We start from the raw sequence: 57,671 nt of genomic DNA on the forward strand, positions 1-57,671 counted from the left end.
GCCATTTCGGACCTCATGCGCCTGGCACGAAAGGAATTCCGTGCCCTACAGCATCGTCCCGACGTCCTCCGCTCCTTCTTCGAGCACGCTGGGCTCCATGTTTAGCGGACTCGTCGAGGCGGTTTAGAAGAAGCTCCCGACGAGGTCGGAGACAGTGGAGAAGGCCGCGCCGACCTGACTCACCACCGGGATGTTCGTGGCCGCGAGCACGGATCCTGCGGCGGTTGTCCACGCTGTTATCTTCTTGCCTGGGCTGGCGTCCTTGGAGTTGGACGTCGCGATGGCTGTGGCGATGTCGAAGGCGGCGATGGCGACGTTCGCGCCGGGCACGAATCGTCCCGTGAACTTGGCCAGCTTTCCGCCTGCGGCCTTGGCACCCTTATCGATGGCCGCCTCGAACGCGCTGTCCGCGGTCTTCTCGGCGCCTGTCTTGATCCCCTTGTTGAGCCGCTTCTGTGCCTTGTTGTTGCTGTCGTCGTGCGCCTTGGCGGCGATGTCCGTTGTGGAGGACCGACTGGCCTTCTTGAGCGCGTCGAACTTCTCAGCGGTGCCCACATCCCCGGCGTCCGCATGGTTGAACGCCTTCATGGAGAGGTTGTGAGCAATCTTGAGCCGCGCCTTGAGGCCCAGGTCCGGGGCGGCGGCCTTGAGGGATTTGTTGGCAGCCCGGGTCGCGCTCCCGTACTTCTCGAGGTCTCGTGCTGTCTCGAGCCCCGCCTTCAGGGTCTCGGTTGAGGTCTTGCCCGCACTGGCGAGCGCATCCAGGGCTTCGCTTCGCTCCTGGGGATTGCTGCTCGACAGCCCCCCGGTGGCGACGGCCTTGTAGGCATCACTCACCTTCCCATCGATGAGGGTGTAGGCGCCGACGCCGCCTTTGATGGCCGTGTTGGCCTTGCCCAGCCTTCCTAGACCATTGTCCAGGTCCTTTGGGTTCTTGCCGCCCTCGATGGACTTGGCGAAGTTGTCCTTCACGCCCTCCTTCATTGTCTTCGCGAGACCGTGCCCCGCGCTTCGGTTGTCCTTCCAGGTCTGGACCCGGTCCTTGCCATCCTGGAGCTGCTGGCGGACTGTTACCGTCGTGTCCAGCGGTTTGGGATACGTCTCCCAGCTCTCGAGACCCTTCGGCTTCTGCTCCTCTTTCTTTGGGGCCGCGGGAGCTGGCTGTGTCTGGGGTTTGTCGTTCTTGGGCTCATGTCCGGGGACGTAGGGCCCCATCTGCAACCGAGGGAGCGTCGTCCCGGGGCTCGTTGGCCTGAAGGAGTCCTTGGGCGGCTGTGTCGCCGCCGGGGCGGGCTTCTGTGCGGCCGGCGCGCGCTTCGACTTGGGCGGCTGTAGGGTCGCGGGCGGAGGCTTGACGGGAGGCGGCTTCGGCGGGTCTCGGCGGATAGGGGGCGGCGGCATGTGGAGGTTCCTCTCTTCGCTTCGCGATGGGCATGGAAGACGTCGCGCCATCTGCCAGCCGGCGAATGGCTGCCCATGTGCTCGAGGAGAAAGAGGGAAGGCGCCTACCGGCGTCCCAAAAATCTCGGCTCAGGAGGCTCTCCAGCGCGAGTGGGTTGTGCGTGAGCAGCGGCGACAGGTTCCGCCGTGCTCGTAGCCAGCACCGCGTGCGGCTCGAAGGGCCATGGTGAGCTTGCCCTGGCTCCGTGGCTCTCCCGCACTTCATGTGAAGGGGCGGCTCAGGCGGCCAGCAGCACGCGGCGACGCAGCAAGTTAAAGCTGGCGCGACCGTACATCTGGCGTTTGAGGAACTTGAGCTTCGTGATTTGCCCCTCCGTCTGGGCGTTGCTCCAGCAGGTGGTCAGCGCGGCCTCTGTCGTCTTCTTCTCCATCAGCAGACTTGCTTTCTATCCGAACGAGCCTGTCCGACTCTTCCGGGGGGCTACACCAATGTTGGTCGATTTCACGCAACGGTGTCGCACGGCCTGTCTCTTCCAGTCAGAGGGGGGGGGGGCATGGGTGCTCCCCGAGGACTCCTGGGAGGACGACATGAAGGCGGCGACACGGTACCTGGTGCTTCTATCCATGCTGGTGGTGGGCTGTGGCGACTCAAGCGAAGGGGAGGGGGACGGAGGCGGAGGCGGAGGCGGAGGCGGCTCGGACTCCGCGCTCAAGTGTGACACCGTGAGTTGGTGCAGCACGTGGGATGCGGACGGCGGGGAGGTGACGGATGCTCCCCCGCTGACTGGGGGGAAGCTGAGCGACGGCCTTTATCGCAGGGAGCGCGGTTCCAGCTATCCGTTCGCCATGCTCATCAAGGGGAAGTCCGTCCTCCTGATTGAGGCGGACTTGAGGAACGATTTGGGGACTTGGAAGGTGGAGAACGACCGTCTGGTCATGACCATCACGAGCCGCTGCTCAAACACCGAGAATGAAACCGCGAACGAATCCTGGACCTGGAATCACGCCTTCGCGGTCAAGAACGGCGTTCTCTATACGAAGGATTTGACCTGGGACAGGCCCGTCGTCGCCTGGCGCAAGGTAGAGTCGCTGTGTGAGGAGTCCGCCTCGTTCAAGTGCATGGTGAGCAGCTGTGCCTGTGAGTTCAAGACGAACACGTCCCTCCTGGGTCAGAAGAGCTGCTTCTGAGCGCGGACATCACGGGCCTGGAGTGAGGGTCGATCCTCCAATCACGGAGGGGCTCCGCCGTGGGGCCTCCTGAAGCACGTGGTCCGCTGCCGTGAGGTTCAGTTCCCTGGCGCCCGCCGTGAGGGGGTGGGCATCACCGGCGGGCCCTTGGGGGCCAGGAGCGACTCCGCCATCGTACTGCGGTTGGACGCGTGGCTTTCCAGGCGGATGACGCCCGATGACCACGCGCCTCACTCACTCGCATTGACGCGCTGCTGAAGGTGGCCTCGTGGCACCCATGGCGCAGCGGGCTTCGAAGTCGCCGCCTCGGTCGCATGCTCGAGTGCCTGCGCGCGAACCTCCGCGGAGGGAACGCTCATGCCCATCCACGTGAAGAGGCGCTCCAGGACGAGGGCCCGCTCGGGCTCGGCAAGGCTGCCGATGCTCGCACCGTGGTTGCCCTCCGGAGCGAAGAAGCGGAACGCGTCGTTGTCCTCGCGCACGGAGAATGCCGTGGCGGAATACGGGTCATTCTCCCCGTAGATGAAGAGCATCCGCTTGCCGTGGTTGCGGACCCAGTGCTCCACCCGAAGCATGGCCCGCATGTCGAACGGCTCCGTCACAGGGAAGCTCACGTACACGTCGGGCGTGTTCTCCCCTGGGTAGCGCAGAAGCCCTCGCAGGTGCTTCGCGGGGTAGCGCGACCAGCCCAACTGCGTCGCGGCTTGGTAGTAGGCGTACTCGAAGGGGGCGATGAAACGGTCCGAGTAAGTGAAGGCAACGCCGACGACAGCGTCCAGGAAGGCGAACGTCTCCGCCGCCGGCGCGCCGGGCGCGGGAATGCTCGCGCAAGCGGACGCGGTGCCGTACTGCCAGAAGTAGAAGGATGCCTCGACAGCGGAGAACTCCAGCGCGCGGTCCGGACCGCCCACGACGGTGAAGCCGGTGTTCCACTTCGTACCTAGCGCGTCCACGAAGGGCAGCAGCTCCCCGCGGCGTAGCAGCACGTCCTGCTGGAAGGCCTCCAGCTTCGCGCGGCAGTCCGCATCCCCCAGCTTCGCGAGGAAGTGGACGTAGCGCACGTCGCGCAGCCCATGGTTGCTGGGCGCGACATACGGCAGGGTGGCGTCCACGTCATCCGGGTAGAAATGGCGGTGATACACGGCCGTCACTCCGCCCTTGCTGCCTCCGGTGGAGAGCCAGCGCGCGGGGTACAGGGGTTTGAAGGCCTGGACGGCGCGGTGGCTGTCGCTCGCGGCCTGGTAGATGGTGAGCAGCCGCGTATCCCGGGATGCCGGCACGGATGTCCCCATGAAGCGGTGCTCCACGGAGAGCTGGTTGGCACTGAGCAATGCGGTGGGCTCGGCCTGCCAGGGCCTGGTCGCCAGCATGTAGCCCTCGGTGGAGAGCACCATGGGCGCGTCCACCGAGCGGTGAAGGAGCGTCATCCGGAGCTGGAAGCGCTCCCCTTGGGGACGCTCGTGGTCTGCGGGCTGCTCAAACTGCAGCAAGAAGAAGCGTGTGCCCGGAAAGGGCGAGGGCTGCTCGAGGACAACGCTGAGCCCGGGAATGGATTGGAGGCGGGCGAGGATGTCCTGTGGCTCCGCCGCGGTCTCGAGCGCGGCCACGGACTGCTCCGCGGGGGCGGACTCTGCGAGAGATGTGTCCCCACACGCCTGCAACACCATGGACAGCAGCAAGGCCGCCCGGTGAGTCTTCGTCATGCGATACACCTGGGGGACTTCGAGGTGCCGTTCAAACGCATACCGGGCACCGCCATATCGGGCATGCCGGACACCAGCCCAGGAGTGTTTGATGCGAGAAGAGGACGCGCGCGACGCCAGCGTCCGCTGGCGACGTTGCCGCCACGACGACTGGCGAGACGACGTGCCCGTGCGTGTGCTCAGCGCGAGATGACGAGGCACACCATCTGAACGGCTACCTCGTGACAGGGCGCGGCAGAATTCTGGCTTGTCAGCTACGGCCGGCAAGAATGGCAAGATGCGGGTCTTCATGACTGCGCTGGTGGAGACGATGCGCTCGGCCCTGCGGAGCCACTTGGAGTTGGAGTTGCGGGAAGTCTTCGGACTCCACCACCGGTACGAGCGCCGAGCTGCGTAGGGCCTCGGCCCCTCCCAGCAACGGCCTCACGGACCTGTCCCTGCCGCTCGTTGTGCTCATCGCTCACCGAAATGACGCAGCGCCTGAAAATCTCCAACGCAAGGCGTCAGGAGCAGGCACCTATTGCATTGTCAGAAAAAGGTCGCTCCAGGAGCCACCAAGATTTCGGATGCATTGTCAGAAATAAAATCCTGCCGTAAGCTGGTATAGCCGGATTAGCCGGCTTAGTATGTGCGTCCCCCTGATTGGAGTACACCCATGCGTTTGATTGCATCCATGCTTGCTGCGACTGCCCTTCTCGTTGGCTGTGGAGGCGAGGAGCAAGCTCCGGAGACCCTGCAGGAGGCGCCAGTGGCGCCCGCGCCGCAGAAGGATGGCGAGGGCTCGGTGACCGCGATGGCGGGCCCGTACTACTACGCACAGACGTGGGACAACGGGAAGCGGCTCACGGTCTGTGCCAACGACCTGACGGTGCGCCGCTCCAACGGCTCGACCTGTACGCTGACTTACGGGCAGACCTTCACCGTGTATAGCGGTGGCAGCGAGTGGGTTCCCGGCCACGCCTGGGGCAACTGCAACGTGGACGGCCAGGTGCAGAACGGCTGGTTCTGCTGAGACCTGTCGTCCCGGGGCCCGCGTGTGGCGCTTCGCCTTGCGCGGGCCTCGGTCCCTATCAGAATCCACGCGCACGCCGGCGGCCTTCACCCTGTCCCCAGGTATCGCGCGCACGCGCTCGGAGGCGCTCAGGGAGAAGCTGGACTTCGATTGCGCGGAGGCGGAGCGCGAAGCGGCCTGTCGCTTCGAGGCGCGCTACCGGCTGCGCAACGGGACATCCGAGGCGGAGGTCATCGATGCCGCCTTCCTGGGGCTCCGTATGTGCGAGGTGTGCGTACGATTCGACGAGGAGCCTCTCCCGGTGACGGAAGAGCAGGTGGACCGGAGCGGCCCCACGTCAGGATCCGGGGAGACCGCACCGGCGCGGTCGTCACCGGAGAATGCGCTCGGTCGATGTCGCCAGCCACGCCCAGCGGCGTGGTTCCCGTTCACCACGTCTTCAAGCACGAACCGCAGCTTCTGCACGCTGGGTGCAAAGGTCGGACAGTTCGTCGCGCAGGGTACGGCCGACGGCGCCGAGATTCGAACGGGCGTAGAGGGCAAGCTCGAGCCCGTCTACGGTAGGAAAGCCATCCTTCTCGCCCAGCACGCGATGGCCGGACTGCACGCTACTCGCAGGTAACAGGCTGATGCCGAGCCCAGCGCTCACCGCCGCGCAGAGGCTCGCGAGGCTGGCACTCGAGTAGCCAATCCGCCAGGCACGCCCGCGGCTCTCCAACGCGTGAATCATGTCCTGCCGATAGAGGGCCCCCACGGGGAACGCCACGAGCGGCAGAACATTCGTGCCACCCTCGCACCTCGCCGTCACCGGCTGCGCCGCGCTGTCGAGCCAGCACAGGGGCTCCGCCCAGCGCGCATGGGAATCGCTGTCGGCGCCCCACTGCTTGACCAGCAACAGATCGAGCTCGCCGTTGCGGTAGAGGCGCAAGAGGTGGTGGCTCAACCCGCACTCGACCTCCAGACGCAGGCGCGGTCGCTCAGCTGCGAAGCGCGTCAGCAGCGGCATCAGCACTTCGCCCCCGAGATCCTCGGGCACGCCTAATCGCAACACACCGCCGCTTCCGCCGGGGTTCAACGCAACGGCCGCCTCCTCGGCCAAGCGAAGGAGCCGCTGCGCATAGCCAAGCAGGCGCTCCCCCTCTTCCGTGGGCACTACGTGGCGCTGGCCGCGGTTCAGCAGTCGGCAACCCAGGCTCTGCTCAAGGCGAATGAGCTGCTGGCTGACTGTCGATTGGGTCAGGTGCAGGCGCTCACCGGCTCGGGTGAAACTTCCCGTTTCGACGACCGCGACGAAGGTTCGCAGCAAGAAGAGATCGAGCATTCGGGTGTCTCCACGAAGAGCTCTCGGTCGAACTATTCAGAACTCCACTATGAGTCATTCTAGTATTTCGTTTTCGTATGAAATGGCAGGGTATTAGAGCACCTCGTCAGGAGGTGAAGTCGTGTCCCTGGCGAACATTTGGAGGGTGATGCTCATGACGCTGTTCACGATGGCCTGCGCAGCTTCTGCGGGAGCGGGGAACGGCGGCTCTCCCGAACTGCCCGAGGCGCTCTTGCAGGCCGCGGAGAAGGGCGATGCGGTGACGGTCTCCGAGCTGCTGCGCCAGGGGGCGGCCGTTGACGCCCGGGACTCTGCGGGCAACACGTCGCTCTTGCTGGCGACCGACGGGAACCACGTGGCTGCCGTCCGCGTCCTCGTCGAGGCAGGAGCGAACGTGAACCTCCAGAACCGCCAGCTCGACAGCGCCTATCTCCTGGCCGGAGCGCGGGGGTACTTGGAGATCCTGCGCCTGACCTTGAAGAACGGCGCCGACTTGAAGAGCACCAACCGCTACGGCGGCACCGCGCTCATTCCGGCCTGCGAACGCGGCCACGTGGAGGTCGTGAAAACGTTGCTGCAAGCCGGCGTCGATCCGAACCACGTCAATCGCCTGGGCTGGACTGGACTGCTGGAGGCGATCCTGCTCAGCGACGGCGGGCCACGTCACCAGGCGATCGTACGTCTCCTGATTGACGGCGGTGCCGACGTCAACGTGGCGGACGGAAGCGGCGTCACGCCGCTCCAGCACGCCCGCGAGCGCAAACAAGACGCGATTGCCAAGATGCTCGTTGCCGCCGGAGGTCGCTGATGGATCCGTCCGCCGAAGAATTCATGCGCGAGGCCATCGCCCTGGCCCGCGCCAACGTCGAGTCTGGTGGCCGTCCGTTCGGGGCCGTGCTCGTGCGCGACGGTCGGGTGATTGCGCGCGCGGTCAACGAGGTCATTCAGACGAAGGATCCCACCTCCCACGCCGAGCTTCTGGCCATTCGCAATGCGAGCCAGAGCCTCGGTAGCGCCAGCCTGAGCGGCTGCATCATCTACGCCAGCGGTCATCCCTGTCCGATGTGTCTGGCCGCCATGCACCTGTGCGGTATCCAGGGCGCCTATTTCGCTTACTCCAACGAGGAGGGCGAAGCCTTCGGCCTCTCCACTGCGTCGCTCTACGCACAGTTGGCCCGCGGGCCCCAAGCCCAGTCCCTCGCCTTGCGGCCTCTGCGCCCGGCGGACGAGCATGGACTGTACGACGAGTGGAAACGCCAGCAGGAATGACTGATGGTGTGCGATGTCTTGCGGCCCTTCGCTCGGAGCGAGCAGCCCGCGCGACAGCGCGCGGTTGTACATGGGGCCCCGGGAATATTTCAATCAAAGGGACGAATGATGGATGTGCAGGTTTGTGCACACCCGCCCATTCGTTTCCGGTGCACGGGGAGTTGTTGGGCCCTGTCGTCGTCCTGAGCGAAGCCCGCGCCCGGCACTTGCTGCGCGAGTCCAGCGCTACCGCAACGCGCGCCGGACATGCCCACTGCTCGGTCAGGATACGCACGACATGCGTGAGGTGCTTTGCCTCGCGCCGCGGAGAGTCTTCGGGCTCCATCGCAGGTACGAGCGCCGAGCTTTGTAGTGCTTCTCCTCCGCGATGCTGCTCCGGGGGAGGCCATTGTATTCGTGGACCGGGTACCCCCCGGTGTCGTCCGGCAGCGAGATGCGCACGCGGGTGCTGGGGGCGAAGAGCCGCCCGGCGTCGAGCACGAAGTCGAGCCCGAGGAGGACACGACGGTGCATGCGTGAGACCTTTCGTGTGCGGCAGTGGTGCCCCGGAAGGACACGGTGGGTGCCGCCGGAGTTCCCGCGCGGAAAGTAGATGCGCGGGCGTACTTCCGTGTGCATAAAGAGCCCATGCGCCGTCCCTTCTGCGCCCCGCTCCTGCTCGCGCTCGCCCTGCTGGTGGGGGCGTGTGACCGCCATGACCGCTATGATCGCCCCGGCACGCCGGTGCCGGAGAGCCTGAGGGCCGAGACGCTTGAGGGCGAGCGCATCGACCGGGCGGCGCTGCTGGGCCGCCCCTGGGTCATCAACGTGTGGGCCCCAGGCTGACACGCCTGCGCCCGGGAGTTGCCCGAGCTCGAAGCCCTGAGGAGTGAGTACGAGGCGCGCGGCGTCGGTTTCCTCGCGCTCTCGCTCAACCCCAGCGAGGCGCGCAATCGCCAGGCTGCGGCTGCGCTGGGGGTGCACATGACCGTGGCCACGGCGAAGGGCGAGGTGCTGGGCCCGCTGCGCATCTCCACCGTACCCGCCACCGTCTTCATCAACCGCGAGGGCGTGGTGGTGGCGGCCGTCAACGGCGAGCGCTCGCGCGAGTTCTACGCGCGGCGCCTGGAGGCGCTGCTCGCTGCTCCGTAGCCGCTGGAGCGGGTCCGCTGCCGTCTACCAGGGCCGTCATGACGCGCGTCTTGACGCAGCCTTGGCGCGGGCACGCCGCAGCGACCAAAGTCTGGGTGGGCACACGATGTGGACCATCGCCGAGCACCTGGACGCAAGGTGCGCAGGGGCACGTCCCATGGACGTGCCCCCATTCCCTCATGTGCGCCGCCAGGTCCTCAGCGCGCGGTGCTCAGCGGCACGGGCTGGCGATGTCCGTCACGCTGACCAGGTTGATGGTGGTGGAGGCGCTCCTGTCCGCCCAAGCCCATGCGATACGGTGGTTGCGGCCAGTTCCCTTCGGGTTCGCGAAAGCCACGTTGCGATAGTTCAGTGACTCGGTGAAGGTCACGTTGGGGTTGGAGGAGATCGCGCTGGCGCTGAACCGCCACGCACAGATGTTCTCCACGGTGAAGGAGGCGCGGGCGAGCGAGGAGAGTGTCTTCACCCTGCCGCCGTAGCCACCTTCGTACATCATGGACCACCAGCGGCCGAAGTCATTGGGGGGGTCGTTCTGGGAGTTCCAGAAGTCCCGATGGTGGTAGACCCACCGGCCGGTTCCGGCGCCGTTGCTGCTCTGATTCAACAAGGCCCAGCCCTCGATGCTTCGGCCCACCGGGCCATGGGTCGCCGACCAGTGGTTGGGGACGCAGCTGCCGTCCTGCACGGATTTCACGAGCACGGGCATGGAGATCTGCGCGCCGACCCCTGGCCCGTTGGTCGTCCCCGGGCTGGTGCTGAGGAGGGGCACGCTCCGGTTGTTCGTGCACTGGGTTTCGAAGTGGTATTGCCAGAACCCCTTGGCGTTATCGACATTCACCATGAAGGTGGAGGGGTTGAAGGTGGCCTCCTGGATGCGGATGACGACGTAGTCGGCGCTCGGCTTTCCGTTCTCTCGATAGACATAGAACGAGCTCACGAAGTCGAACTCCGCCGTCTGGGACCTTCCGGAGGCAGCGCTCCAGTTGTCGGAGTTGGTGAGGTAACGGGTATACGACTGGTTCAGGGTCCTGATGCCATACATGACCCCGGCGGGAGGAATCAGCCCAGGCCCCCCCAGGGCGCGGGCGGCCCGGCGTCCATGGGATTCGAGCAGGGCAGCCCAGTCATGCCGGGCGCCATCACCCTGGGACGTTGACGATGGGGCCCTGGCCTGGACGGGGATAGGGGATGGCTTGCCATTCGTGGCTTCGCCAGCCTCGCCTCCAGAACCCGAGTGCTGCTGCGCGGCGGGGTCGTCGATGGGCGCGGCGAGCGCGGTGATGACATAGCTGGAGGGCGTGGACGCGCCCAGGTCGCGGGACACCATGAGGGCGCTGCGCTCCCCATCAACCTGGCAGCCCACGAGCTTCGAAAGGTGTTGGTGGGCATGTGCGTCCGGGTGGCTCAGCACGAGCGTCTTGCCCTCGGCCAGGGCCGTGCGCAGCAAGGGCTCGTACTGCTCGGGTTTCGTCGTGAGGCAGTCGACCCAGCACACCTCCGCGGCTTCCAGCCCGTCTTGTCCATTCCTGACGGAGAGCTCGCCCACGTCCTTCAGGGCATTGAAGTCCTGCCCCGTTGTGGCTCCCGAAAAGAGGATTCTCGGCTTGGTGCGTGTCGTCGATTCCATTCGCGTTTGACCTCCACGTTGTTGCACTTCGTTCAGTCCCGGCGGACCGGGTGCCGGGGGCATCACGACTCCCTGGGAGCGCCAGCGCGTCGCTCACTTCATGCCGGGCAGCAGGTACTGCTCCGCGTGCAGGTAGCTGAGCGTGTACCCGAACGCGGTGCCGAACGTGCCGCCCAGCGTGATGGCGACGAGCTTGCGCATCCCTTCGATTTCAAGCTGCATCGTCGGGCCGCCCGCGACGTTGTAGGTCGTCCGGCGAAGCCCGTCCGCCAGGCCATCCAAATCATCCAGCGAGCGAGCCACGCGGCTGAGCGCGGCCTTCCCTCCGCTGGCCACCACGCTGCCCAGCGCGCCCGCCGCGCCGCCGAATATCGCCGCGAAGGTGAGGTCCGCGCCCAGTGGCGCCCCCGCGACGGCGTTTCCAATCATTTGGCTGGCCAAGCCGGACACTACGCCACCAATGAGGTCCACCCCCGCGCGCAGGCCGATGTTCATCATGCTGCGTGTCGCCAGGCTGAGCCCCGTGGCCGCCAGCTCCCCCGCCGCGGAGAAGCCTCCGGCGATGGCCCCGGCGGCGGCGCCAATGCCCACCTGGGTACCCCAGCCCGCCCAGCTGAACTCCTTGCCGGTGGCGCTCGTGCTGATGTTGTAAGCGAGCCCCCCGAGCCCCGCGCCCACCAGCCCGCCCACGGCCATTCCCACTGCGACCGCGGCGACGCCTTGCAGCCCCGGAACGAAGGACAGCGCGATGCCGCCCGCGATGAGTGCGATATCCACTGCGTAGGAGACAATCTCCTCCCAGTTCTTGGAGACCCAGTTCGGCAGCGTGTTGGTGAAGAAGTTCTTGATGCTGCCGAACAACCCGAAGCCCGACGGGTCCAGCAGCGTCATCGGGTCATTGAGGACGTAGGCGTAGCGATTGTACGCCCCCATGTGTTCCTCGGGCGCGCCCAGCTGCGTGTCGGCGGTGATGAAGCCGCCCATCAGCGGGCTGTAATAGCGCGACGACGCATAGTAGAGCCCCGTGCTGTCCAGCTCGAGCCCGGTGTACTTCCGCCGGAAGTCGTCGCTGCCCGAGCGCAGCTTCGGTGTCCCGAACGGGTCATAGTCCATGGCGCTGGACACCTGCCCTTGCTCGTTGGTGACCAGCGTGGTGCTGCGGGTGTTGCTGACGTGGAAGTAGCGCGTGCCCGGTGAGGGGACGCCCGTCTGTCCCTTCGGCGGCGTGCCCGACTCCACGAGAGTGACGGTGGCCACGAGCTGCTCACCCTCCAGCACGTAGCGGGTGTGCTGCCGCGCTCCGTTCGCGAAGGCGACGACCTCGAAGCAGGGGGCCACGTAGTACGTCGTCGACCCGGGCTCTGCCTTCGTCAGTCGCCGCCCGTCCTGGTCATACGTGAATCGCACCTCGCCCACCTGTTGGAGGCGCCGCTCGCCGTCATAGCCGAAGTGGGTGGTGACGCCCTGGTATCGCAGCTCGACCAGGCTCCCATTGGCGTCGTAGCGGGTGTGCAAGACATCCGAGCTTGCCGGGGAGATGCCACTGGAAATCTGGTGGCCCGAGCGCTCCATTGTCAGGTCCGCCTTGCGCGTGAGGCTACAGGCCCCGTCGTAGGCGAAATCCTGGACGCCGTAGCTTCCACCCTGGGCCTTCACCAACTGCCCCAGGGCGTCATAGTCGAAGGTCTGGCTTCGCGGGGCCTCCATGCGGTCCCGGACGGCGCCCACCTGCCAGAACGCATCCCACTCCAGCGTGGTGGCCGAGACGGGGTGCTCGTTCTTGTCGAAGACGTCCTGGGTCAGCAGATGTCCGTCCGCCGTATAGGTCCAGGCCGTGCGGACGCCGTTGCCATACCGAGCCACCCCAGGGGCGCCGTTCACGGTGAAGTCCGACTGGACCAGGTGCTCCTTGTCACCCTCCGTCACCTTGAGCAGGCGCTGGAGGGCGTCGCGCTGGTAGCGCACCTCGGTCTTCGCGGCGTCCGGGTAGACGACGCGCGAGACGAGGCGTGTGGGCGTGAAGTCCTGACCCAGAGTGTAGTCCGTGCCGTCCAGCGTCAGCTTGACGGACGTCGTGTTGCCGTCCGCGTCGTGGCCATAGACATACGCCGAGCCATCGGGGAGCTGGACGCTGGTCAGCAGGCCCAGGGAGTGTGGGCTGGTCTGCTCGTCATAGGTGTAGTGCGTCTGTTCATTGCCCACCTGCTTCGATGTCAGGCGCCGGAGGGCATCGTGTCGGAAGGTGGTGACGTGACCGGTGCCGTCGGTGTGGGTCCAGGTCCGTTGGTCGTCCTGGTAGGCGTAGGTTTCTCGCGTGAAGGTGGTGCTGCCCGAGCAGGTGGTAATGCGGGTGTGGCGGTCCAGGCCGTCGTAGGCGAAGCTCGTCTCCACTTTCGGGTCCGTCGCGCTCAGCCGCCGGCCCAGGGCGTCGTGGGTGAATCGAGTGGTGGTGCCCCGACTGTCCTGGAGCTCTTCCAGGCACTGCGTGTCCCCGAAGAAGCCGTGGGTCAGCGTCCGCGTGCGCGGCTCCCGCGAGGTGGCGCCCTCGGTGAGGACGACCCGATTGGCGCGGGGATACTCGTAGGTGGTGACATTGGGCGCGCTGTCGGCGCTGGAGGTTTCCCGGCGCACCACGCGCTCGTACTCGTCATGGGTGAGCGCCTGGGCGCGCTTGGGCGTGTCGCCACTGAAATAGGGCAGCGTCTGTTCCACGGGCTGGTCGTGTGCGTCGAGGACGGTGTCCTCCAGAATGGCCCGGCCAACGAGCGCCCCGTTTTCCTGTCCCTGGTTCGCCGTCCGCGTGACGCGCCCGAAGCCATCTACGTATTCCGTCCGCACCGACCAGACGTCCCGGTCCCACTCCTGGCGGGTCAGCGTCTTCCGGTACCGCCCCGTCGAGTCCTGCCCACGCTCGATGCGCATCGTCGCCACGAGCGAGCCATCGGGCGACGTGCGCTGGGACTCCGCCGGACGGCCCAGCCCATCGTGTTGGTGGACCTCCCGTAAGCCGTTGGGCTGCGTCTGGGAGGTCAGAACGCCCGTGCCGGCGTTGTACTGGAACTCGAACTCCACGGCGCGCCCCGACGCGGTGGGCGGCAGCACGCGCTTGCTCGGGAAGGTGTGATAGGTGGCGTCGTAGTGGTAGGTGACGACGCCATTGCCCGGGTCTTCGATGCGGGTCTGGTTGCCCCAGTCGTCATACTGGTACGAATAGAGCTGCCACGTGTCGCCGCTGCTCCAACGCGAGTGGGTCTTCATGTCCCACGTCACAGGGTCGAGCGTCATGCGCTCCCACCGTAGCGTCTGATTCCCGACTGGGTCCGCGCTGAGCCTGCGCTCCTTGAGGAAGCCGAAGCGGTGCTTCTCCACGCTGTTCTCGAACACCTGAAGCGTGTGGAGCGGCGCGGAGGGGGCCCCCGTGGTGCTCTGGGTGATGGATGTGGCGTTGCCGTAGTCGTCGTACTGGAAGGTCTTGATGCGCACGCAGTCGGGCGTGTCCGACGTCGCGAACGTGTAGAGCTTCTTGCGCACCGCCGTCGTCTGGAGTTGGTGGACGCCCGCGTTGGCGGGCGTGCTGTAGTCGTACTCGGACTGGACCATGAGTGCCCGGTCCGAGGCGCGCCGGACGGTCTGGGTCTTCACTGCGTAGGTGCGAGGGAACTCCTGGTGGTAGCGCGTCTCCGTGACGACGCCGGCGGGACCTGTGTGCGGGTCCGTCTTGCTCCAGGATGCGAAGCCCAGCCAGCCACGGCCCTGGATGTTGAGCCGGGCTCCCGTGTAACTGAAGGTGTGGGCGTACTGCTGGGACTGGGAGAAGACCTGCGTGTAGGCGGACACGACGTACCGTGGGTACTGGACGCTGCGGGACGCGAAGCTCATTCCCGCTGTGCCCGTCTGGCTGGCGGGGTTGGCCGCCAAGGCATACGTGGCCCCGGAGAGCTGGTTGCTAAACAGCGACTGCGTGTCCACCTGTTCCGCGTCGGGCGTCTCGCGGCGATAGACGGTGTCGTCGGTGAGGGGTTTGTAGGAGAGCTCGAAGCGTCCTCCCAGCCCATTGGTGACAGACGCTATCAGGTCCGGGTACTCGGGAGTGGCCGCCAGCAGGTGGACCGCGCCCGAGCCATCCACGTGCAGTACGTCCGCCTTGCCCACGCCTGTCAGGCCCAGGGCCATGGTGGATTCACCCGCCGCGACGAAGGCGGGTACCTGGGACACCTTCGCGTGGAAGCGCAGGGTCCCCCCCTCGTTGACCAGTACGGCGAGCCGTTGGGCCTGGGGCGCGCCGTTACGACGGTGCTCTCCGACAATCACCAGGTCGTCGCGCCCATTGCCTGTCACGTCCGCGGGCATGAGCTGGGGAATCGTGGCGCCGAACTGGAGGCCGGTGCTCCCCAGGTCCTGGATGACGAACCCCTTGCCCGTGTTGTGTAGCGCGCGCAGGTGCAGGGTGTTCCCGTCCGTATAGGGATTGACGAGGTCGATCTGTCCATCTCCGTTCAGATGGATGGGGATGAGGCTGCCGCCCCAGGGGATGCGGGTGCCGGAAGGAAGCAGCGGCGTACTCTGGGGCTGGAAGCCCTTTCGCTCCGGCTCCGCCTTCAGCCAGGTGAGCTTGAGGAAGCCACCGTCATTGGTGGCATAGACAAGGTCCATCTGTCCGTTCCCATCGACATCCAACGGCAACAGGTGCCCCCCAAAGGGGAGGGACGTCGTGGTCAGGCCGTGAGAGGACGGGGTGAACACGCGACCATTGGAGTACAGGACGTCCAGCTTCAGCATGGACGCGTTGTTGGTCGCGTAGACAAGGTCCGAGCGACCGTCGCCATCGACATCCAGGGCGAGCAGCCGACCTCCCCAGATGAGGTTGTCGGGGCCGGCGCCGTTCACCGGACCCTCGCGGACCAGGGTCCAGCGGCCGTTGCGTTCGGTGGCCTTGAAGAGTGTCAGTCCGAGCTTGCCGCCGTTGTTGACGGCATAGACCAGGTCCATGCGTCCGTCCGCGTCCACGTCGAGCGGACAGAAAATGCCTCCCCACACCAGGGGTGTTCCGCCCAGGTCCAACGCGTGGGGGCCATCCAGGCCTGTGCGCGTGGACAGGTAGAGTTCAAGGCGGAGTTGTTGGTTGACAGCGTAGGCGTGCAGCACGTCGGTGAGCCCGTTGCCACTGACGCTCATGGGGATGCGCAGCCCTCCTTGCAGGGTGTTTCCCAGGGAGCGAGAGGGCTGCAACAGCGTGGGGTCCGACTCCGCCTGGCCCTGCCACGTGAAGGCGGTGCGGGGAAGCGACGTGTCCCGTGCCTCGGTGGAAACCGCTTGTAGCAGGGGACGGTGGGTGGTCTTGCTCGGCTGATACTCGAATCGGTACGTCCGCACGAGCGTGTCCGCGACGAAGGTCTGGACCTGGGACAGCAGCCGGGTGATGCGGATGGGATGGCCACCCACGTAGGTGGTGGCGACCTCCGGGCGATCCGTGAAGCCGAAGCGCACCTGGCGCTTCTTCGCGATGGGGCTTTTGACGTTGTCGGTGTACTCGATGAGCTTCGGGTAGTGGGCGTTGTTCTGGAGGTCCAGTTCGTACGTCACCGTCATGAAGTTGCCATGTCGGTCCGTGACGCGGTTGAGGGACCAGAGCCGAATGGCGGGGACGCTGCTCGAGGCGGGGACTCGGGAATCCACCGTGGCCCCGTACTCCCATATCTGCCCATCGCGGGTCAGGACTGTGAAGGACTGGGGACCTCGTTGGACGTCCCATCCGGAGGGATAGTGAGGGATGACCTTTCGCCAGGTCTGGATTTCGGTGTGATAGACCGCCTGGGGCTGCCCATAGGCGCCGGACACCACCATCAATCGCTGTCCATCCAGAGTGAAGCGGTCGTCGAGGTCATAGTTGACGGAGCCGTGACGTCCGTCCTGCGCGACCGTCCGGCCGGTACGGGTGATGGACGACAGGCCACTCAGGCCAAAGCCGACGCCGAGCAGTCCGTCGCCGCCGCCACTGTTGTAGGCGATGCCCAGCGCGGGGGAGAGACCCGCCGTGCCCGGAGGGACCTTGAGCTCGAAGGCATATGCCGCGCCTCCATCCTTGTCGACGTTGAACTGGTCCGTGAGCCTTCCCGTGCTGTCTGCCATTGAGAGCCTCCGTGCGGCGAGTTACGCCGCCGCCAGCGCCCCAACGGGGCGCCGTGTGGATGCGCCAGCCACGCCGCGGCGAGGAAATGACGCTCGTTGGAATGGAGATTCGACGCGAGGGAGCCGGTACTTTCAGAACAGAGACGTGACGTGGGACGTCCTTGCGATAAGTGGCCCGGAGTGGAATTGATTGTGAATCGAGCAGAGCGGTAAGTCGAGTCGATGATGCGGGGATGCGACTCGCGTACGTGAGGATTGTCGCCTGGCGATCGGACTCGTGAGTGGGTCGGGGCGTAGCCTCCCAGGTCCTGGACCGCAGCAGACATGCCGCCCTCATGACGCAGCGACCGAGATAGCCTCGTGCCTCAGCTTCTCTGAGAAACACAGGCGAAGGTGGGATGTTGCTCATGGATACATGGGTGACGGACGTGGACATGCCTCCACCCTGCCAGGGACGCGGGCCCTGTCACTTGACAACCCAAGGCGCCCCCGTTACCACATGACAAACCGCTGACGTTCGAGGTTGATGCGCAGGAGGCCTAGATCACCCTGAGGCCCCGCCCACACGCTGGGCGGACACCGGCTGTCGAGACAGCCGAAGGGGGGGCGTGTGCCCCTCTCCCGCATCAAATTGGCAGGATTCCTCCGTGAACGTCTCACGCAAGGAGCTGCGCGTCCTGAACGTGCTGGCTCAGGGCGGGCGTATTCTGAAGCACAAGGATGAGAACGGGCAGTTGACCCATGTGGCGTGTGTCACGCCAGAGGGCTGGCAGTTGTCGCTCTGCACGCTGGAGGTCTTCCAGCAGTTGAAGCGGCGAAAGCTCATCTCCTCGGTGAACGGCGGCCCGTACCTCATCACCAAGCTGGGGCTTCAAGCGCTCTGCGGAAGTTCAAAGACACGCTAGAGATGAACTCAGAATTGCCTCAACTCAAGAGGATGAGGATGCACCCGAGTAATCATTCAGGGGGAGTTGAGGCCCTCGTCGCGGTGTGCATTCTCAGCGCTGACTGCCTCGCCAGGCTCGCGGATTGGCGGGGGGCGTCCTGCATCCTTCAGAAGGGGAGGGTGTAGGTGGGCCCCTGCAGGAGCGCTGTTGATGGAACGGGAGCCCTTCGGCTCGCCGCTCGTGTATATGCCTCCGCTCTTCCCTCCTCTGGAGCCGACATGAGCGCCCTGCCCTCCTGCCCGAAGTGCAACTCCGCCTACACGTACGAAGACGGCAGCCTCTACGTCTGCCCGGAGTGCGCGCATGAGTGGTCGACAGCCGCTGCCGCAGCGCCGGGGGACGAGAAGCGCGAGGTGCGCGACGCCTACGGCAACCTGCTTCAGGACGGCGACAGCGTCACCGTCATCAAGGACTTGAAGGTCAAGGGCTCGTCGACGGTGGTCAAGGTCGGCACCAAGGTCCGGAATATCCGCCTCGTCGACGGCGACCACGACATCGACTGCAAGATCGACGGCATCGGTGCGATGGGGCTCAAGTCGGAGTTCGTGAAGAAGGCGTAAGGGGCCGGGCTCCGCCTTCAAACCCGCCCCGGGCTGCACTAGAAGAGGCTGCCAGGTGCACCGCACCCCGTCCCTGGAGCCGCCCCGCGTGCAGCCCTCATCCCCCCGGCGTCATCAAGAGCCACCCCGATCCTGGTGGACGCGCTTCCTGGACTTCATGGAGCTGTCCTCTCCCGAAGGGCGCTGGGGGCTGGGGCTCGTGCTCGGCCTGCTCGTCATCGGCTTCTGGCCGCTGTTGCTGCTGGCTGTCCTCGACGTGAGTGGGACGCCGCGCAAGGTGCTGGTCGCGCTGGGGCCCGCGTCGATCTGTCTGGGGTTCGCCCTGCTCATCCTGGTGTGCGGCTACCGGTATGGCGAGTCGCTCCGGTGGTCGCGCGCCCAGACGTGGGGGCTCGCCGCGCTGTTCCTGGGCATGGGCCTCGCGGGTGGCGCGGGCCTGTGGTTCAGCGAGGGCTGAGCGCGCGCTCCTTGCGAGAGCGCCCTCAGCCCTCCTGCTCGGAGCCCTCGAAGGTGACTTTCGCCTTGTTCATGACGTGCTCCACTGCGAGCAGGTACCAGCCCATCTCGGCGAGTCGCTTCGTCGTCTCAGGCGACTCGCGCAGGGCGGCGTGCGCATCCGCGGCGGTGAGCCCGAAGGGCTCCAACTGGTCGCGCACCAACTGCTCGAGCTTCTCCGGGGTGAGCTGAAGCTTCTGCTCCTCGGTGACGGCCTTCAGCACGATGCCGATGTGCAGCCGGCGTTCGGCGTCCGCGCGCGTGGTGGGGTCCGTGAGCCAGCCCTCGAGCGCTTCTCTCTGCTCGTCGACGTCGAACTGGCGCTCAAGCATGCCCTGGCCCTCGGCCTGGACCCAGTGGCGGCGCAGCTCTTCGTCCACCAGCGCGCGAGGCAACTCCACCGGAGCACGCCGGGCCAACTCGTCCAGCACCATGTCCCGCGCTTGGACCCAGAGCTGTGACGCCGCCGCGTCCTCCAACTCGTCGCGCAGGTGGGTCATCATCTCGCCCAGCGTGCTGCCCAGTCCGAGCTTCTCGAGGAACTCGGGGGCGCTCTCAGGTGGCAGCGTCACCTCGTGGGCGGCGAGGACGTCCACCAGGAAGCGCGCGGGCTTCCCCTGGAGCGCCTCCACGGGGTACGTGTCCGGCAGCTCCAGGGCAATCTGCAGGGACTCGCCCACCTTGGCACCCTCGGCCACGGCCTCGCTGAATCCGGGCAGGGCCTCGATGGGGGCCAGCTCCGTCGTCATGCCGAAGCGCGCGGAGAAGGGGATGAGCTTCCCGTCGCAGTAGCCCACGACATTGAGCCGCACCTCGTCGCCCAACTCCAGCGACTCGCCCGGCTGACGCTCGCGCGAGGTCGCCAGGGCGCGGCGCTTCTCGTGGAAGGCGCGTAGCAGGTCCTCCTCGGTCAGGTCGTCCGGGGTGGGGACCCGCACCGAGATTCCCTCCAGGGAGGGCGCCTGCACGGTGGGGAGCTCGAGGGCCTTGGCGGAAGCGAGGCTCACCACCGGGCTCATCTTCAGGAGGCGCTCGACTCCATGACCTGGTCCTTGCGTCCCTTGCTTGCTGCTCACGAATGCTCCCGGGAGATAGGCTTGCCAGCGCCCGCGCCAATGGGGAGAAAAGCGACGGCTCGGCATGGACCAGGGCATAGTCCAGCCGAGCCGCTCTGACAAACCCCGGAGGGTGGGGCGCTGCTCTACTAGAAGAAGGCGCCCACGATGCTGGACACCGTGGAGACCGCGGCGCCCACCTGGCTGACAATCGGGATGTTGGTGGCTGCGGCGATGGAGCCCACCGCAGTGATGACGGACGTCACCTTCTTGCCCGTGCTCGCGTTCTTGTCCATCAGCGTTGCGCCAGCGTTGGCCACGTCGACCGCGGCGATGGCCACGTTGACGCCCGGGGCGAACCGGCCCAGCGCCTTGGCGGCGGTGCCTGCGGCGGCCTTCGCGCCCTGCTTGAGGGCAGCCTCACCGGCCTCCTTGCCCGCCGTCTTCAGCGCGGCCTTGGCGGCCTGGCGCGTGCCGCTGCCAGTCAGGCCCTGGGCCAGGGTGCTGGTTGCCTTCGCCGTCTCGGCTGCGGCGGACTTGACGGCCCGGCCCACGCCTTTCGCGGTGCCGCCCTCGAAGATGCCCTTGGTGGCGGCGTCCTTGACGGCCTTGAGTACGTCGTCGCTGGCGTTGGGGAGCGACGTCTTGAAGGCGTCGACGGCCTTCTTGCCGGCCTCCAGCTTGTCCTTGAAAACGGTGCCGCCGAGCACGCCGCCCATCACCTTGCCGCCGACGATGCCGCCCGTCGCGGCGGACAGGCCCGCCTTGGTCGCGTCGAGCGTCGAGCGCGTGGCGGTGATGATGTCGTCCTTGCTACCGGTGCGGATGGCCTGGCGGATGTCGTTGACGGCCGTGGCGCCCGACATCACCGCGCCAGGGATGCCCGCGTAGCGCGCGGCGGCTTTCATGCCGGCACCCAGCTTGGTCAGGCCCTTGAACTCGCCCGCGGCATAGGTGGGGTTGCTGACGAACGCCCGGTTGGCGCCGGTCAGCAGGCCCTCAGCGCCGTTCTTGATGTTCTTGATTTGCTGGAAGGCGTCCTTGCCGTACCCGAAGGCCTTCGCGCTCTGGGTGGCAACCGCCGCGGCGCCCTTGATGAGCCCCTTGTTGTCCTCGACGGTCTTCTGGACGTCCTTGGCGACCTTCTGGACGTTGGCGCGGGCAGAGTTGAGGGTCTTGCGGATATCGAAACCCATGGTGGGCCTCTCGAAATTGAAATGGACGAACTCGTGGGGATTATCGCGATCACCCCGCCGGAGTTGCGTCAGGACCGACCAAACCTCGCTGCGGCTGGTCCCGGATTTCGCGGATGGGGGATGGCGTCCAGCATCCTCCAGTAGGGGAGAGGGTAGGTGGTCTCCGCACATGCATGAGTGGGGCGTGGGGGCCTCATCTTGCCTCATGGTCGGGCGCCACCAACTCCTGCGTGTCCGGCCCTTCCCATGCGCCCTGGTCGAAGTACTGCTGGCCACGCATCCCGCAGGTGGCATCGCTCAAGGCTGGTGGTCTTGGGTGGACCGCCGTACCTGCAACCAGCACGCGGGGCGGTTCCAGGCAGGCCGACCCGGTGGAACGTCCGTCGAGTGGACGCATGCAATCGAACGACGCGATTCGACGGAAAGGTGCTCCGACCAGCATGTGACGAGCAGCGTCTCTGAAGGGTGGCCCGAAGACTCCCCCTCGGCGCTTACCTTGCTTCTTCATGGATAATCACTTTTTACAGAAATAATTGAACACTGTGCCATCCACACCTGGCAGGTGGAGGGCGCTTCGACCCCAGGAAGGCTGACGCCTCGCGGCAAACCCTCTCGCACTGCCAGTGCTTGACTTCCCAGCGGGAGGAGCCGTTTGATTTGAGAATGATAGAGCAAACTCCGGAATACCAATCCTGTATCCAGAGCTCAGAGAAGGTGTCCTGGCGTCTTGATGAGCTATTGCCCAAGGACACCGTTCTGGATTTCAGCCACCGGTTCCTTTCGGATGCGCTGACGGGCGCGGAAGCCATCCCCTTCCTGAACGCTGAGGAGCGGCTGATGTTGAATCACATCCGCTCCAACAGCTATGCGCACCTGTTCCTGTTCCTGGAGGAGTACGCCGTGGCCCTGGCCGCCCAGCGCGCCGGCCTGGAGTTGCACGGGAACGCGACGCACATGCGCGCGCTCCTGCGCTTCACGGAGGAGGAGCTGAAGCACCAGCAGCTCTTCGCGCGCTACACCAGCGCGTTCGCCCGGGGGTTCAAGGTCGTCCCCGCCCTGCTCGACAACCACGTCGAAGTGGCGCGGGCCATCATGGCGAAGTCGAACCTGGGGGTGCTCATTTTCAACCTGCACCTGGAGCTGATGACGCAGCAGCACTATCTGGAGACGGTCCGCGGAAACAAGACCGAGACGCTGGATCCGCTGTTCTGCAACCTGCTCAAACACCACTGGCTCGAAGAGGCGCAGCACACCCGGCTGGACTTCCTGGAGGCGCAGAAGATCCTCGCCCGGGAACCCGACACCCTGGACGCGGCCCTCACGGAGTACGCGGAGCTGCTCCAGGCGCTGCGGGGGACGTTGAACGCCCAGCTCGCGTTGGATCTCCAGACGCTGGAGAAGGCGGTGGGGCGCACGTTCACCCCGGAGGAACACAAGCACCTGTTCGAGTCCCAGGAGCGTTCGTATGTCTGGGGTTTCATCGGAATGGGGATGAAGGCGCCCCTCTTCCTCTCACGCCTGCGCGCGCTCTCCCCCATCGCCGAGCAGCGCGTCCTGGAGCTGGCGCCGGCGTACTACTGTGATTGAGGCGGGCTTCGGGACCGCCGCCGCGCCGTGGCGGTCCGGACGGGCCGCCCCTCCCAGGGCGGGAGGATGATTGCTTGAATCTGGAAAGCGCTAGGAGCCTGTCGCGGTAATCGCAACGAGGGCTTGCCCGGCAGGAACTGAGTTGCGGATGGCCTGGAGACGCTCCTCGGCCTGGTGGACGTCCGCAGGCACCTCCACGGGCGGCCCTCCACGTACGTCAAGAGGCCCGTGGGGGTGTGAGAGACGGCGCGCACGCGCTGGCCGCGGGCAGTCAGCCCGGTGCGTGCAGCTTCCTGCAGTCCGTCGAGGGTGGATGCCTCGACGGTGAACTCTGGGCTGGGGTGTGGCGCGCCCGAGGTAGAGGAGAGGACAAAGACTTTGACGACGCGCTGCACACGGGCCTCCCTCGCCAGGTGGAAGCAAGGCGCGCGGTGGGAGGGGCGCCCGCGACGTGAGAGGGCGTTGGGGGCCGCGCGCCTCACCTCCAGCGAGGACAAAGGCCTCGGGCTCGATTTCGGGGACATTGCCCTGGGCCCCGGAGGGTTGAACCCGGATGGCTTCGCCCGCATCGGCAATATTCCTCTTGACAGGACTTCTCTGGTTATTATTTTGAGAGTCGTCAAATTATCGAAAGGTCGAGATGCGAACGCAGGAGGTCTTCAAGGCGATTTCAGACCCGACCCGGCGCAAGGTGCTCAAGCTCCTGCAGGGCGGCTCGAAGTCCGCAGGAGAGCTCGCTGAGGCGTTCGACATCACGAAGGGGTCGCTATCGCATCACTTCAACGTGCTCAAAGCGGCGGATCTGGTGCGCTGTGAGCGCCGCGGACAGCAAATCGTCTACTCCCTCAACACGACTGTGTTCGAGGACGTAGCGGCAGTCCTGCTCGACCTCTTCAAGGTCGATAAGGGGAATGGAGAGCCGTCATGAGAATCAGCCGAGCCAATGCGTTGAGTCTGGGACTCGTCATCGTGTCGTTCGCGATGACCTTCGTGCTCTACGGCCGATTGCCGGAGTCGATACCCACGCACTGGAATGCCGCGGGGGTGGTGGATAGGCATACGCCCAAGCCCTGGGGGCCCTTCGTCCTGCCGCTGGTGATGGCTGCTGTGTACCTGGTGCTGGTGGCCGTGCCACGGATTTCGCCCAGGCACTTCCGCGTGACGCGGTTCCAGGGCATCTTCGAGGGCATCCAGGCGGCGCTGGTCGCATTCCTCTTCCTGCTCAACGCCCTGGTCCTGCTCGCGGGCATTGGAGTGCCCGTGCCGATGGCGCGCGTGGTTCCCGCGGCCACGGGCCTGGTCCTGGTGGTCCTGGGCAACTACATGGGGAAGTTCACCAAGAATTTCTTCTGTGGAATCCGCACGCCCTGGACGCTCGCGAGCGATGAGGTCTGGCTGCGCACGCATCGCCTGGGAGGACGGCTCTTCGTCCTCGCGGGAGTCATCGTCTTCGTCTCGGGGCTCCTCGGTGGCGGTCCGGTCCCCGTGCTCGCAGCTGTCGCCGTCGCGACGGTGACCCCCATCGTCTATTCGTACGTCCTCTATCGTCGCATCGAGGGGGGCAGTCGCGGACCGACAGACGGTGCGGACTCTCGTCGGTCTGCCTGAAGGAAGGGGGGGCTATGTTTCACGATATCCGTGGCACGTTGAAGAAGCGGACTCTCGGTGCATGCCTGGGTGCTGTCGCTCTCACTGGCGCGGCCTGCGCGAGTTCTCCAGGGCGCGGTGGGCCGGAGCCCATCCCCGCGGAGGCCACGGCCCCATGGTCCGAGGCGGTTGCTGGCGCCTCGGTGACGCCCGATGGCCGTCCTCCGTATGTGAACGGCGCGGCGTTCCGGGGCGAGGAGGTCACCGTGGGGCAGGCGCCCTTCCTGCTGAAGGGCACGTTGACGGTGCCGGTGGGGGCGGGCCCCTTCCCTGGCGTCGTGCTGGTTCACGGCTCCGGCCCGCACGACCGGGACGTGCGCTTCGGGCCCAACGCGCTATTCAAGGACCTCGCCGAGGGGCTCTCGTCGCGCGGCATCGCCGTCCTGCGCTACGACAAGCGCACCTTCCAGTACAAGGAGCCGTTCGCGAGTAGCATCTCCATTGATGATGAGGTTGTGGTGGACGCGGTCTCGGCCATGGGCGTGCTCAAGGCGCGACCGGAGGTGGATGCCGCGCGGGTCTTCGTGGTGGGGCACAGCCTGGGGGCTCTCCTGGCGCCGGAGATTGCCCTCCGCTCGGCGCCGGTCGCGGGCGTGGTTCTGCTGGCGCCACCGGGGCGTCCCATGTGGGAGCTGATTCTCGCGCAGTTGCGGTACCTGGGCGCGCCGGCAGGGCGAATCGCCGAGGTCGAGAAGGCTGCCGAGCCATTGAAGGCCAGGACGGCCAGCTCCGGGAGCTTCCTTGGCTTGCCGATGTCGTACTGGAATGACCTGGACTCGCGCGACGGCGTCGGGATGGCCCGGAAGCTCCAGCGCCCCATCCTCATCATGCAAGGAGAGCGAGACTACCAGAGCACCGATGAGGACCTGGCGACATGGCGGCGTGGGCTTGCCCAGGTCGACCGCGTCGACGTGGTGAGGATTCCCGGCAGCAATCACATGTTCATCCATGGGGAGGGAAGCCCCGGGCCCGCCGAGTACATGATTCCCGGCCACGTGGACGCGCGAGTCGTCGAGAGGCTTTGTTCCTTCCTTCTCTCCGCACGCGAGTGACTCGCAGCCCCTCCGTGGTGGTCGGGGCCCGGTGCTGAAGCGGAGGACTCTCGACGGCGGGTTGCCCTGTCGAAGGACATTGAGACGCCCCCTGCCCGCACTCCCAAACAGTGTCGGCACGGGCCGTCGTCCGAGGCGATGGCTTTCCGACACGGGGGACGAGCAAGAGGCGCGGTCCCCATCCCTATGTTTCTCCCAGCCCCACGAGCATCCGGGTACAGGTTGCGTCCCGAGTTCTGCCGCCTGGTTTATGGTGTTCTTGCCGACGCGCTCGTCGTGATGACGGGCGCACCGGCGTATCGCTCACTCGCCTTGACGAACTGTCAGATGCGGCCTTGACGCACCCACGACGCATCGCCCGAATTTTGGGTAGGCACAGCAGCAGGTCCCAGAAATGGAAGTGCCGGGAGGGCGGTTGGGCCGGCCGGAAGTCTGAGAAGGTGGCGCGGTGGCAGGGCGGCAGGGCCTCGTTGCCGTGCATGTCCGTCACGCCCTCCACGCGCACCTTGTCCGGCGTCAGCGTATCACTGGGTGATGGCGCCGAACTCCGCCGCGTCCGGCTCGATTTTCGCCTCCGGGTTTGTCCACACGAAGGGGATGCCCGGCTGCCGGTAGTGCGTGGCCGGGATGTCCTGGGCGAGCTGCGCGTGGAGCTCGGGCAGTTGAGACCAGTGCAGCCCGTGCTTCGCGTGGTGCGCGGTGTGGTAGCCCAGGTTGCCGGTCATCAGGTTGTAGCCCTTGTGCAGGATGTTGTACGAGGCGTGAGTGTGCTCCGTCGCTTCCAGCCCCACGTGGTGGAAGTAGGTGGCCCAGACGGTGACGTAGAGCGACACCGACATGGGCAGCAGGAACACCCAGAGGGCATTGTACCAGTCGTGCCAGAACAGCATGCCGAGCAGCGCCACCTGGAGCGCGCCCATGGCCAGGAAGACGCGCATCGCCTTGGGATGTGAGCGGCCCACGCGGAAGGCGCGGGGATAGGCGACGAGCGCGTTGAAGACGGAGTACTCCACCTCGCCCATGGTGGACCCGTCGCGGCGCTTCCACGCCGATTCGTCCAGGGTCTGGTCCAGGTAGTTGCGGTGGTGGCCCAGCACGTGGTGCAGGAACCACGCATGGGACGTCACGCCCGTCTGGAAGCCGAAGATGACTTCCAGGAGCCGGTTGGGCAGCGCGTGGCGGAACATGGGCACGTGCTGGTGGTGGTGGTTCCACGCGCTGATCCACCCCTTGGGAATCACCCCCAGGGCGAGCCAGAGGATGGGAAACCACCAGCTTCGCGCCGTGAAGAAGACCGTCAGGTCCAGGGCGAACACCAGGGTGAACAGCAGGACGGGGATGCGGTCACGGGGATGTCGGAACAAGGTCATGCGGATTCCACTGCGGGGGTGGGACGGGCTCCGGTGGGAGAGGGAAGGGTTTGCCTCTGGCGCGCGACGAGCTTGCCAGTGACTCCCTGGGGGCGCACCACGCCGAAGAAGAAGCCTTCCTCGAAGGGCTCCGTCGAGTCGACGTGGACGCGCGCGTGGGCGGAGAGGGTGGCCAGGGCCGTGCGCAGGAACACCATGGCGAAGTCCCCGGCCACGCAGGCGCGAGGACCCCGGCCGAAGGGGAAGAAGTGGCTGCTGCCGAGCGGATTCTGGGCCACGCCCCCGTTGAGCCAGCGCTCCGGAGCGAACGTCTCCGGGGTCGTCCAGTGGCTCGGGTCCCGGTGCAGGTGCTGGTTGGAAATCATGAGCGTCGTGCCCGGCGGCAGCGTGACTTCCGCCAACCGCGTCGGCGTGGGCGGCGTGCGGCGCAGGAAGATGCGCACCGCGGGCAGGATTCTCAGGGCCTCGTAGGCAACGGCCTCGCCCCAGGGCGCGTCCTTCAGGCGCTCCAGGGTGAGCGGCCCCTGCGCCAGCGCGGCGGACTCCAGCGCCAGCCGTTCCTCGGTGGCGGGGTACTTGTTCAGTTGGTGGAAGGCGCCCACCAGGGTGGTGCTCGAGGAGAACACGCCCCCGAAGAAGAACCCGCCGAGCAGATTCGCGTGCACCTGGTCGTCGAGCTGGGGCATCTCGCGCAGCGTCCATGACATCAGGTCCACGCGGTGCGGCGCTGGGGCCTTCCTGGCCGCACGCACCTTGTCCAGGAACAGGCCGTAGAAGCGTTCCTTCGCGGCCGCGAAGCCCTTGGGGGGCGAGACGAACTTCAACGGCAGCTTGGCCTGGATGCGCGCGTCGGCCGCCGCCGCCAGGAGCATGAAGTCGTCGTACACGGAGCTGGGAAGCTTCTCGCCCACCGTGGCCACGCAGAACGCGTCGAAGGTCAGTTCGCGCAGCGTCGGCGTCAGGTCGATGGACGGCTGCTGGAGCAGCGCCTCCACCGACTCGAGGATGGCCACGCGCAGAGGCTCCACCTGGGCCGCCTGCCAGGCGGGAGTCCACGGCTGGGCGAGCGGGTCCATGGCGTTCTTGCGGGCCCAGTCCTCGCCCTGTTGGGCGATGAAAGGCGTGTCGTCCGTGACGGAGTGGCGAATCTGGTCGCCGATGTTCCCCTTCTCGAACTCCAGCCGGCGCGTCTCCAGCACCTCGTGGATGAGGGTGGGGTCGTTGAGCACCAGCGCGGGGCTGGGCCCCAGCCAGGTGACGGCGATGGGGCCGTAGGTGCGCGCGTAGCGGGCGCAGACGTCCCACGGCTGGGCGCCGAGGAAGTCATCGATGTTGCCCAGAATCCCCGGCGGGGGACCCGGCAGGGATGCCAGGGGCTTGCGCCGGCCGCCGAAGAGCAGATTGAAGAGACCTCGAGAGAGCAAGTTGGGCATGGGAGCGTGCCTCCAGGGCTCAGACGGTGATGCCGCAGGGAATCCGGTCGGGCCGCAGGACGGTGTAGGGCACCTCGGCGCCCGCGTTGCGCGCCTCCACGGCCTCGCGCTGGGTGCGCAGGCGCTCCTGGAACCGCTCGCGAATGGCCACCAGCTCCGGCTCCTGGAAATACTCCTCGCGCCAGCCGCCCTCGTGCAACAGGTACTCCTCGTCATCCCCGAAGCTGGAGAGCGCCCGGCCGATGGCGACCTGCCAGAGCGTTTGGGACTTGGAGGGAATCATCTCAGGGATGTCCTCGGCACGCAGCAGCCCCTTCTGCCGGGGCGGCTCACGGCGCATGCACAGGGGTGCGTTCGGTACGAAGGCGTAGTGCTCGTATTGCAGGTAGTTCACCGCCGCGTGCTGCACGCTGACCGTGAAGAGGACGGTGGTGAGGATGTCGACCAGGTCGTCGACGCGGCGCAACTCCCGGCATGGCAGCTTGTCCGCGGACAGCCCGTGCTCGGTGAGGTCCTTCCACCAGTCCTGCATCTCGGTGTCGCCCCCGAGGTCGGCATCGCTCCGGTAGAAGTGCCTGAGCACGCCGCCGACGTATTCCTCGAGCGCATCCCACAGGGGGAGGGCGTCATCGCGGTAGGGGTAGTTGGGGAGCACGGACGGGTCCAGCACGCCCCGCCGCTCGAGGTCGGGCCGGGGCTTGTTGTCGGCCAGCGTCCAGCGCTGGAAGCCTTTCTTGCCAAGCTGGAGGTGGCCCTTGTCGGGGCCGCCCGTCGCGATGAGGTCGTCGAACACCCCGCCTGCGGCGAGCAGGCCCTTGCGTGCGCCCTCGTTGATGGCGAGCGTGTAGCGGAAGTGCCGACGCAGCAGCTTGTAGACGGGGTGCGGGTCCGGCAGGTTGCGCATCGTCGCCATGACGAAGGGCTCCGCCACGAAGTGCGTGCGCAGCGCGTGCGCCACCATCTGGTGCGTGTTGCCCTCGCTGCAGCGGAGGTAGACTTTCGCGGCGATCCAGTCGTACTCATCGTCGTTCGGCGTGAAGACCGGGTCCTGCTGGGCGTCCCGCCCGAGCTGGATGGCCAGGGGCCGCAGCTGACGCTGGTCATCCAGGTACAGCAGGCAGCGCGCCGCGGGAGCCCAGCGCCGCTCCTCGACGCCGTGCTCATCGACCTTCCGGTACATCGCGATGTCGTCGAGGATTTCAAAGTCGAGCAGGAAGATGCGCTTGGCGTCGAGCGCCTGGGCCAGCGTGGTGCCGGGCGACAAGAGGCCCCGGACGTCGTCGTCCGTGAGCGGCATGCCCTGCGGCAGATGGGGGATGAGGGTGATGTGGAGCGGGTTGATGCCCTGGACGGCCTGCCTCGCGAACTCGAGGTCGTCCTTCCAGCGGTGGGCGATCTGGGGCACCTCCAAGCGCTTGAAGAAGTTGAAGATGTCCACCAGCCCGTTCCAGGCCTGGGCCAGGATGGGCAGGTTCAGCTTGATGGCCGCCAGCGTCTTGGCGATGACCACTTCGTAGCTGCCCTCCGTCAGGCCCCGGTAGAGCTCGTCCTTCGGGAGGGGCCGCGCCTCGCTGAGGTCGAGCGCGCCGGGCAGCCCCTCGGTCGCCTCGGGCGCGCGCCACGGGTACATCCGCCGGCGGACCTCGAGCAGCTCGCGCCGCGCCATGGACTCGCGCTCGTTGCCCGCCTGGCGAGCGAGCTTCGCGGTGCCCTCGAGCACGTCCACGGTGGCGCCGCCCAGCACCCAGCGGAAGAAGGGGAAGCGCCACTGCTTCTCTCCGGCCGTGACGGTCACCCAGTCAAGCAGCCAGTCGGCCGCCACGCCGCCCGCGTTGCTGAAGCGCAACAGCAACAAGTCACCCAGGTCCTCGGAGCGGAGCGTGTACACGTCCTCTGCGCCCGCCTCGAAGTCGTTGTGGAAGCGCTGGTCCAGCGTGTGGGGACCGCTCTCTCCCTGCGTACCCACCAGGACGACGGAGATGTTCGCGTCCGTCCCCGCGCCGAGCTTCGCGCCCGTACGGATCTTGAGCTTGTAGTCGACAGTCATATGCCCCTCTGTATAACGGGAGCAGACCGTAGGATGGGGAAAGCTTGACCTCAAGCCGTGGTACCCTCCCCCCGGCATGAAGTTGGCGTCGCTCAGCGCACGAATGCATTGGCAAAGCGCCCAAGGTGAGCGCGAGCGTCGCCCGGGGAGGTGGGGCTGATGACTGGCGTGGGGACGGGCGCGCCCGCGATATGGGGACGGGCATGATGTTCGCGGTACTGCGCCGATGGATGGGGGCTCTCGGGTTCTCAGGGCGCGAGAGCGGAAGCAACGAGGTGCTCGACGCGGAGGAGTTGTCCCAGTGGTATTCGGGGCTTACGCTCGAGGAGCGGCTGGCCATCAGCCGAGAGCTCGCACCACGCGTCCGGGCTTCCCGCCTCGCGAGGGATTCGGCCACGTTGCCGGCCGTCGCGATGGGGCGGCTGGTCTTCGAGCAGGACGGGCCCCAGGGCCCCATTCCCCTGCATCATATCAAGGTGGAGCTGTGGGACCGGGACTTCGGCGCGCCGGATGACTTCCTGGGGGAGGGGTTCACGGACCTGGATGGGTGTTTTGCTGTTCGCTATGACCCGGCCGACGCGGGCGTGGGGGACCTGCCCGACCTGGAGGTGCGCTTCTTCGAGCCCCAGCACCGCTTCCTCCAGGATGGGCGGGTGGTGGAGACGTGGCGTCGAATCGGCTCGGAGAAGGGGCCGGATGACCATGGTGGGCTCCACTACGATTTCGGCACGCTGCGGCTGCCATATTGGGAGTACGACCCCACGACGCCGCTGGCCCGGTTGCACGTCTCGGAGGAGGGGACTCCGCCCACGGCCTACGCGCCGGGGCGCGCGCTGGCGATGCTGAAGGCGGTTGCGCCCATCGAGCTCGTCAAGCGCCGCCACCTGCTCCAGGTGCGGCTGGGGCAGGCGCCGGGGCTGGACGGGATTCAGGCGGACTATCCGGAGGCGATGACGGTGCGGATGGAGCGCGAGTCGCCGGGTTCCACACGCACCGACGCCTTCTTCGGAGAGCGGCTGCTCAACGGCATGTTCTCCACCCTCATGGACGGAGACCCGGAGGCGCCCGGCGACACGAAGGCGTTCCGGCTCTACTTTCCGTGGAACGCGTACGAGCAGGATGGCGTCCACTGCCTGCCGGACGTGGATGTGCGGTTGCGGTTGGTGGAGGGGCGGCTGTCGCCGGTACGCATCATCCTGGGCATGCGTGAGCCGGGCGCGACGGCGCCGGGCTCTCCCGTGACGCGGCGGAGCTACACGCCCGCGGACGGAGAGGGTTGGGAGGCCGCCAAGCGGATGGCCCGCGTGAGCGCGACGCTGGAGACGGAGCTGGGCAACCATCTGGGCCAGTGCCACTTCAACGTGGAACAGTACGCCATCGCCGCGCACCGCAACCTGCGCCGCAGTCCGCTGCGCTGGCTGCTCATGCCGCACCTGCGTGAGGTGGTCCTCATCAACCACTCCGCCAACGGCTTCCTCGTGGGGCCCACCGGCTACATCACCCGCGCCAGCGCGCTCACCGAGCGCAGCGTGGAGACGCGGTTGCTGCATCTGATGGGCAGCTACGACTGGAAGGGCTTCACGCCCGCGCCGCCCATCTGCGAGTCGCACCGCTACGCACGCGCGGCGGGCCTGTTCTGGCGGCTGGTGGGGGAGCATGTGGAGGCCTTCTTCGCGGAGCACGGAGCGGCGTTGGAGGCGCAGTGGAGCGAGGTGCGGCGCTTCTCAGACGACCTGGTGGCGCACTCGGCGCCCGCTTTCGTGTGCAGATACCTGCGCGCGACGGTGCCAGGAAGGGCGGCGCCATGGTTCGTGCGCTCCGAGCGCATGGACCTGGACGCGAAGGTCGCCGAGCCCCCTCCCAAGGCCGTCAGCGCGGTGACTCGAACGGACGCCCCCCAGCCCGGAGAGATGGAGGCGCTCAAGCAGTTGTGCCGGTACGTCATTTACTTCGCGACATTCCGCCACGCCTGGGCCAACAACCTCCAATGGGACGACGCGGGCGAGGTGCTCTACGCGTGCCTGGGCCTGCGCTGGGGCCAGGCGGGCGCGCTGTCGACGGAGGCGGACCATGACGTCGCGCCGCCTCCGGAGGAGGCCACGGAGATGCTGTGGATTTCGTGGATGCTCTCGAAGACGAGCTACGGCTTCCTGCTGGCGAACGAGGAGGCGGACGTGCATCCCCGCTTCGTGGAGTTCCTGCGCGCCCACGCTGCTGAGTTCTCCGCGCTGGGGATGGACATCCGCACCGTCAGCTCCCGCATCAATATCTGACACGGCGTGCATTGCGATTGAGGCGGGTAGGACTCATGTGGCCTTTGGCGCACCCATGACGCGGCGACCGAACTTGGAGTAGGCACAGGTGATTGTGCCGTCGTGGTGCCGGGGGCCAGGACCCGGCATGTCCAACCTAGTACTACCCGGTCACATGCGTGACGGCCCCCGAGGAGGTGCACGTGCGTTGATGTGACGCAGGCACAGTGGGCAGTGGCCTATGCGGCGCAGCAGCAGGTGCTGAAGGCGGCGGCGCACCTCGGGCAGTGTCCAGCGTGTTCTCCTCCGGGGGGGAAAGCGCCCGGCGGAGCGCGAGGAATCCGTGGGCTACCATGCAGAGGGTGGCATGGTGGTGGAAGCCTCGCCACCCTCGCCCCTCGAAGTGGTCAAGCCCCACCTCGCCTTTGAGTTCCTGGTAGTCGCGCTCCACTCTCCAGCGCAGCTTGGACAAGCGCACCAACTCCGCAAGCGGCGTGTTCGCGGGCAGCGAGCAGAGCGAGTACTTCGTCGGAGCCTTCTCCTCCTGGGGCCACTCGATGAGCAGCCACACCTCTTCACTCGGCGCAGCTCGCTGGACGTGCCGCTCCGCCGTCCGCACGCGCACGGCGGCGAACCGGGAGGACTGCTCGCCCCGACTGCCCTCGCGCCAAGAGACTGTCTGGAATTCCTCCTTCGGAAGTTGAAGCGCCAACTCCTCGATGGCCCAGGGCTGTACGCCCTCGGCCACGTAGCGCGTGCGCGGGCGCCCGTTCTGCCCCGGCTCCCTCTCGGGCTTGCGCGGCCTGGCGCCGGGCGGCCACACCTTGCGCGTGCCCTGCACGCCCATGAGGTAGTGCAGGCCGCGCTCACGCACGCCGTCACGGAACTCCCGCGCGTCGCCGTACCCGGCATCGGCCAGGACGAGGTGTCGGCCCACGCCCCACGCCAATGCGTCATCCAATTGGCTCAGCGCTATCTGCCACTTCTTCTGAAACTTCACTCCAGCCGGGATACCCGCGGCCTTGCAGCGCTTCCTGCTGCGCGTCCACTCCTCAGGCAGGTACAACTGCATGGCGATGCAGCCGCTGCCCTTCTCTCCGGCAACGTGCAGGCTGACGGCCACCTGGCAGTTCTCCGTCCGCCCCAGGGTGCCCGAATACTGGCGCGCCACGCCCACTGAATGCACGCCCTTCTTCGGGAGGCCCGTGTCGTCAAGGACGAGCGTCTCCAGTCCCGGCAGCTCGCGCTCGAGCTGCCGCGCCAGGCGCCGTCGCATTTCGGCGTCGTCCCAAGCCGCGCCGGACACGCACTGCTGAAGCCGCTGGCGCATCGCTTCTGTCTGCTCGGGGGCTGCGACGAGCCGGGCCGCCATGGGCTCGATGCTCTTGCGTTCCCCGTCGAGCAGCAGTCCGGTGAGGTAGCCGCCGAGGGCGCGACGTCTCTCGGTCCGGCCCATTCCCTCCGTCATCGAGTCCAGGAACTCGCTCAGCTCCCGGTCAAGCTTGCGTAACTGGGCGGGCGTCATGCTCCATCAACACGGGGCGACCTCGCCCGATTCAACTGACCGGGTAGTACTAGTGTGCCCGATGAGCGGTGACGCACGAGGCCAACGTCCTGACGTGGTTGACGCGGACCGGCACCGCGCTCATTCTGTCACATACACGATTGTGATTTCTCTCCGCACCTGGATGCCTCGCGGCGCGTTGCTCATGCTCGTACCGTGATGTGGGGAAGGGGGCTAACTTCTATGGTCAGCTCGGAGATGGGACGAATCTCAATCACTCCGCCCTGGTGCAAGCCGTGGGATTCGGAAACGTCGCAAAGGTTGCCGCGGGAGGGCGCTGCTCGATGGCAGTGAGGCAGGACGGCACTGTCTGGGCATGCGTAGCCACGCCTTCATCCGAGGACCACTCATCGTCGACCCCATGGCCACGGGCGGCGAAGGCAGTCGCCGACTGCCAGCACGGAGCCAGCCGAGCCGCTGTTGGGATCCGGAGCAAACTGGGCTGCCACGAGGAGTCGTATCACTCGACTTCATAGGACAGGACTCCGTACCCTGGCGATAGGTCTCGCAAGGGCTCGTTCACGGGCAGTCGTCCCGGGAGCGAATGGGCAATCACGGAGGCATTTCCGTCCCCGAGCCCATCTGAGAGACAATGCGAGGCGCCCTTCATGCCCTCTCCTCACTCGCAGTCCTCAGACTCGGGAGTCCTGGACTCAGGGCCCTCTCGCAAGGACGGCCTGGACGTGCTCCGGGCTTTGGCCATCGTTTCGGTGCTCTGTTTCCATGCCCCGGAGTCCGTGCGGCGGGCCCTGCCGGAGGTGCTCCGTGCCGGCTTCGAAGTGGGCTGGGTGGGCGTGGACCTGTTCTTCGTCCTCTCCGGCTACCTCATTGGTCGGCAGGTGTTCGCGACGGAGGACACAGCGCCTCTGGGACTTCAGCTCCGCACGTTCTGGCTCAAGCGGTGGATGCGAACGCTTCCGCTCTACTTTTTCGTCCTCGCCTTCTATGCGCTGAAGCCATGGTTGCTCGGGACACCCTTCGTGGGAGGAGGTTGGCACTACCTCGTCTTCCTCCAGAACTACGTCGGCGTGCGCGACTTCGTGCAGAGTTGGTCGCTCTGTGTCGAAGAGCACTTCTACGTGGTCCTGCCGCTGCTCGCCTTCGGCCTGCGCGCCCGCTTCGCCCCCGCCTGGGCATGGCTGATGCCCTTGCTCCTGAGCTTGGGGGCCCGAGCTTGGGAGGTACACACCGCCACGCCGGGGCTGTTGCCCGCGGAACAGTGGGTGCGATTGCAGTGGCCCACCCACCTCCACCTGGATGGACTCGCGGTGGGTGTCTTTCTCGCGAAGACCGCGCCGCGCTGGCAACGGTGGCCCCAGGCCTGGCGAGGGGCTTGCGGCGCGATGGGCGCCCTGTTGCTCGGGGTGCTCTTGGCAGTGTGCGTGCCTCACCTGTCGGACTGGGGAGGCGTGTGGATCTTCGCAGGGCTCGCGGTGGGATTTGGCGGGCTGCTCGTGGCCACGGAAGCGGTTGCGCTGCCCGTACCGCTAAGAGGTCTCGTGTACCAGGTCGCGGTCCTCTCCTATGGCACCTATCTCTGGTTCTGGCTCGTGGCGCGCGTGTTCGAGCGGCGAAACCTGACCTTGGGTGTGTGGGGATTGGATCTGCTCGCCTTCATCACGGTGACGCATGGGCTCGCATGGGTGACCTACGTCGCGGTGGAGAGACCTGCCCTGCGGCTGCGGGATAGGCTGCTTGCGTGGCAGGCCTCGCGGGCGGAGGCGCGTGACGGGGTGGTGGCACCCGGACGCTAACGGCTCGGCGATACAGATATCGGAGCAGGCTCCCCCTGTGTCAGGGACGATGTCGCCTCGGCTGACCGGCCGAGCTGACCACCCGAAGGGGGCCTCTTCGCCGCTACAGGAACTCGGTGGCCCCGTACGCGCCGCGCTCACTCGCCTTTGACGTACGCATGACGCAGCGAACGAATTGTGGGGGCACAGGCCCGGAATCCCATGTGGTAGCGTTTGGCCATGGTGGGATTCATCGTCGTGGGCGTGCTCGCCGGTCTGCTCGTTGTCGTCGGAATCGTGGCCCTGATGCGGTGGACAGTGGGGGCCGACGTTCGGCGTGCGAAGGTGCTCGCGCAGGGCGAGGCAGGGACGGCGCGTATCCTCGGCTGGGAGCAGACTGGGTTCAGCCACGGGGGCAACGATATCCTCCGCTTCACGCTCGCCATTCGTCTCCAATCCGAGGGTCCTGAGTTCCAGGCCACGGCGGACCGCCTCGTGCGGCCCATGGAGGCGCCGCTCTTCCAGGCCGGGATGCAGCGACCGGTGCGCGTCCTCCGGGACGGGGAGCGCCAACTGGTGGAGCTTGAGTAGCGCAGGGCTCACAGCGCATCGACGTTAGAGCCCAAGGCAAGAGCCCAGTGCGTTAGCAGCGCCTGTTGGGATTTGTGCGGGGGGGGCCGCCCGAGTCGATGAGACGAACGGCCGTCCCTACCGCGACCGATTGCATTCGCCCTTGGAGCACCGTTCTTGCTGCAAGCGATGCCCTTGGTGGTCCAGCCCGAGCGCCCTCGATGGGCGCTCGGGAGGCCGACCGTCACGAACCGGAACTGCCGACCTGCACCAGTCCCGGCGCGATGTAGGAAGTGTTCTGCGGGCCGTAGATGCGAAGCACGATGTAGAACGAGCCACTCGCGGGCGAGGGCAACCAATTCGGCATCTCAGCGGCCGTTGGGGCGTTGGCCTGGATGTAGATCGTCACGGAGCCGTCGGCGGCGACGCTCAGCTTCGACTGGGTCCCGAGCGAGTAACGATTGATGCTGTTGGGGACCAGGAATTGATTCGCCCCGTACATGGTCAACGACCAAAAGGATGCAGCAGGGGGAAGCTGGCCGGCGGGGAAAGTCACCGTGTACTGGTTGGTGCCGGCGAGGGGCTTCGAGCTCACGTCCTGGTAGGCGCGGTAGTAGATCGCCTCCGAGGGCGAGACCGGGTAGATCCCCGCCCGTGCGCTCATCGACCGGAAGTCGTAGTCGGTCCACCAGTCCGTGCCGAAGTAGGGAAGCTTCACCTCCGGGAGGTTCCAGCCGTTCTCGACGGCGCCCTCCTGGGTCTTGTTCGTGATGGCATTGCTGGCCTCGAGGATCCCGCGCTGGAGTGCACCGGCCAGTTCCGGATCGAGTGTGGACGGATTGAAGGGCAGGCCGGGCCCCACGCCGATCCGTGCGAAGCGCTCGAGGAGCGGCGCATCCCCGGCCGGCGGGGTCTGGAAGGTCAGTGCCAGGTTGAGGTACTGGAAGAACGCCAGCGTCGTGACGAACGAGGGGGCAATCGGCAGGAAGGGAGTCGCGGGCGCGGGCGCGGGCGTTGGCTGGCCGAGGAACTGGGACAGCGGGACCAGCGCGTATTGGTCCATGAGCGCCTGGGTCGCCGGGATGTCGTTGGTACCCAGGAGCTGGGTGCGTCCGAGCAGGAAGATGTAGCGACTCGGGACGGGGATCACCGTCGCGTTCGGGACGCTGCTTGGCACCATACCGGGGGGCGCAAGCACGTAGTTGCCCGCCGCCGTGCCGGTTGTCAACGAGCCAACGTAGCCAACGTTGTTGGTGCACGCATCGATGATCGCGAAACTATAGTACCGCGGTGGATTTTGGGGCACCGCCGGCACTTGCAGGACGATCGGCTCGGCGCCCAGGTCGAGCCATCCTTGCGAGTACGCCGTGTCGTTGTTGGGAGTGACGACGGTGGTATCGTCAGGCGTGGTGAGCTGCGCCTTGCCGTAGAACGTATTGAATTGCTGTTGGATGGCGAGAGTGCTCTGCCACAGGATGGAGTAGTTCTCGACCAGCGGGTAACCGTACATGAAGGCTTGGTACGCGATCTTCTGTGCTTCGTCGGGGGGCAGAGGTGTCATGGTATCTTGGACTTGCAGTGGTGGGGTGAGGGGCTGTTAGGGATGAGCCGAGAGGACAATCGAGAACGGATACCGGTCCTCGTTTCGGAGGTCCGGGTCATAGGGCCCCGTGGGCAGGACGGTGACGATGAGCGTCCGCGTCGAGTCCGCAGCGAAGTGCAGGGGCTTCGGACCCGACGAGAGGTCCAACGTCTCGCCATCAGAGTCGGGCGTCAATCCAGGCACTGCTTGAACGACAAAGCGACGGCGTGCGTCGGCTGGGGCATCCAGAGACACGTAGAGGGCGTTCGGAGTGCTGGCTCCGGTCCGCAGCGACAAGTAGCTGGTGCCCAGCATCATCGGCGCATTCTCCGTGACACGAAGGGTGCCAGGGGATGCCTCCTGGTCCACAGCCAGCGTGAGCTTCGCGGCCTTCAGGTTGTCCAAGCCCCCCTGGAAGTGGTGGAAGTGGCGGTCATCGACGTGGTCTCCCGTGTACCAGCGCCAGCGTGAGAATTCGGGGACGGTCTCGACATAGCTGAAGCCCTTGCCAGCAAGCATTGCGTCGAGCGCATCGGCGAAATCTGGCTCGTTGAGCGTTGGGTCGTTCTCTGCCCCTGGTGGATTGCGGGACGCAAGCCACATGCGCGACAAGAACCCGGGGTTGCCGTCGAAGAAGCGGTCCTTCAAGTAGAGCAGGTACAGGGAGGCCCCGTACATGTACCAGGTCTCATACTTGTCATCGCGGTCAAGGGCCCAATCCGGATGGGCCTGGAAGTCATCGAAATAGGTCTTGATGTAGCGGTTCGCATACACCTGGTCCGTGAACACGGCGGACATTTCGAAGGTGATGGGGGATTCGTACCAGTCATCCGCGGCCTGCGAGGCATGCGCCATTTCATGGACGACGGTCTCTTCGAGCTCCGGGCCGCCGTAGGGGCCCCACGGGTCGACGACCATGAAGCCGCGCCGGTCGTCCCATGGGGTGGATGGGTCACCCGAGAGGACGTCGACCAGACAGCTTCGGTGGCCCTTCCACACGAAGACGTCGAACGCATCATCAGGGCCGCACTCGCCCTGATCCGTGATGGCGGGACGCATGCCGAGTCGATTGACATGGTAGTCCCAGCCCTTCTCGACGTACGTCAGGACCTGCCGTGCCGTCTCGCGCTCCACCTCCCTGTAGTAGTGGACAAGGACTGGCAGCGTCTCCGAGCGGATGGAATAGGGGAACATCTCGTCGAAGTCCGCCCGCCCGCAGATGGGCGAGCCCTCGGCCAACGGATGGACGTAGTCCGTTGGCTTGTCAGGCGGGTTGGTCGAGCCGCAGCCGGCGATGGCGAGCGCCAGCGCGACGCAATTCAACCAGAGCAGGGGCTGTCGAACAGGAGGCATCAGGAGGAGGGTGCCCGATGAGTAGGCGGTGGACGCGACGTGAGCGAGCGACAAGGCTTGGTCCTTGAGAGGTGAAGCATCTGATGAGGCGTTGGCGGTGACGACCTTGAGTGATTCGCTGTGCCGACCCCAAATTGGGTTGCTGCGTCATGGGTGCGTCAAAACGCGCGCCATGACGGGGACTTTCCAACGACCAGCCCAGCCCTGACTTTGTTAGGGACGCTTAGAACTGCGGCACTCCGCCCGCAGACCACACGGACACGATTTGTTTGGGAAGAGCCCACATGCTACCGAGGTCGAGTTCGTCGTCCCCGGCATAGCCCTTCTCCAACGCGGTCAAGAGGCTCGTGAATCCGGTGGTGAGCTGCTGCTGCGCGGCCGCGAGCCCACTGCGCTCCGTGGTGGGATAGGTCTTCAGCGGGCCGCCGAACTTCAGCATTGCCTGCACCATCCGGAATCGCGCGAAATGGCTGAACTGATCCTCGAGATCGTTGGCATCCTCGGGGCGGAGCTCTGAGTCGATGACGGGGCCCAAGTTGCCCTCGCCCTGCCCGATGATGGCCTGGAGCACCTCATTCGCCTGTTTCAGCGCGGTGCGGCTGTCACCGCCGATGGTGCTGCTGAACCTGGTGTAGTCGTCTCTTTTATATTCCGGGTTGGCGAATTCGCTCTTCTGCCGGTGGTCCGCGTCGGGCTGGTAGAGTTCGTCCCAGCGCTGATTGATGCCCTGCTCGATGGCCTTGTAGAACTGACCGATGGAATCGTAGGCATCTTGCGGCCCGTTCGGCGCGCTATCGCTCTTTGGCTCGGGGGTCTCGATGGCGGCCAGGAGGGACATTTGCTCAGGGTTCACCGGCCCGAGCTTCACGGGCTTGTTGACCGCGATCCAGGACGGGAACTTGTCGTACCGCGGCGCCCATTCGCCCGTGAACTTCGGCGAGTATCCCTTGGGGGCGAACAGCGCATTGAAGAGGTTGCTGGCCAGCTCGAGGTGCAGCATCTCCTGCACGACGACCGAGTAGATGTTGTTGAAGGCGAGCTGCTCCCTGCTTCGATTGGGGTTCTTCTTTCCGCGAACGCTCACCTGCTGGGGCGGGAGCTGAGCGTTCGTGCCTGGAACCTGCAAGGAATAGGCGGCCGTCAGATAGAGGGGGATGGTCCACAGCTCCAAGTAGACGGCTTTCTGGAGATGCTCGAGGAGGGCCGCGTCGGTCCAGGTTTTGTTTTGCACAGGGAGCTCTGAGGTTGATGCGAGGTGCCGTGGATGGATGCACCGGCGACGAGAGCAATGTTCGCGCCAGGGCTTGCGGAAGAACGGCTCCAGTCATTTCAACTCCTTGCGGTGATGCCAGTCTCCGGGTGCCAGGGGAGTCCCGTGTCACTGACACGTCAGTGACGGAGGCTGACGCGTCCGCCAACTTTGGGCTGGGCGTGGTGAGAAGCCTGCGGGCGGCCAGGCCGTGCTCGCCCGCCGCGCTCACAACGAGGCGGAAGTGTTCGTCCCTCGCCTTCGTGCGCGCCTCGCTCACTGGCAGTGACGCGCCATGCCGCAGCGAATGGATTTTGGGGAGGAACAGCGCTTGGACTACTTGATGTTCGAGTGAACGAATCGCACCCGCTCTGGAATCGATGCCAGGGGAAGGGGGAGCAACTCGTAGCCAAGGCTCGTGTAGACCTCTACCATCGAGCGATGGGTGGCCTCCGCTTCGGCGGGGTCCTGTTTGCGCTCGGCATCTTGCGCGAAGATTTCGGGCCAATGCGGCGCGATGAAGACACGTCGATTGTAGCGAAAAAGCTCCGCGGCCTTCCAGAGATGTTGAGGCACCGGAAGGCCACATACCCGAAGGTATCCGATGACGTCGGGAATGCCGCGATCCAGGATGACAGGATGGCCTCGCTCGCGGGCCTCCCTGTGGGTACGCATCTCCCATCCAAGCATCAGCTCGGCAAAGGCCGCCCGATCAGCCCAGGGGAGGGCGGCGCCGGAGATCTCGACCTGTTGCTGAATGATGGCACGGCCCGCCTCGGGCATGTGCGCGAGTCCCTCCGCCGCCAGCGCCTCGATGAGACTGCTTTTACCGGAGCCTGGGCCACCTGTGATGACATGAAGATGAACAGTCATGGTCTTCCTCGAGTTGAGGGGAGGGAGTGGCGGATGCGTTGGTAGCGCGTACGCTCGGAAGTTGACGCTTCCGTCGGGTTGCAGGGCACTCCATGGGGCATGAGCCGCTTCGTGTGGACAGTACGTCGAGCACTGACCTTGGGGGCGGCACAGGTAGAAGCTCTGCTCGGTCACCCCATGCCGACGGCAGACCTCCTTCGCCTCGGCTCCGGCATCGACCTTCTACAGCATCCACATGCGCTGTTCTTCCGTTTACCTGCTTGCGTCCCGTACGTTCCCCCAGTGGAGGGCCCACTCTGAATCCGGTTCATTTTTCGGGAGCATGTCACAGGCTCACAGCTCGACCATGACCCCGGCCGCGATGACAGCCAGGACGAACACTGAAATCGCGGTATAGATGTAGTCGCGCTCGCGCAGGGACATGACCAGCATCAGCGCCACACGCGCGATGGGCAAAATGATGAACAAGGCCACACCGGTTTTCATCACGTCGTAGCCGCTGCGGCTGGGGGCGAGAAAACTCCAGAAGTCATGTGTCGCGGCCAAGGCTATCCCGGCGGCAACGAGCGCTGAAGCAAGCCAAGTGCCGTTCCAAAGCAGTCCGGCGATGCTCTGCTCGCACCGTTCAAGGCGATTGGTCGTAGGCTTCATGCCGGCCCTCCGAGGAACTGAACACCAAGGGCGCTCAGGAGCATTTGAACCGCAAGCAGGGCGAGGATCACCACGAAGGAGATGCGAATTTTCTCAGCGGGCAGCCTCATCAGCAAACGCGCCCCGACGAGCGCCCCGACGACTGAGCCAAGTGCGACAGGCCCCGCAATGCCAATGTCGATATCGCCTCGCACGAAGTAGGCGCCAGCGCTCGCTGCGGCCGTCACGCCGATCATGAAGTTCGATGTGGCAGACGAGACCTTGATGGGCAGCCGCAAGGCGGTATCCATGGCAGGGATTTTGAGCACGCCGGAGCCGATACCGAGCAGCGCCGAGATTACGCCAGCCCCGTACATCAGAGCCAGGCTGATCGGCACGTGACCAACCTGATAAGGCACGTCGCGGCCCGATGCATGGTCGGGAAAGCTGGAATGCAGGCGTAGCACCGTGGCCAGACTCTTCACGTTTGGCCCGCTGGTATCGGCCACTTCCACTTCGCGCCGCCGCGCTAGCATCTGCTTTGCGGATAGCATCAAGATAAAGGCAAACAGGCCGTACAGAAACGAATTCGAGACGATGCCGATCAGGAACACGCCTGTCAGCGCGCCGAGTGTGGTGGCTGTCTCAAGGACGATCGCAAGCCGAATATTGGTCAGGCGCCTCTTCAGGAGCGGCGCAGCGCTGCCGCACGAACAGGCAATCACCGAGATGATGCTCGCGCCGATCGCCACGTGAATATCTATGCTGAAGAACAGCGTGAGGATTGGCACGATGAAGATGCCGCTGGCCATGCCAAGCACGCCGCCGAGGGCACTCGCGCCAAAGGCGGCCGCGAACAGCCAGAAGACCATCGTGGGGTTCATTGACGTGTCTCCGGCTCATGACCGCGCGCGTGGACGCCGGGACAAGCGAGTGATGAACCTGATGAGGTCGCCGCGATAGTGGAGCCTTTCGTAGTCGATGGGGCGAGACCCTTCGCTATATGACGTGCGCTCGATCAGGAAGACCGGGTTACCGGGCTCCACGGCGAGGGCCTGTGCAACGGTCGGTGTGGCTGTGATGGCTTCTAGCCGGTATTCGGCCTCAATCAGTGGCAGGTGGTATCGTTCTTCGAGCAGTGCGAATATTGGCTCGGTTTCTAGGTCGTGGGTGACGATCTTCTCCCCTATCTCGCGCGGCAGGTAGGTTTCATCGAAGGACATGGCCATGCCGTCGGCGAGCCGCACGCGTTGGATACGCATGACAAGGCTGCCGGGCGACACGGCGAGTTGCCGGGCAACGTCAGCATCGGCTGGGACGATTTGACTATCCAGGAGCCGAGCGGTCGGGGTGCGGCCGAGTGCCTGCATGTCCTCGACGAAGCCAGTCAGCTCGGTCAGTTCTTGGATGATCTTGGGCTGTGCGACGAAGGTACCGATGCCGCGCCGGATCTCTACCAAGCCACGAGCCACGAGGTTCTCGATCGCTTTTCGGACTGTCGTTCGGCTCACGCCGAACCGCTCAATCAAGCGGTCTTCCGTGGGAAGTTGGCTGCGAGGAGGGAGGACCCCAGCTGCGATTTCAGAAGCAAGCGTCAATTCGACTTTCGCATAAAGCGGGTTGGATTCACGCGTAGCATCCATCAGGACATCACGACATCATGATGTCCTGATGTCAAGGTCCCCCTCAAGCGAGAAGAAGCCCTGAGGTGCATGGTCACTTCCTGATTCACGACTCGACGAGTCCTTCTCGGATTTACCCTACGTGCGTTGGCTGGAGGGGAGCGGGGACCAGAGGGGCGAGCTCAGGGCGTGCTTCCGCATGACGGAGAATCGGCGCCTGCGCGACCGGTGCCGGGCGGTGCTGATAGCGGCCCGAGGCCGCCATCAGCAGCAGATTGCCAAGGACCTGGGGACGGACGCCGCGCAATATCTCTGGCCGCTTACGGCCGGTTGTCTTACGCCTGCGCGCAGAGGAAGGGGCAAGGGCGCGGAGCCGTTCGGGTTTCGATGAAGCCGACCCTTGACCCTCCCGAGCACGCAGGCGCCTTGACCTGTTCGAAAACGCGATACGCGAAGGCGATCCGCGAGCGAACCGATAGGGCGGCCCATGGCGCTGGCACCAGGGGCGGCCCGTGGATTGGGCTTTGCGGCACTACCCTCACCTGACGTTGTACCGAGAGTAGCCCGGCTCCGTGGACACCCGAGATGTGATGGAAGGAGCACGGGATGTTCGCGTTCGACACCTCTCTCGAGGGGTTCGTCCGGAAGAAAATTTGGGACGCACGCCGAATCCCTCCCTCTTTACCTTCGAAGGCCGGGGGGCCGCCCTTGCCCGACTTCTTCACGCACGGAGTGGAACTCGTCGAACCATCATTTCCATAGGACTTGTCGTGACGTGAATCACCATCACACCGCAGTAACGAACGAAAGGCAGCAGATGCGTAGACAGGGATATGTGAATCTTTCTGGGATCAGGGCCGCGGTGGTGGCCGCGACCGTAATAGCTGTCCCAACTGCTCATGCCGAAGAGTTCCTGATCGGGTGGAGTTCGCGGGATTCCCCCAAGGGGGGATATTCGGATGTCGAGGTTTATACGACCTCGGCCACTTCCGGATTCATGACCGTGTGCGATAGCGGTGCGCCGGATGGGCTCCGCGCCGTAGGGATACTTGAGTGGGGTAGCTACAGCAAGGAGGTGCAGGACCCGAACGGTGTCCTCGGCCTTTGCAACACGGGCAACGTGTCCTTGCCCCGCGCAGGGTCGGGCATACGCGTTACGCTGTGGAGTTGCTTGAGGAACGGGGCCGCTGGTGTTCTCCAGTACTGCGACTCCAATCACATCTTCATGTAGCTTGGGTTGCTGTAGGTGGCGGTGCGGCAGGACTCATCCTGAGCACGGCGTTTCCGAAAGCGGGTATGAAAGGGGCAGGGCCTGTCCTCGTGCGTGTGTAGATGATGAAAAGACATGGGGGAGGCCGGGCTGCGGACCGGCATGGAAGGGATGGCCATGTTCGAACCCATCCGGTGGGTTGATGGATGAGCGACTGTGACGCTAGCGGGGAGTGCAGCTGATTGCTCCCCACCAGCGAGGGTGCAAGACGAAGACACAGGATGGACGAGAGCTGTGTCGACGCCGTCGACGATGGAGAGTGGAGCGGCTTTTCCCCTGGCTCCAGAACTTCCGCCGCCTCGTCATCTGCTACGAGGTGAAGGTGGGAACCTCCTCGACTTCCTCCAGTTCGGCTGCATCCAGACAGAATGAGGTCATACGGTGCATTCTTCCAAGAAGCCTGGAGGACTGGGTCTGCTCATTTTTGACAACGGGCCCGGGCGTAATCACAAGGCAGGCAGATGCGTACTGAGGTGTGCGAGAGGAGCCCCTCTTGCGACATGAACTTCAAGGAGTCACAATGGTATCGCTACTCAATCCCAGCTCTTCGTCCAAGACACCGCCGCCCGCGCGAAAATCCACTTCGAAACCCAGTGCTGTCCCGGCGAAAAACAATACGCCGACGTCCGGTCCACAGGCTTCTCCGGCGCCAACACCATCCCCGTCGGTGGCAAACCAACGGTTGAATGATGGCTTTGATCGGTTCCCGCCCGCTCACCGGTACGGTGCATCCGGGCATGCCAATCCGTCGGCGCCTCCGTTTATCGGCCCTCGAGTTCCGACGCCGACTCCCACTCCCCAGGTTTCGCGGACGAGCGCTCCTGCGAAGCCAACGCCGACGCCGACTCCCCATGCTTCGCAGACGAACGCTCCTGCGAAGTCGACGCCGAACGCCACGGTGAACCCGCGCGCGCCTAATGGGCCTGCGAGGGGGGCGGATGACAAGAAGGAAGATGGGGGCCCAGCGCCTTTGGAGTTGCTCAAGCGCGTAGGGGAGGGGGCGAAGACGGAGGCAGATATCAAGTTGGCCTCGCAGACCCGCAACGACCCATCTAGGGGACGCTGGGGGAAGGTCGAGCCGAAGAACACTCCGATGTCTCGTGGCGCAAGTGCATTGGGCTTGGCGGGCTCACTGGCGCAGCTTCCGCAGAATGGCGTGGAGCTGAGTGAGGCCATCGAGAAGGGCGATGTGACGGGGGTTGTCGATAAGGGGGCGAGTCTGACATCCAACGCATTCAACATCGCCAAGGGGGGGCTCGAGACGGCAGCCTCGTTCGAGACATTCTACTCTTTACGCAATGCGGCTCAGAACCGGCTTCAGGACAAGGTTCAGAGCAAGGGGGGGCAGGTTGCAGGGAAAGAGGCCGCCGACATCGCGGGAAAGGCCGCGCAGGCGAGTCTCGATTCTCTCAATGAGGGCATTCAGCACCAATCCAACAACGCTGCGAAGAGAGCGGCAGTCGATGCTGCCAAGAAGCTCCCCGTGCGTTCGGAGTTGAAGATCGCTACCAAGGAGGCCTTCAAGGCGGCATCGCTTCTTGCTCGCAATGGCGCAACCTCCGCTGTGGCGAAGGCCTCCGCCCGCTTCGTTCCGGGGTTGAATGTCGGCATTGCTGTCGCGGATGGGGTGGCAGCGGCTGCTGCTTTGAAGAATATTAAAGAAAAGCCCATCAAGGCAATTGCGGCCTCCGTTACCGCCCTCGGGTCGCTTGCCGCAGCGACGAACATCCCCATCGTTAGCCAGGTGGGAGGGGTCGTCTCGGCTGCTTCCAGTCTCTTGGGGTCCATCTTCGGCGAAGACGACTGAGGGCTGTGGCAGTGCTTCTGCCCGCATGCCTCGTTCCGCGCTCGTGGAGGGCGGGACGGGGCATCTCGTACCCAGGAACCGACTCCGCTTTCCGGAGTCGGGAATCACCTCACATCCACAATCCGTCGAGGTCCCATGCAGCGCAAGCACAGCGATTGGATGAGCAGCGGGGCCGAATCCTCCTTCGAGGAACTCAAGGGACGGATGTTTTTGATGCGCGTATCCCCAGCGCTGTCCGTGGACGACCGCTCTGTGGCGCTTCCCTCCTGCGCGCCGCCGTCCCTGGAGGGGCTTGCGGTTTCCATTCCTCCTCGCGAGCCTGTCACAGGGCAAGACATCCACGAGCGATTTCGGGAGCTGTGTCGGGCGTCCGCTCGACGGAGGGTACTCGCTCGAGGTGAGGCGATTGCCGAGGGAGATGAAGTCTCCCTTGACGTCATCGGCTTTGCCCGGAGACGTCCCATTCCCTTCTCGTCGCGCAGTGACTGGAGGGCCGAGGTTGCTCCGGAGCCTCTGCTCCCTGGATTCTTTGAGGCGCTGGTAGGCCTGCACGTGGGCGCGGAAGTGGAGGTGCAGGTGATGCTCCCATGCGACTACCCAGTGGCGTCGTTGCGTGAGGTGCCAGCACGATTCCTTGTGGAAGTGAAAGCCGCGCACGAATTGCTGGTACCCGGCGCGGATTCCCCCGCGTGTCTCGCGCTCCTCGGTCGTGGTTCTACGCTCGACGAAGTCATGCTGCGTATCGGAGAAGAGCTCCAGGATGAAAGGGAGGTTGCCGCTGTTCACGAGGCCCGGGCGCGCGTGCTCGACATGCTGGTCGAGCGAAGCGCCGTTGCGTTACCGGTATCTCTGGTTGACGAGGAGATTCGTCGTCTGTGGATGACCATTGAGCGTCCGGTGCTGCAGCGCAGGCAATGTTCAGATGAGGTCTTCCAGGAGGCACTGGAAGGGTGGCTGACCGACCCCAGCACCCGAGACGATGCCGAGCGGCGATTGAAGGTAGCGCTCATCCTGGGAGCCGTGGCCGTGCGCGACCGTGTCCAGCCGCGGGGCGCGTCCATGAGGTCGCTCTGGGAGCGCTTGGCCACCCTGGCGAACCTGCCCCTCGAGGAACTGAAGACGACGCTCGAGGCCACTTCGGACCTCGCGCGACGAGCGCACAACGTCCTGCTGCATCTGGCGACCCTGGACCATGTGATGGCTCAGGTGCGCTTCGAAGAGCGGTAGTGCCATTCGTGAAGTTGCCCCGGTTTCGTGGCTCTCCCTCACTTTGTGTGATGCGTAGACTCAGACGGCGAGCAGCACACGACGGCGTAGCAGGTCGAAGTTGGCGTGGTCTGCCCCCCGATTTTCGGACCAGTTGAAGCGTGAGAGAGTCCTCGCGGCCAGGAGGTAGGTCGGTCGTGAGGAAGAGCAGGTTTACCACCGAGGAGCAGAGGGTCAGCATCCTGCGGGAGGCGGAGGCGCCCGGGGCCAGCGTGGTGGAGGTGGCCTGGAAGCACGGCGTCGCCGAGCAGACGCTCTATCGGTGGCGCCAGAAGTTCGGCGGCATGGAGACAGGCGGCGCGACGCGGCTCAAAGAGTTGGAGAAGGAGCACGCGCGTCTGAAGAAGCTGCTGGCCGAGAGGGACCTCGAAATCGAGGTCATGATGGAAATCTCCACAAAAACGAAAGCTTCAACGGCCGCTTCCGGGACGAGTGCCTGTCAGCGGAGTGGTTTTCCACCAGGAGGGATGCCGTCGTCCTCATCGAGGCGTGGCGGCGCGACTACAACGAGAAGCGTCCGCACAGCAGTTTGGGCTACAAGACACCTGCGGCATCTTCGTTTGTGCCTTCTGTGCCTCGTTCGGGGCTGGCCTGTGCTTTCGGTGCCTCCACGCCCTCTCCGGAGTTGGCGACGCGCAGGGCCCGGCCCACGACTGCCAGAGGCGCTGTGAGCTTCACCCGCTTCCGTCGGGCAAGCTCAGATTTCCGTGAGTGGCAGCGGCGGGGTACGGGAGGCCCTTGCCACAGCGGCCAGTCCATGAACGGAGAGGGCGTGGATCTGCATGGGGTAATCAGTAGCGAAGGGCCTTGGACCGTACATCTGCAGCGGCCCAGGCCAAGAGCCCCCCGGCTCTTGGAGTTCCGCCAGGTAGTGGATGGCGCGAGTCACGCACAGGTGCTCACTGGGCAGGTAGAAGGTCAGCAACGCTAGCGCCATACCCGTGGCAGCTGCCGAGCTCGCCGCCCCTTGCGTGGGGGGCCAACCCCCATCCGGGTTCTGCCGCTCAACGAACTCCCGTGCAAGATGCCGTGTCGAGTCATGGGAGGGGCCAAGCGCCAGCCCCACCTCGTGAGCGGCATAAGAGTCGATGTTGTACCAGTGCGCACGACAGCCGCCTTCCTGCCGCGCGCGCAGTGCAAGCCACTCCCCTGCGGGGGCCCAGAACGCAGGGACCGTGCCCCATTTGCGCAACGCCATGATGGCATGTGCGACCACGTCCTCGGCGGGCGGGTCGTCCCGGGACTGCCACGTCAGCCACAACCCCGCTGGGGTCCGCATCCGCTCCAGGTACGCTCGCCCCAGGCCCGACGCGGACGTCCCGGCGTCCGTGCGAGGCAGGGCAAGCATCGCCATCGCGGTGGTGTCGGTATCCGACTCGACCCCTTCCCGGTAGGGCCAGCCTCCGTCCTCATTCTGAGAGCGCAGGAGAAAGGACCAGGCACGCTCGAACATCGCGGGCTCCAGGTCTTCACAACCCTCCAGCGCTCGGCACAGCAGAGCCGTGTCCCATACCTCCGTAGAGCTGAAGCACCACACCCCCGCTGTCGTGCGCTCGCGCAGAAGGAAGTCGAGCGCGCGGGCGAATGCCTCCGAGGTGGGGGCCCACCGGCGCAGCGCCGCGAGCGCCACGAGGGTCGCCCCCATCTGCCCACCGAAGGAGCCCGAGGCCGATTGGGCCTCGCGCAGCGCCTTCAGCGCCTCCTCGGTGTCCGCTGACGGCGCTTCATCGGCCAGCAAGAGGAACAGCGCGGCCAGCTCCGCTCCCGACCAACGCTTGAGCCGCACGGCCTGACGGGCGAGGAGCCGCTCCAGCACCTGTGCCTGGAGTTCCTCGCGAGATGGCCCTCCGCGCACGGGTGCGCCCACCGCGAGCGCGAGCGCGAGGAAGAAGTTCCGGCGGTCGCAGAAGACCGGCTCGGAGAAGATCGGATGGGACACGTCAAGGCTGGCAGTGGGGTCCGCGCCGCCCACCCACGCTTGGAGCCAGCTCTCTATCAGACGAGGCACTTCGTGGTGGTTCTGGACCGGTGCGGCCTGGACCCAGCGACGCGTCGCGCTCAGGTGCGGTCGCAATTCGGGAACGAATGCATCCGCGATCAAGCACGCCAGGGCATTTTCAAGGAGCCTTGGCGCGGGATGGACCCGCCACGCACCATCCGCTGACTGGGCTTGGGCCAGATGTGCACAGGCGCTGCGCAGCACACGCCGTGCGCGGTGTTGAAGGTCTTCATTTTTCGGACGGGGGCTCTCCTCTGCGTGACGGGCCCCGTCTGGCATGGCCACGCCTGTCTGTGCCTCGGCGCTCTTCAAGTGAGCTTCGGTGATTCCCGTGACGTCGGTGAGGTTGGCGCCGGTGAGGTCGGCGTCACGGAGATTGGTGACGAGGTGAGACCGGTCTGCCATGGATGTTTCCTCCTCGAAGTGAACATCGCGTTCATCTGATGAAACGGGCCACGCCCTATCGGTACACGCTCCGAGTTGGAGTCGTTGGGCGCGCCAGCACTCCCTCGGAAGCGAGGGCCGTACGACTTGATGGGGCGTGCGCCGGCCGTAGCCCCAACTTCCCTCGTGTCGTACTTCTACGAGGCCATCGGCCTTGTGGCCGGGCGGGGTGACAAGAGGTGTTGGACCGCGGGAAGGAGCGGGCGCAGTCCAGGAGCACGTCACTTCAATGTGTGTCCTCCAGGGGAGGGGCCATCATGGGTGCGGGGTACCAGAATGGGCCCAGGCGGATACCCAGCCCCACCATGGGTCCTTCCTCCCATGCGCGGCGGTGGCTGATGGCCTCTTCCGCCCGCCCCGTCTTGTCGGCGCGCCAGGTGCGCCGCAGGTAGGCATGGTCGTAGAGCACGGTGCGCAGTTCCCGCTCGGTGAGCCGGTAGCCGGGCCGCTGGGTGAAGTAACAGTCCATTGGGCCTTGCAGCAGGGGAGGGACCTGCTCCGGGGACACCATGGGCTTGCCAAAAGCAATCATCAACTGGGCGAGAGGGATGTCCTCGCCGTAGAGCGCGCGGATGGCATCCTCGCGGGTGCGGGCTCCGGTGCGAACCACGGCCTGGAGCAACTCGTTCCAGGGGGCCCCCGACTGCGCCACCACCGAACACCACAGCGTGTGCTCGCCCCGAGGGGTGGCCGCCGCGACCTCCTCGGAAAGAGGCCGTAGCTCATCCGGCAGACTCTCCGCGCCCAGCAACCGCAGGCGCCAGCCCTTGTGCTGGGAGGCGGTGAGCAGCGAGAACTCCTTTACGAGCAGTGCCACCCAGTCGAACAGGCGCTCGCGGTAGCGCGGGGTGACCTCGGCGAACTGACTCGGCGTGAGCAAGGGGGTGATGACGTGGCGCACACCGTGGTGGAAGAACAGCTCCACGCAGGCGTTCATCTGGGAGATGGACCAGTGGGCATAGTCCTCGGAACTCACGTCGATGCCGGCCAGGGCGGCACTGCGGCGAGTACCTTCCACCACCCAGATGAGCGTGGCGGGCGCTATCCGCCGCACCTGCTCGATGGGCGCCGCGAGAAATTGGTCCAAGGACATGGGCTCTGCTGCTGAGATATCGGGTGTCTTGTCAGGCATCGGGGCTCCTTCAATCGAGCGCAACGAACCTCTTGCGCTCGGAGCCGTCGAACGCGCGGCAGTAGGGATAGCGCCTATCTCGGAAGGGGCTCCGGGCGCAAGCTGGATCCAGAGTCCTGGAGAGAGGTCTCTTTACCAGCATCATCTCCCAGAGGCTGCGCACGTGTGAGAGGAATGGCCATTGTCCTGTGCCCAGACCCGCAAGGGTCAAGTCCCGAATCTTGTGTAGTTGTTCGGGAGGGGGTTCGGGGGAGGGAAACTCCTCGAGCATGTCAGGCAGCAATGATTGGGTTTGATTTCAGCAGGGACATGTCGAGGTAGCGGCGGTCGTCCCAGACGCCGGTGGTTTCGAGGGCGACGGCGGTGATGAGGCGCAGAGCGCTGGCGCGATCCGGGAAGGCGCCGACGGAGCGGATGCGGCGCTTGACCTCGCTGTGGAGCCGCTCCAGGCCGTTGGTACTGCGCAGGCACTCCATAGCCTCGGGCATCTGGCGCCCCAGTCCCTCCTGGAGGGCCTCCAGTCGCTTCCTGGCGTCCTGCAGGTGGGGGGGCTCGAAGATGGCGGACGTCTGCTTTCCCAGCCGTCCTCGCAGCCGCCAGGGGGGCCTTGCCGAAGACATTGCGGGTGAGGTGCACCGTGCAGCGTTGCAACTGCGCCTCGGGGAGCGCCTGCCGGGCCGCGGCGGCGAGCCTCGCATGCCCGTCGGCGATGACGAGCCGCACGCCCGTCAGGACTTGCTCAAGCAACTGGCGCAGCAGCTCCAGCCAGGACTCTACGGACTCGCTGCCACCCAGGGGGATGACCGGCAGGTGCCGGATCCCGTCCTCGCCCACGTGTAGGCCACCAGGGCGGAGACGTTCTGCACGCGCGCGCCTCGCTCACTCGTATTGACGCGCTCAGGGCGCAGCGGCCGAGTATCTGGTTGGCACAGTGCATTTCCTCCCAGCACGCGGAGAGCAGCTCATCCATCTGGCCGCCGCTCTTCGCCAGCTTTCTGTCAGCGAGGACGCGCTCCTCCTGCACCTTCATGCCGCGGATGCGGCCCGTCAGCCCCGAGGGGCATGTGATGACGCCTGCCATGCGCTGCCTCCTCGGGGGCAAGGCCGCCCGGGAGGAAGGAGGGGGACAGCGGGGCGGTCAGCTTGGAGTGCAACGGGCGAGCGTGTCGCAGATTCGCGTAAGCTCGTCCGGCGTGTGCGCGGCGAACCCGAGCCGAACGGCGTCCAGGCGCCCCTTGGGAAGATAGGTGGAGCCTGGAGCCATCAGCAGGTGCTCCTCACGCGCCCTTGCCACCAACGAGTCGATGCTCCCCTTGCGCAGGGTCAGCCACAGCGCCAACCCACCCGCCGGCACGGAGTAGTCGAAGCACTCGTCGAGTGCAGGCGTCGCGCGGAGCCGCGCGAGGAGGTGATCTCGGCGTGCTTTGTATTCTCGACGGGCTCGCCTCGCGTGACGCTGGAGCGTCCCGTCTTCGAAGAGCTCCGCGATGGCGTGCTCGAGGACGACGTCGCCTTGTCGTTCGAGCAGCTCACGAGTTTCCTTCAGCTTGCGAATGCACCCCTCCGACGCGACGAGGTAGCCGAGCCGCACGGTCGGCGCGAGCAGCTTGGACAGCGACGCGATGTAGACGACGCGCCGCGATCCTCCGGTCGCGTGGAGCGGTAGCAGCGGCTCACCTTCGAAGTGGTACTCGTAGTCGTAGTCGTCCTCGACGATGGTGAAGTCGAAGTGCTCGGCGAGCTGCAGCAGCTTTATCCGTCGTTCCGGCGTCATGGAGACCGACGTCGGGTACTGATGATGCGGCGTCACGTAGACGGCCTTCAGCTTGCCCGACAACCTCCGCGCCGTCTTCTCGAGGACGTCGGTCCTCAATCCCTCGCCATCGATGGGGATGTACGAGACCTTGGCCCCCGCGAACTCGAACGCGCGCCACGCAGGTGCGTAACCTGGCACCTCCACAGCGACCACGTCGCCACGTTCGAGCATCGCCAGTGCGTAGAGACCGAGCGCGCCCTGCGCTCCACGAGCGAGGAAGATCTCATCGATGGTTGTGGAGAGCCCGCGCGCCTGATTGACGAAGCTCGAAATCACTTCGCGGAGGCTCGGATCTCCTGCTGCGTCGCCGTAGCCCGCCGCCGCTCGGCTGAGAGAGCGAAGCGCCCGCGCGTATGCGCGCGCCAACTCCGCCTGTGGCGCGAGCCGAGGGTCCGGCAACCCATCGGTGATCGACACGAGGGAGGTGTCCCGACGGGGCCAGGCCGACTTGCGCTGCGTGGGCAACTCGACGTCAGCGATCGCCGAGCGCGGTAGGGAGGCCGCCACGCGCGTTCCAGAGGCGGGGCGCGTCTCGAGCCACCCCTGGGCGACGAGCTCGTCAACCGCCGCGACGACCACCTTCCGATTCACCCCGAGCTGGTCTGCGAGGGTTCGGCTTCCTGGTAGCATCGAGCCCGGAGGGAGCCGCCCGCGCTGGATCTCGTGGATGAGCGCTCGGGTGAGCTGCGTCTGCTGCGACACGGACGTGTCCCGTTCGAGGGTGAAGTCGAAGCGCCACGGTCGCCTAACTGGACCCTCATCGTTATTGATTCTGGAGCTGCCCATGGGGCCAGTCTCCCGCTACTTACGAACTCGCGCAAGGACGTGCGCGCTCCAGGAGGCAGCCATCAGCACCCCGGAATATTCACCTGCGTACAGTGTCGAGGACTTTCGGCGCAACCTGGCGACTGTTCGCGGGCGCATCGCCGCTGCGTGTGTGCGAGTCGGTCGCGATCCGGTCGAGGTCCGTCTCCTGCCGGTCAGCAAGACCATGCCCGAGGCCCGCATCCGCATGGCCTACGCGGCTGGCTGCCGCGAACTCGGCGAGAACAAGGTCCAGGAGGCGTTGGGTAAGGCCGAAGCGATGGCAGATCTCACCGACCTGCGGTGGTCGGTGATTGGGCACCTCCAGACGAACAAAGCGAAGGTCGTCGCGCGCTTCGCCAGCGAGTTTCAGGCGCTGGACAGCCTTCGCGTCGCGGAGGCGCTCGATCGACGCTTGCAGGTGGAGGGGCGCGCGCTCGACGTGTTGGTGCAGGTTAATACGTCCGGTGAGACCAGCAAGTTCGGCCTGCCGCCGGATGAGGTCGCCCGCTTCGTCCGCGAGTTGCCCGCCTTCTCCTCGCTGCGCGTCCGTGGGCTGATGACTCTCGCGCTGCTGTCGGCCGATCCGACGTGTGTGCGTCCGTGCTTCACGCTGCTTCGGGAGCTGCGCGCGCGGCTGCGTGAGGAGGCGCCGGCTGGCATCGCGATGAACGAGCTCTCGATGGGGATGTCCGGCGACTTCGAGTTGGCTGTCGAGGAGGGCGCTACCATCGTGCGCGTGGGGCAGGCGATCTTCGGCCCGCGCGCGCTGCCCGACAGCCACTATTGGCCTGAGCCGAACGCGACCTCAGACCACACGTCGTAACGACCGCCGAAGCCCCCGCCTCATCCATGCCGAGGGCCTCAAGCATCGCCGAGACGCGCTTCGACGGTCATCTGTCGATCAAGCGAGCGACATCCGATATTCGATCACACCAGGCTTCTCTCCGATCCAATCGTAGAGTCGTTGCGCCGTGAGATTGGTTTCTTGAGTATGCCAGTAGAGACGCCCGCAGGCCTTTGCGCGGGCGCGCTCCTGTACGAACTCGATGAGCTTTTTGCCTACATGGCGTCCCCGTGTCTCTGGCGCGACGAAGAGGTCTTCGAGGTAGCAGAAGTCATTCTGCGCCCACGTCGAACGGTGGAAGAGATAGTTGACAAAACCAACGATTCGTTCGCCGTCCACCGCGACGGCCGAGTGCATCGGCTCGCGGTCGTCGAAGAATCGCTCCCAGGTCGCCTGGGTCACTTCCTCCGGCAAAGTGATCTTGTAGAACTCCAGGTAGCTCTTCCAGTACGGAAGCCATTGTTCAAAGTCGCCCCTCTCAACGGGGCGAACGATCATGTGATTCTTCTCGCTCATTCCAGCGCTCCTTGTCCTTGGTTCTTGTGAATTTCAAACGTGAAGGCGCGCGATGCTGGGCATCGCCCTCGTCGCTCGCCTGCGGGAATCGAACCTTCCACGGTCGGGGCTATTACCCTGTCGCAGGTCCCGTGACATGCTCCAGAATTGAGAACTGGACGGGTCCAGATGGACTGGCGCTTCGATGGCTCGCCGCCAGGGTGTTCACATTCTGGAGATTCCCTCGATGTCCTCACGAGTTGGTGCGTGAGGTGAACGAGCCAGCCTCGTGCGAGGTCGAGTCCCGAATCTTGTGGAGTTGGTTCGAAGGGCAGATGCGTTACCCGTTCATCAGAACTGGAGCACTGCGACCTGCCATTTCCGCTCCGCCGGGCCGATGGCACCCGCCGACACGTTCTCCACGCGCACGACAACGGTATACGTGCGGCAGCACGGCCTCACCCGCTTCCTCGAGGACGCTCAAGCAGGGCAAGCATTCGGTGGGCGTCCAGCGGCAGTACACCGGCTCGGCATGCTTTGCCCTTCGCCGCGTCGTCGCCGCGGGCGTACCCCAGCGAGAGGCGGAACGCACGCGGCGTTTTCCCCCTTGGCCCGTGGGGCGTCTGAATCCACGCACAGTCACTTTCGGCCTGAGCGCCACTTCTACGACAGCTTCATCACCGAACGGCTCGCGATGGCGCGTGTGATTGCCACCTGGTTGCCTCGCTGTCCTACCAGCCACCGCACGAACCTGGGGCGCGCCTCACGTCGCCTGCTCGGTCTCCCCGTTCACGCCTCGGGCCCCTGACGCAGGAGTGTTAGGACTTGGCGCGGAAGTCGGCGTAGGCCACGAGGAGCTGCTGCAGTTGGAGAATCAGGCCTGCGACAGGTCATCCCGCCCAGGTGGGGCCTCTGCTGGCGCACGAAGAGTCTGTCGTTGCGCCTCCTGGACCGGGGTTCGATGTATCGGTCTGATGCACACTTCGGGCGCGGTCACGGCAGAGGCCTGCCTGCCCTCTGCGCTGTCGCTCGCCTCACGGTCTCGACAGCTGTGCGGGAGCCGCCGCGCGCGACGGCGCGACCTCCGACGGGGGCAGCTTCGAGAAGACGGAGCCCGCGGAGCGGAGGGAGATGCGCTGATAGCGCGCATAGGCCTCCATGAGTGCTGTGCGCATGGCCTTGGGCTCCGTGGGCCCATGGCGCGCCACGGTGCTGGCCAGCGCCTCCAGCAGATAGGCCTCGGGCGCCATCATCGTTCGCGTGAGCGCGATGGGGCTCGCGCCCAGCGTCTTCAGCACCGGACCGAAGTACTGCTCGCTCATGCAGGCCAGGACGACCACTGGCCTGGGCGTGGCTTCCGGCGGTGCATCCACTCGGGGAGGCTCGCGGTCCATGAGCCGGTCATGTCCGGCCCACACCAACAGGTCGGCGCGACTCGCGCCCGCCGCCGCACGCAGGAAGTCCTCTAGCGCCGTGTCTATCGCGTCGCCTGCATAGGCGTGGAGCCGCAGCCGCACGGGCCGCTCTCCCTTCGCCGCGGTCCGCTCCAGGACGAGCTCGCGCAGCACCGCGGCCCCTTCGGGGCCCGGCTCTCGGCTGACCAGCTTGAATCCAGGAGCCCGCGAGAGGAACCTCTCCGCACCGTACATCGCCCCCCAGTAGAGGTTCGTCTCCAGCGCGCGCGGAGCTCCCGCGGGAGGACGGCCGCACTGGATCAACGCGTTGTCACACAGCGGGACGAAGACCTCGACCTCCACCGGAGGCACGGCCAACAGGCTCAGCAACACGACGGTCAGCACAGCGGACCTCCAGCGGGTGCTTATACGAGACACCCGTGGCGAATCCACCGTTCCGTCGCGCAAGCCACTCGCCCCTCCCTTGGCCTGCTCGACGGCTCCGTGCGTCGGGGCGCCCCGCGGCCCGCGCTGCCCCTCGTCCTCCAGCAGCGCACCCGGTCGGAATGCCGGGCTCGGGCCCTCAGGCGCCTTGCGGTCTCGAGACCACGGCGCTGTGGTTGCAGGGCCGCGCTTCTCCCTGCTCTCGTGCGTGAGGTGCCCGCTTCGGCGTGGCACATGCATCGCATGGGGACCGGTTCATGGGCATTCCAAAGACCAGGTGGCGAGGAGGGTGTCTCGCCCTGGTCATCACCCTTGCCGCTGGCACCCGCGCAGCGGCCGAGACGCCGTGCGAAGT

Annotated in this window: 44 protein-coding genes and 4 pseudogenes (1 of these 48 running past the window's edge); 22 read left to right on the top strand and 26 right to left on the bottom strand. The window is 65.8% G+C overall.

What is annotated here, in order from left to right; genetic code table 11:
• Positions 1 to 123: 123 nt before the first annotated feature.
• Both F8M74_RS24840 and F8M74_RS24850 read right to left on the bottom strand, forming a co-directional pair.
• Complete coding sequence (locus F8M74_RS24840) at positions 124 to 972, bottom strand: cell wall anchor protein (RefSeq protein ID WP_228560172.1); 849 nt, start codon at positions 970 to 972, stop codon at positions 124 to 126.
• A gap of 707 nt (positions 973 to 1,679) precedes the next feature.
• Positions 1,680 to 1,832, bottom strand: a complete 153-nt coding sequence (locus tag F8M74_RS24850; protein WP_153881042.1) for a hypothetical protein — start codon at positions 1,830 to 1,832, stop codon at positions 1,680 to 1,682.
• Between the two features lie 157 nt (positions 1,833 to 1,989).
• On the opposite strand from F8M74_RS24850, the gene F8M74_RS24855 reads away from it, so the two are divergent.
• On the top strand, positions 1,990 to 2,589 hold the full coding sequence (locus F8M74_RS24855; protein ID WP_141341517.1) for a hypothetical protein: 600 nt from the start codon (positions 1,990 to 1,992) through the stop codon (positions 2,587 to 2,589).
• 230 nt (positions 2,590 to 2,819) lie between these two features.
• Here F8M74_RS24855 and F8M74_RS24860 read toward each other — a convergent pair whose 3' ends face one another.
• Positions 2,820 to 4,292, bottom strand: a complete 1,473-nt coding sequence (locus tag F8M74_RS24860) for a S28 family serine protease (RefSeq protein WP_228560174.1) — start codon at positions 4,290 to 4,292, stop codon at positions 2,820 to 2,822.
• A gap of 655 nt (positions 4,293 to 4,947) precedes the next feature.
• Between F8M74_RS24860 and F8M74_RS24865 the strand changes: the two genes are divergently transcribed.
• A complete protein-coding gene (locus F8M74_RS24865; protein ID WP_216620699.1) occupies positions 4,948 to 5,304 on the top strand; it encodes a hypothetical protein in 357 nt (118 codons plus the stop codon).
• 439 nt (positions 5,305 to 5,743) lie between these two features.
• Here F8M74_RS24865 and F8M74_RS24870 read toward each other — a convergent pair whose 3' ends face one another.
• Positions 5,744 to 6,625 (bottom strand): LysR family transcriptional regulator, encoded by an 882-nt coding sequence (locus tag F8M74_RS24870; protein WP_141258825.1) that lies wholly within the window; start codon positions 6,623 to 6,625, stop codon positions 5,744 to 5,746.
• A gap of 154 nt (positions 6,626 to 6,779) precedes the next feature.
• Between F8M74_RS24870 and F8M74_RS24875 the strand changes: the two genes are divergently transcribed.
• Together F8M74_RS24875 and F8M74_RS24880 are read left to right on the top strand one after the other, a co-directional pair.
• Positions 6,780 to 7,433, top strand: coding sequence for an ankyrin repeat domain-containing protein (locus F8M74_RS24875; protein WP_228560176.1), 654 nt, complete (start codon positions 6,780 to 6,782; stop codon positions 7,431 to 7,433).
• Positions 7,433 to 7,894 carry a nucleoside deaminase gene (locus tag F8M74_RS24880; RefSeq protein WP_141258824.1) on the top strand — a complete coding sequence of 154 codons (462 nt, stop codon included), beginning with the start codon at positions 7,433 to 7,435 and terminating at the stop codon, positions 7,892 to 7,894. Before F8M74_RS24875 ends, F8M74_RS24880 begins: the two co-directional genes overlap by 1 nt.
• Before the next feature lie 261 nt (positions 7,895 to 8,155).
• On the opposite strand, the gene F8M74_RS24885 is transcribed toward F8M74_RS24880, so the two are convergent.
• On the bottom strand, positions 8,156 to 8,407 hold the full coding sequence (locus F8M74_RS24885) for a hypothetical protein (RefSeq protein WP_141258823.1): 252 nt from the start codon (positions 8,405 to 8,407) through the stop codon (positions 8,156 to 8,158).
• A 99-nt stretch (positions 8,408 to 8,506) separates the two neighbouring features.
• On the opposite strand from F8M74_RS24885, the gene F8M74_RS24890 reads away from it, so the two are divergent.
• Positions 8,507 to 9,025 (top strand): TlpA disulfide reductase family protein, encoded by a 519-nt coding sequence (locus tag F8M74_RS24890; RefSeq protein WP_141258822.1) that lies wholly within the window; start codon positions 8,507 to 8,509, stop codon positions 9,023 to 9,025.
• 211 nt (positions 9,026 to 9,236) lie between these two features.
• Here F8M74_RS24890 and F8M74_RS24895 read toward each other — a convergent pair whose 3' ends face one another.
• Both F8M74_RS24895 and F8M74_RS24900 read right to left on the bottom strand, forming a co-directional pair.
• Positions 9,237 to 10,652 carry a hypothetical protein gene (locus tag F8M74_RS24895; protein WP_141258821.1) on the bottom strand — a complete coding sequence of 472 codons (1,416 nt, stop codon included), beginning with the start codon at positions 10,650 to 10,652 and terminating at the stop codon, positions 9,237 to 9,239.
• 93 nt (positions 10,653 to 10,745) lie between these two features.
• Entirely contained in the window at positions 10,746 to 16,781 is a 6,036-nt protein-coding gene (locus F8M74_RS24900) for an RHS repeat-associated core domain-containing protein (RefSeq protein WP_141279587.1), read from the bottom strand.
• Positions 16,782 to 17,428: 647 nt separating this feature from the next.
• On the opposite strand from F8M74_RS24900, the gene F8M74_RS24905 reads away from it, so the two are divergent.
• The 3 genes from F8M74_RS24905 to F8M74_RS24915 all read left to right on the top strand — a co-directional run bounded on the left by F8M74_RS24905 (position 17,429) and on the right by F8M74_RS24915 (position 18,745).
• Positions 17,429 to 17,686 (top strand): YjhX family toxin, encoded by a 258-nt coding sequence (locus tag F8M74_RS24905; RefSeq protein WP_141255482.1) that lies wholly within the window; start codon positions 17,429 to 17,431, stop codon positions 17,684 to 17,686.
• 260 nt (positions 17,687 to 17,946) lie between these two features.
• Complete coding sequence (locus F8M74_RS24910) at positions 17,947 to 18,288, top strand: zinc ribbon domain-containing protein YjdM (RefSeq protein WP_141255481.1); 342 nt, start codon at positions 17,947 to 17,949, stop codon at positions 18,286 to 18,288.
• Between the two features lie 88 nt (positions 18,289 to 18,376).
• Positions 18,377 to 18,745, top strand: a complete 369-nt coding sequence (locus F8M74_RS24915; RefSeq protein ID WP_228560178.1) for a hypothetical protein — start codon at positions 18,377 to 18,379, stop codon at positions 18,743 to 18,745.
• Positions 18,746 to 18,770: 25 nt separating this feature from the next.
• Here F8M74_RS24915 and F8M74_RS24920 read toward each other — a convergent pair whose 3' ends face one another.
• Both F8M74_RS24920 and F8M74_RS24925 read right to left on the bottom strand, forming a co-directional pair.
• Positions 18,771 to 19,790 (bottom strand): peptidylprolyl isomerase, encoded by a 1,020-nt coding sequence (locus F8M74_RS24920; RefSeq protein ID WP_228560180.1) that lies wholly within the window; start codon positions 19,788 to 19,790, stop codon positions 18,771 to 18,773.
• A gap of 197 nt (positions 19,791 to 19,987) precedes the next feature.
• Complete coding sequence (locus F8M74_RS24925) at positions 19,988 to 21,034, bottom strand: hypothetical protein (protein ID WP_141255479.1); 1,047 nt, start codon at positions 21,032 to 21,034, stop codon at positions 19,988 to 19,990.
• A 663-nt stretch (positions 21,035 to 21,697) separates the two neighbouring features.
• Here F8M74_RS24925 and F8M74_RS24930 point away from each other — a divergent pair.
• From F8M74_RS24930 to F8M74_RS24945, 4 genes are all read left to right on the top strand, one after another.
• Complete coding sequence (locus F8M74_RS24930; protein WP_141255478.1) at positions 21,698 to 22,621, top strand: hypothetical protein; 924 nt, start codon at positions 21,698 to 21,700, stop codon at positions 22,619 to 22,621.
• A gap of 640 nt (positions 22,622 to 23,261) precedes the next feature.
• Entirely contained in the window at positions 23,262 to 23,549 is a 288-nt protein-coding gene (locus F8M74_RS24935; protein WP_020479202.1) for an autorepressor SdpR family transcription factor, read from the top strand.
• Entirely contained in the window at positions 23,546 to 24,229 is a 684-nt protein-coding gene (locus F8M74_RS24940) for an SdpI family protein (RefSeq protein WP_141255476.1), read from the top strand. Before F8M74_RS24935 ends, F8M74_RS24940 begins: the two co-directional genes overlap by 4 nt.
• Positions 24,230 to 24,243: 14 nt before the next feature.
• Positions 24,244 to 25,320 carry a S9 family peptidase gene (locus F8M74_RS24945; RefSeq protein ID WP_228560183.1) on the top strand — a complete coding sequence of 359 codons (1,077 nt, stop codon included), beginning with the start codon at positions 24,244 to 24,246 and terminating at the stop codon, positions 25,318 to 25,320.
• A 524-nt stretch (positions 25,321 to 25,844) separates the two neighbouring features.
• Here F8M74_RS24945 and F8M74_RS24955 read toward each other — a convergent pair.
• From F8M74_RS24955 to F8M74_RS24965, 3 genes are read right to left on the bottom strand one after another with little or no spacing between them, the layout of a single operon-like run.
• A complete protein-coding gene (locus F8M74_RS24955; protein ID WP_141255475.1) occupies positions 25,845 to 26,690 on the bottom strand; it encodes a fatty acid desaturase in 846 nt (281 codons plus the stop codon).
• A complete protein-coding gene (locus F8M74_RS24960) occupies positions 26,687 to 28,123 on the bottom strand; it encodes a cytochrome P450 (RefSeq protein ID WP_141255474.1) in 1,437 nt (478 codons plus the stop codon). Before F8M74_RS24960 ends, F8M74_RS24955 begins: the two co-directional genes overlap by 4 nt.
• A gap of 19 nt (positions 28,124 to 28,142) precedes the next feature.
• A complete protein-coding gene (locus F8M74_RS24965; protein ID WP_141255473.1) occupies positions 28,143 to 30,170 on the bottom strand; it encodes a lipoxygenase family protein in 2,028 nt (675 codons plus the stop codon).
• A 203-nt stretch (positions 30,171 to 30,373) separates the two neighbouring features.
• On the opposite strand from F8M74_RS24965, the gene F8M74_RS24970 reads away from it, so the two are divergent.
• A complete protein-coding gene (locus tag F8M74_RS24970; protein ID WP_228560185.1) occupies positions 30,374 to 32,443 on the top strand; it encodes a lipoxygenase family protein in 2,070 nt (689 codons plus the stop codon).
• Positions 32,444 to 32,585: 142 nt separating this feature from the next.
• Here F8M74_RS24970 and F8M74_RS24975 read toward each other — a convergent pair whose 3' ends face one another.
• Positions 32,586 to 33,947, bottom strand: a complete 1,362-nt coding sequence (locus F8M74_RS24975; RefSeq protein ID WP_141255471.1) for an IS701 family transposase — start codon at positions 33,945 to 33,947, stop codon at positions 32,586 to 32,588.
• 722 nt (positions 33,948 to 34,669) lie between these two features.
• Here F8M74_RS24975 and F8M74_RS24980 point away from each other — a divergent pair.
• Both F8M74_RS24980 and F8M74_RS24985 read left to right on the top strand, forming a co-directional pair.
• On the top strand, positions 34,670 to 35,740 hold the full coding sequence (locus F8M74_RS24980; RefSeq protein WP_239004949.1) for an acyltransferase: 1,071 nt from the start codon (positions 34,670 to 34,672) through the stop codon (positions 35,738 to 35,740).
• Positions 35,741 to 35,959: 219 nt separating this feature from the next.
• Positions 35,960 to 36,310 (top strand): hypothetical protein, encoded by a 351-nt coding sequence (locus F8M74_RS24985; RefSeq protein ID WP_141255470.1) that lies wholly within the window; start codon positions 35,960 to 35,962, stop codon positions 36,308 to 36,310.
• 223 nt (positions 36,311 to 36,533) lie between these two features.
• Here F8M74_RS24985 and F8M74_RS24990 read toward each other — a convergent pair whose 3' ends face one another.
• The 7 genes from F8M74_RS24990 to F8M74_RS25020 all read right to left on the bottom strand — a co-directional run bounded on the left by F8M74_RS24990 (position 36,534) and on the right by F8M74_RS25020 (position 43,619).
• Positions 36,534 to 37,850 (bottom strand): DUF1254 domain-containing protein, encoded by a 1,317-nt coding sequence (locus F8M74_RS24990; protein ID WP_141255469.1) that lies wholly within the window; start codon positions 37,848 to 37,850, stop codon positions 36,534 to 36,536.
• Between the two features lie 36 nt (positions 37,851 to 37,886).
• Positions 37,887 to 39,278 carry a hypothetical protein gene (locus F8M74_RS24995; RefSeq protein WP_301340606.1) on the bottom strand — a complete coding sequence of 464 codons (1,392 nt, stop codon included), beginning with the start codon at positions 39,276 to 39,278 and terminating at the stop codon, positions 37,887 to 37,889.
• 169 nt (positions 39,279 to 39,447) lie between these two features.
• On the bottom strand, positions 39,448 to 40,455 hold the full coding sequence (locus F8M74_RS25000; RefSeq protein ID WP_141255467.1) for a ferritin-like domain-containing protein: 1,008 nt from the start codon (positions 40,453 to 40,455) through the stop codon (positions 39,448 to 39,450).
• Positions 40,456 to 40,809: 354 nt separating this feature from the next.
• Positions 40,810 to 41,346 (bottom strand): AAA family ATPase, encoded by a 537-nt coding sequence (locus F8M74_RS25005; RefSeq protein ID WP_141255466.1) that lies wholly within the window; start codon positions 41,344 to 41,346, stop codon positions 40,810 to 40,812.
• Between the two features lie 333 nt (positions 41,347 to 41,679).
• Entirely contained in the window at positions 41,680 to 41,997 is a 318-nt protein-coding gene (locus tag F8M74_RS25010; RefSeq protein WP_141255465.1) for a DUF1634 domain-containing protein, read from the bottom strand.
• Positions 41,994 to 42,860: a sulfite exporter TauE/SafE family protein gene (locus F8M74_RS25015; RefSeq protein WP_141255464.1), complete on the bottom strand. Its 867-nt coding sequence runs from the start codon at positions 42,858 to 42,860 to the stop codon at positions 41,994 to 41,996. Before F8M74_RS25015 ends, F8M74_RS25010 begins: the two co-directional genes overlap by 4 nt.
• A 15-nt stretch (positions 42,861 to 42,875) precedes the next feature.
• Positions 42,876 to 43,619: a GntR family transcriptional regulator gene (locus F8M74_RS25020; protein WP_141255463.1), complete on the bottom strand. Its 744-nt coding sequence runs from the start codon at positions 43,617 to 43,619 to the stop codon at positions 42,876 to 42,878.
• A 1,418-nt stretch (positions 43,620 to 45,037) separates the two neighbouring features.
• Here F8M74_RS25020 and F8M74_RS38045 point away from each other — a divergent pair.
• The 5 genes and pseudogenes from F8M74_RS38045 to F8M74_RS38055 all read left to right on the top strand — a co-directional run.
• Positions 45,038 to 45,169: pseudogene (locus F8M74_RS38045) on the top strand (IS5/IS1182 family transposase); the annotation flags it as partial.
• A 669-nt stretch (positions 45,170 to 45,838) separates the two neighbouring features.
• The gene (locus F8M74_RS25025; RefSeq protein WP_141341514.1) at positions 45,839 to 46,675 is read left to right on the top strand and encodes a hypothetical protein; all 837 of its coding nucleotides are present in this window, start codon (positions 45,839 to 45,841) and stop codon (positions 46,673 to 46,675) included.
• Between the two features lie 135 nt (positions 46,676 to 46,810).
• On the top strand, positions 46,811 to 47,902 hold the full coding sequence (locus F8M74_RS25030) for a trigger factor (RefSeq protein ID WP_141255461.1): 1,092 nt from the start codon (positions 46,811 to 46,813) through the stop codon (positions 47,900 to 47,902).
• Between the two features lie 176 nt (positions 47,903 to 48,078).
• A pseudogene (locus tag F8M74_RS38050) lies at positions 48,079 to 48,342 on the top strand (transposase); the annotation flags it as partial.
• 2 nt (positions 48,343 to 48,344) lie between these two features.
• A pseudogene (locus tag F8M74_RS38055) lies at positions 48,345 to 48,491 on the top strand (transposase); the annotation flags it as partial.
• 147 nt (positions 48,492 to 48,638) lie between these two features.
• On the opposite strand, the gene F8M74_RS25045 reads toward F8M74_RS38055, so the two are convergent.
• The 4 genes and pseudogenes from F8M74_RS25045 to F8M74_RS25065 all read right to left on the bottom strand — a co-directional run bounded on the left by F8M74_RS25045 (position 48,639) and on the right by F8M74_RS25065 (position 54,118).
• Positions 48,639 to 49,880 (bottom strand): prenyltransferase/squalene oxidase repeat-containing protein, encoded by a 1,242-nt coding sequence (locus F8M74_RS25045; protein ID WP_162295033.1) that lies wholly within the window; start codon positions 49,878 to 49,880, stop codon positions 48,639 to 48,641.
• 730 nt (positions 49,881 to 50,610) lie between these two features.
• Entirely contained in the window at positions 50,611 to 51,477 is an 867-nt protein-coding gene (locus tag F8M74_RS25050) for a hypothetical protein (protein WP_141341511.1), read from the bottom strand.
• 311 nt (positions 51,478 to 51,788) lie between these two features.
• Positions 51,789 to 52,382: pseudogene (locus F8M74_RS38060) on the bottom strand (transposase); the annotation flags it as partial.
• 272 nt (positions 52,383 to 52,654) lie between these two features.
• On the bottom strand, positions 52,655 to 54,118 hold the full coding sequence (locus tag F8M74_RS25065) for a PLP-dependent aminotransferase family protein (protein ID WP_141255456.1): 1,464 nt from the start codon (positions 54,116 to 54,118) through the stop codon (positions 52,655 to 52,657).
• A 61-nt stretch (positions 54,119 to 54,179) separates the two neighbouring features.
• Between F8M74_RS25065 and F8M74_RS25070 the strand changes: the two genes are divergently transcribed.
• Positions 54,180 to 54,962 (top strand): YggS family pyridoxal phosphate-dependent enzyme, encoded by a 783-nt coding sequence (locus F8M74_RS25070; RefSeq protein WP_141255484.1) that lies wholly within the window; start codon positions 54,180 to 54,182, stop codon positions 54,960 to 54,962.
• Between the two features lie 78 nt (positions 54,963 to 55,040).
• On the opposite strand, the gene F8M74_RS25075 is transcribed toward F8M74_RS25070, so the two are convergent.
• Together F8M74_RS25075 and F8M74_RS25080 are read right to left on the bottom strand one after the other, a co-directional pair.
• Positions 55,041 to 55,499 (bottom strand): GNAT family N-acetyltransferase, encoded by a 459-nt coding sequence (locus F8M74_RS25075; protein ID WP_141255455.1) that lies wholly within the window; start codon positions 55,497 to 55,499, stop codon positions 55,041 to 55,043.
• A gap of 1,013 nt (positions 55,500 to 56,512) precedes the next feature.
• Entirely contained in the window at positions 56,513 to 57,277 is a 765-nt protein-coding gene (locus F8M74_RS25080) for a hypothetical protein (protein WP_141255454.1), read from the bottom strand.
• A gap of 296 nt (positions 57,278 to 57,573) precedes the next feature.
• Here F8M74_RS25080 and F8M74_RS25085 point away from each other — a divergent pair, with 296 nt between their 5' ends.
• Positions 57,574 to 57,671, top strand: partial view of a hypothetical protein gene (locus F8M74_RS25085; protein WP_141255453.1) — the 5' end (the start) only. It continues 1,432 nt past the right edge of the window; only the first 98 of its 1,530 coding nucleotides appear in the window; its start codon is at positions 57,574 to 57,576; the stop codon falls past the right edge of the window.

The sequence above is a fragment of the Myxococcus sp. CA023 genome (genome assembly GCF_010998615.1).
Classification (GTDB): domain Bacteria; phylum Myxococcota; class Myxococcia; order Myxococcales; family Myxococcaceae; genus Myxococcus.

Excerpts from the sequence above, each read along its gene's own strand:
- F8M74_RS24850 (WP_153881042.1), bottom strand. The coding sequence starts at position 1,832 with ATGGAGAAGAAGACGACAGAGGCCGCGCTGACCACCTGCTGGAGCAAC.
- F8M74_RS24855 (WP_141341517.1), top strand. The coding sequence starts at position 1,990 with ATGAAGGCGGCGACACGGTACCTGGTGCTTCTATCCATGCTGGTGGTG.
- F8M74_RS24860 (WP_228560174.1), bottom strand. The coding sequence starts at position 4,292 with ATGACGAAGACTCACCGGGCGGCCTTGCTGCTGTCCATGGTGTTGCAG.
- F8M74_RS24865 (WP_216620699.1), top strand. The coding sequence starts at position 4,948 with ATGCGTTTGATTGCATCCATGCTTGCTGCGACTGCCCTTCTCGTTGGC.
- F8M74_RS24870 (WP_141258825.1), bottom strand. The coding sequence starts at position 6,625 with ATGCTCGATCTCTTCTTGCTGCGAACCTTCGTCGCGGTCGTCGAAACG.
- F8M74_RS24875 (WP_228560176.1), top strand. The coding sequence starts at position 6,780 with ATGACGCTGTTCACGATGGCCTGCGCAGCTTCTGCGGGAGCGGGGAAC.
- F8M74_RS24880 (WP_141258824.1), top strand. The coding sequence starts at position 7,433 with ATGGATCCGTCCGCCGAAGAATTCATGCGCGAGGCCATCGCCCTGGCC.
- F8M74_RS24885 (WP_141258823.1), bottom strand. The coding sequence starts at position 8,407 with ATGCACCGTCGTGTCCTCCTCGGGCTCGACTTCGTGCTCGACGCCGGG.
- F8M74_RS24895 (WP_141258821.1), bottom strand. The coding sequence starts at position 10,652 with ATGGAATCGACGACACGCACCAAGCCGAGAATCCTCTTTTCGGGAGCC.
- F8M74_RS24900 (WP_141279587.1), bottom strand. The coding sequence starts at position 16,781 with ATGGCAGACAGCACGGGAAGGCTCACGGACCAGTTCAACGTCGACAAG.
- F8M74_RS24910 (WP_141255481.1), top strand. The coding sequence starts at position 17,947 with ATGAGCGCCCTGCCCTCCTGCCCGAAGTGCAACTCCGCCTACACGTAC.
- F8M74_RS24925 (WP_141255479.1), bottom strand. The coding sequence starts at position 21,034 with ATGGGTTTCGATATCCGCAAGACCCTCAACTCTGCCCGCGCCAACGTC.
- F8M74_RS24930 (WP_141255478.1), top strand. The coding sequence starts at position 21,698 with ATGATAGAGCAAACTCCGGAATACCAATCCTGTATCCAGAGCTCAGAG.
- F8M74_RS24935 (WP_020479202.1), top strand. The coding sequence starts at position 23,262 with ATGCGAACGCAGGAGGTCTTCAAGGCGATTTCAGACCCGACCCGGCGC.
- F8M74_RS24940 (WP_141255476.1), top strand. The coding sequence starts at position 23,546 with ATGAGAATCAGCCGAGCCAATGCGTTGAGTCTGGGACTCGTCATCGTG.
- F8M74_RS24945 (WP_228560183.1), top strand. The coding sequence starts at position 24,244 with ATGTTTCACGATATCCGTGGCACGTTGAAGAAGCGGACTCTCGGTGCA.
- F8M74_RS24955 (WP_141255475.1), bottom strand. The coding sequence starts at position 26,690 with ATGACCTTGTTCCGACATCCCCGTGACCGCATCCCCGTCCTGCTGTTC.
- F8M74_RS24960 (WP_141255474.1), bottom strand. The coding sequence starts at position 28,123 with ATGCCCAACTTGCTCTCTCGAGGTCTCTTCAATCTGCTCTTCGGCGGC.
- F8M74_RS24965 (WP_141255473.1), bottom strand. The coding sequence starts at position 30,170 with ATGACTGTCGACTACAAGCTCAAGATCCGTACGGGCGCGAAGCTCGGC.
- F8M74_RS24970 (WP_228560185.1), top strand. The coding sequence starts at position 30,374 with ATGATGTTCGCGGTACTGCGCCGATGGATGGGGGCTCTCGGGTTCTCA.
- F8M74_RS24975 (WP_141255471.1), bottom strand. The coding sequence starts at position 33,947 with ATGACGCCCGCCCAGTTACGCAAGCTTGACCGGGAGCTGAGCGAGTTC.
- F8M74_RS24985 (WP_141255470.1), top strand. The coding sequence starts at position 35,960 with ATGGTGGGATTCATCGTCGTGGGCGTGCTCGCCGGTCTGCTCGTTGTC.
- F8M74_RS24990 (WP_141255469.1), bottom strand. The coding sequence starts at position 37,850 with ATGACACCTCTGCCCCCCGACGAAGCACAGAAGATCGCGTACCAAGCC.
- F8M74_RS25005 (WP_141255466.1), bottom strand. The coding sequence starts at position 41,346 with ATGACTGTTCATCTTCATGTCATCACAGGTGGCCCAGGCTCCGGTAAA.
- F8M74_RS25010 (WP_141255465.1), bottom strand. The coding sequence starts at position 41,997 with ATGAAGCCTACGACCAATCGCCTTGAACGGTGCGAGCAGAGCATCGCC.
- F8M74_RS25015 (WP_141255464.1), bottom strand. The coding sequence starts at position 42,860 with ATGAACCCCACGATGGTCTTCTGGCTGTTCGCGGCCGCCTTTGGCGCG.
- F8M74_RS25020 (WP_141255463.1), bottom strand. The coding sequence starts at position 43,619 with ATGGATGCTACGCGTGAATCCAACCCGCTTTATGCGAAAGTCGAATTG.
- F8M74_RS25030 (WP_141255461.1), top strand. The coding sequence starts at position 46,811 with ATGCAGCGCAAGCACAGCGATTGGATGAGCAGCGGGGCCGAATCCTCC.
- F8M74_RS25050 (WP_141341511.1), bottom strand. The coding sequence starts at position 51,477 with ATGTCCTTGGACCAATTTCTCGCGGCGCCCATCGAGCAGGTGCGGCGG.
- F8M74_RS25065 (WP_141255456.1), bottom strand. The coding sequence starts at position 54,118 with ATGGGCAGCTCCAGAATCAATAACGATGAGGGTCCAGTTAGGCGACCG.
- F8M74_RS25075 (WP_141255455.1), bottom strand. The coding sequence starts at position 55,499 with ATGAGCGAGAAGAATCACATGATCGTTCGCCCCGTTGAGAGGGGCGAC.